Annotated in this window: 67 protein-coding genes (2 of these 67 cut by a window edge); 57 read left to right on the top strand and 10 right to left on the bottom strand. The window is 60.9% G+C overall.

The window, feature by feature from the left end:
* The 9 genes from BBA01S_RS02340 to BBA01S_RS39745 all read left to right on the top strand — a co-directional run.
* Positions 1-496: the 3' portion of a hypothetical protein gene (locus BBA01S_RS02340; protein ID WP_156965829.1), read on the top strand. The gene continues 473 nt to the left of window position 1, outside the view; the window shows 496 of its 969 coding nt (coding positions 474-969); its start codon lies off the left edge, out of view; its stop codon occupies positions 494-496.
* 373 nt (positions 497-869) lie between these two features.
* Positions 870-1,439 (top strand): hypothetical protein, encoded by a 570-nt coding sequence (locus BBA01S_RS45075; RefSeq protein ID WP_052391653.1) that lies wholly within the window; start codon positions 870-872, stop codon positions 1,437-1,439.
* A complete protein-coding gene (locus BBA01S_RS46615) occupies positions 1,432-1,743 on the top strand; it encodes a hypothetical protein (protein WP_027815021.1) in 312 nt (103 codons plus the stop codon). The genes BBA01S_RS45075 and BBA01S_RS46615 overlap by 8 nt, the downstream gene beginning before the upstream one ends.
* An 11-nt stretch (positions 1,744-1,754) precedes the next feature.
* On the top strand, positions 1,755-2,069 hold the full coding sequence (locus BBA01S_RS02325; RefSeq protein WP_027815020.1) for a hypothetical protein: 315 nt from the start codon (positions 1,755-1,757) through the stop codon (positions 2,067-2,069).
* A 1,289-nt stretch (positions 2,070-3,358) separates the two neighbouring features.
* Positions 3,359-4,120, top strand: a complete 762-nt coding sequence (locus BBA01S_RS39750; protein WP_042295638.1) for a BRO-N domain-containing protein — start codon at positions 3,359-3,361, stop codon at positions 4,118-4,120.
* A 165-nt stretch (positions 4,121-4,285) separates the two neighbouring features.
* Positions 4,286-4,615: a hypothetical protein gene (locus BBA01S_RS02310; protein WP_027815018.1), complete on the top strand. Its 330-nt coding sequence runs from the start codon at positions 4,286-4,288 to the stop codon at positions 4,613-4,615.
* A gap of 60 nt (positions 4,616-4,675) precedes the next feature.
* Positions 4,676-5,005, top strand: a complete 330-nt coding sequence (locus BBA01S_RS02305; protein ID WP_027815017.1) for a hypothetical protein — start codon at positions 4,676-4,678, stop codon at positions 5,003-5,005.
* 255 nt (positions 5,006-5,260) lie between these two features.
* Positions 5,261-5,389: a hypothetical protein gene (locus BBA01S_RS48405; protein ID WP_281176925.1), complete on the top strand. Its 129-nt coding sequence runs from the start codon at positions 5,261-5,263 to the stop codon at positions 5,387-5,389.
* Between the two features lie 571 nt (positions 5,390-5,960).
* Positions 5,961-6,398 carry a hypothetical protein gene (locus tag BBA01S_RS39745; RefSeq protein ID WP_052391652.1) on the top strand — a complete coding sequence of 146 codons (438 nt, stop codon included), beginning with the start codon at positions 5,961-5,963 and terminating at the stop codon, positions 6,396-6,398.
* A 117-nt stretch (positions 6,399-6,515) separates the two neighbouring features.
* On the opposite strand, the gene BBA01S_RS02290 is transcribed toward BBA01S_RS39745, so the two are convergent.
* Positions 6,516-6,980: a hypothetical protein gene (locus BBA01S_RS02290; RefSeq protein ID WP_027815016.1), complete on the bottom strand. Its 465-nt coding sequence runs from the start codon at positions 6,978-6,980 to the stop codon at positions 6,516-6,518.
* A 392-nt stretch (positions 6,981-7,372) separates the two neighbouring features.
* Between BBA01S_RS02290 and BBA01S_RS02285 the strand changes: the two genes are divergently transcribed.
* From BBA01S_RS02285 to BBA01S_RS02100, 37 genes are all read left to right on the top strand, one after another.
* Positions 7,373-7,648 (top strand): hypothetical protein, encoded by a 276-nt coding sequence (locus BBA01S_RS02285; RefSeq protein ID WP_027815015.1) that lies wholly within the window; start codon positions 7,373-7,375, stop codon positions 7,646-7,648.
* 140 nt (positions 7,649-7,788) lie between these two features.
* Positions 7,789-7,962: a hypothetical protein gene (locus BBA01S_RS46610; protein ID WP_156965828.1), complete on the top strand. Its 174-nt coding sequence runs from the start codon at positions 7,789-7,791 to the stop codon at positions 7,960-7,962.
* Positions 7,963-7,967: 5 nt separating this feature from the next.
* Positions 7,968-8,291: a DUF5681 domain-containing protein gene (locus BBA01S_RS39740; protein ID WP_042295635.1), complete on the top strand. Its 324-nt coding sequence runs from the start codon at positions 7,968-7,970 to the stop codon at positions 8,289-8,291.
* Positions 8,288-9,598, top strand: a complete 1,311-nt coding sequence (locus BBA01S_RS02265; RefSeq protein ID WP_027815014.1) for a PBSX family phage terminase large subunit — start codon at positions 8,288-8,290, stop codon at positions 9,596-9,598. Before BBA01S_RS39740 ends, BBA01S_RS02265 begins: the two co-directional genes overlap by 4 nt.
* 1 nt (position 9,599) lies before the next feature.
* A complete protein-coding gene (locus tag BBA01S_RS45660; protein WP_084161718.1) occupies positions 9,600-10,019 on the top strand; it encodes a GIY-YIG nuclease family protein in 420 nt (139 codons plus the stop codon).
* 28 nt (positions 10,020-10,047) lie between these two features.
* A complete protein-coding gene (locus tag BBA01S_RS02255; protein ID WP_027815012.1) occupies positions 10,048-10,272 on the top strand; it encodes an Acb2/Tad1 domain-containing protein in 225 nt (74 codons plus the stop codon).
* A 2-nt stretch (positions 10,273-10,274) separates the two neighbouring features.
* Positions 10,275-10,445, top strand: coding sequence for a hypothetical protein (locus BBA01S_RS46605; protein WP_156965827.1), 171 nt, complete (start codon positions 10,275-10,277; stop codon positions 10,443-10,445).
* On the top strand, positions 10,445-10,651 hold the full coding sequence (locus BBA01S_RS02245) for a hypothetical protein (protein ID WP_042295634.1): 207 nt from the start codon (positions 10,445-10,447) through the stop codon (positions 10,649-10,651). The genes BBA01S_RS46605 and BBA01S_RS02245 overlap by 1 nt, the downstream gene beginning before the upstream one ends.
* A complete protein-coding gene (locus BBA01S_RS02240) occupies positions 10,644-12,788 on the top strand; it encodes a portal protein (RefSeq protein ID WP_027815010.1) in 2,145 nt (714 codons plus the stop codon). The genes BBA01S_RS02245 and BBA01S_RS02240 overlap by 8 nt, the downstream gene beginning before the upstream one ends.
* Entirely contained in the window at positions 12,778-12,969 is a 192-nt protein-coding gene (locus BBA01S_RS46600; RefSeq protein WP_156965826.1) for a hypothetical protein, read from the top strand. The genes BBA01S_RS02240 and BBA01S_RS46600 overlap by 11 nt, the downstream gene beginning before the upstream one ends.
* Complete coding sequence (locus tag BBA01S_RS02230) at positions 12,962-13,243, top strand: hypothetical protein (RefSeq protein ID WP_027815009.1); 282 nt, start codon at positions 12,962-12,964, stop codon at positions 13,241-13,243. The genes BBA01S_RS46600 and BBA01S_RS02230 overlap by 8 nt, the downstream gene beginning before the upstream one ends.
* A 22-nt stretch (positions 13,244-13,265) precedes the next feature.
* Positions 13,266-13,646: a Gp49 family protein gene (locus tag BBA01S_RS02225; RefSeq protein ID WP_407668278.1), complete on the top strand. Its 381-nt coding sequence runs from the start codon at positions 13,266-13,268 to the stop codon at positions 13,644-13,646.
* 62 nt (positions 13,647-13,708) lie between these two features.
* Positions 13,709-14,767: a hypothetical protein gene (locus BBA01S_RS02220; RefSeq protein WP_027815007.1), complete on the top strand. Its 1,059-nt coding sequence runs from the start codon at positions 13,709-13,711 to the stop codon at positions 14,765-14,767.
* A gap of 12 nt (positions 14,768-14,779) precedes the next feature.
* A complete protein-coding gene (locus BBA01S_RS02215; RefSeq protein ID WP_027815006.1) occupies positions 14,780-15,760 on the top strand; it encodes an SU10 major capsid protein in 981 nt (326 codons plus the stop codon).
* A gap of 65 nt (positions 15,761-15,825) precedes the next feature.
* Positions 15,826-16,128 (top strand): hypothetical protein, encoded by a 303-nt coding sequence (locus BBA01S_RS46595; RefSeq protein ID WP_156965825.1) that lies wholly within the window; start codon positions 15,826-15,828, stop codon positions 16,126-16,128.
* A complete protein-coding gene (locus BBA01S_RS02205; RefSeq protein ID WP_027815005.1) occupies positions 16,128-16,409 on the top strand; it encodes a hypothetical protein in 282 nt (93 codons plus the stop codon). Before BBA01S_RS46595 ends, BBA01S_RS02205 begins: the two co-directional genes overlap by 1 nt.
* Position 16,410: 1 nt before the next feature.
* Positions 16,411-16,755 carry a carboxypeptidase-like regulatory domain-containing protein gene (locus BBA01S_RS39735; protein WP_052391651.1) on the top strand — a complete coding sequence of 115 codons (345 nt, stop codon included), beginning with the start codon at positions 16,411-16,413 and terminating at the stop codon, positions 16,753-16,755.
* Position 16,756: 1 nt separating this feature from the next.
* A complete protein-coding gene (locus tag BBA01S_RS02195; protein WP_027815004.1) occupies positions 16,757-18,460 on the top strand; it encodes a hypothetical protein in 1,704 nt (567 codons plus the stop codon).
* Between the two features lie 48 nt (positions 18,461-18,508).
* A complete protein-coding gene (locus tag BBA01S_RS02190; protein ID WP_027815003.1) occupies positions 18,509-19,207 on the top strand; it encodes a phage adaptor protein in 699 nt (232 codons plus the stop codon).
* A complete protein-coding gene (locus tag BBA01S_RS02185) occupies positions 19,207-20,721 on the top strand; it encodes a hypothetical protein (protein WP_027815002.1) in 1,515 nt (504 codons plus the stop codon). Before BBA01S_RS02190 ends, BBA01S_RS02185 begins: the two co-directional genes overlap by 1 nt.
* 29 nt (positions 20,722-20,750) lie before the next feature.
* Complete coding sequence (locus BBA01S_RS02180; RefSeq protein WP_042295629.1) at positions 20,751-21,050, top strand: hypothetical protein; 300 nt, start codon at positions 20,751-20,753, stop codon at positions 21,048-21,050.
* Positions 21,051-21,054: 4 nt separating this feature from the next.
* The gene (locus BBA01S_RS02175; RefSeq protein ID WP_027815000.1) at positions 21,055-21,465 is read left to right on the top strand and encodes a hypothetical protein; all 411 of its coding nucleotides are present in this window, start codon (positions 21,055-21,057) and stop codon (positions 21,463-21,465) included.
* Complete coding sequence (locus BBA01S_RS02170; protein ID WP_156965823.1) at positions 21,462-22,436, top strand: hypothetical protein; 975 nt, start codon at positions 21,462-21,464, stop codon at positions 22,434-22,436. Before BBA01S_RS02175 ends, BBA01S_RS02170 begins: the two co-directional genes overlap by 4 nt.
* Positions 22,437-22,456: 20 nt before the next feature.
* Positions 22,457-22,753: a hypothetical protein gene (locus BBA01S_RS39730; RefSeq protein WP_156965822.1), complete on the top strand. Its 297-nt coding sequence runs from the start codon at positions 22,457-22,459 to the stop codon at positions 22,751-22,753.
* Between the two features lie 149 nt (positions 22,754-22,902).
* Positions 22,903-23,082: a hypothetical protein gene (locus BBA01S_RS39725; RefSeq protein ID WP_042295624.1), complete on the top strand. Its 180-nt coding sequence runs from the start codon at positions 22,903-22,905 to the stop codon at positions 23,080-23,082.
* A gap of 1 nt (position 23,083) precedes the next feature.
* A complete protein-coding gene (locus BBA01S_RS39720) occupies positions 23,084-25,054 on the top strand; it encodes a mediator complex subunit 15 domain-containing protein (RefSeq protein ID WP_052391650.1) in 1,971 nt (656 codons plus the stop codon).
* Complete coding sequence (locus BBA01S_RS46590; RefSeq protein WP_156965821.1) at positions 25,051-27,222, top strand: hypothetical protein; 2,172 nt, start codon at positions 25,051-25,053, stop codon at positions 27,220-27,222. Before BBA01S_RS39720 ends, BBA01S_RS46590 begins: the two co-directional genes overlap by 4 nt.
* 243 nt (positions 27,223-27,465) lie before the next feature.
* Positions 27,466-28,290 (top strand): tail fiber domain-containing protein, encoded by an 825-nt coding sequence (locus BBA01S_RS02145; protein ID WP_027814996.1) that lies wholly within the window; start codon positions 27,466-27,468, stop codon positions 28,288-28,290.
* Positions 28,287-28,751: a hypothetical protein gene (locus BBA01S_RS02140; RefSeq protein WP_156965819.1), complete on the top strand. Its 465-nt coding sequence runs from the start codon at positions 28,287-28,289 to the stop codon at positions 28,749-28,751. The genes BBA01S_RS02145 and BBA01S_RS02140 overlap by 4 nt, the downstream gene beginning before the upstream one ends.
* Positions 28,752-28,761: 10 nt before the next feature.
* A complete protein-coding gene (locus BBA01S_RS02135) occupies positions 28,762-29,052 on the top strand; it encodes a hypothetical protein (RefSeq protein WP_027814994.1) in 291 nt (96 codons plus the stop codon).
* Positions 29,045-29,260, top strand: a complete 216-nt coding sequence (locus tag BBA01S_RS02130) for a hypothetical protein (RefSeq protein WP_027814993.1) — start codon at positions 29,045-29,047, stop codon at positions 29,258-29,260. The genes BBA01S_RS02135 and BBA01S_RS02130 overlap by 8 nt, the downstream gene beginning before the upstream one ends.
* Positions 29,253-29,609, top strand: a complete 357-nt coding sequence (locus BBA01S_RS02125; RefSeq protein WP_027814992.1) for a hypothetical protein — start codon at positions 29,253-29,255, stop codon at positions 29,607-29,609. The genes BBA01S_RS02130 and BBA01S_RS02125 overlap by 8 nt, the downstream gene beginning before the upstream one ends.
* The gene (locus tag BBA01S_RS39715; protein ID WP_052391649.1) at positions 29,596-30,096 is read left to right on the top strand and encodes a lysozyme; all 501 of its coding nucleotides are present in this window, start codon (positions 29,596-29,598) and stop codon (positions 30,094-30,096) included. Before BBA01S_RS02125 ends, BBA01S_RS39715 begins: the two co-directional genes overlap by 14 nt.
* Positions 30,093-30,299, top strand: coding sequence for a hypothetical protein (locus BBA01S_RS39710; RefSeq protein WP_042295619.1), 207 nt, complete (start codon positions 30,093-30,095; stop codon positions 30,297-30,299). Before BBA01S_RS39715 ends, BBA01S_RS39710 begins: the two co-directional genes overlap by 4 nt.
* 19 nt (positions 30,300-30,318) lie before the next feature.
* Positions 30,319-30,849: a hypothetical protein gene (locus tag BBA01S_RS39705; RefSeq protein WP_063750515.1), complete on the top strand. Its 531-nt coding sequence runs from the start codon at positions 30,319-30,321 to the stop codon at positions 30,847-30,849.
* Positions 30,849-31,568 carry a lipase family protein gene (locus BBA01S_RS02105; protein ID WP_042295617.1) on the top strand — a complete coding sequence of 240 codons (720 nt, stop codon included), beginning with the start codon at positions 30,849-30,851 and terminating at the stop codon, positions 31,566-31,568. The genes BBA01S_RS39705 and BBA01S_RS02105 overlap by 1 nt, the downstream gene beginning before the upstream one ends.
* Before the next feature lie 178 nt (positions 31,569-31,746).
* On the top strand, positions 31,747-31,980 hold the full coding sequence (locus BBA01S_RS02100; RefSeq protein WP_027814990.1) for a hypothetical protein: 234 nt from the start codon (positions 31,747-31,749) through the stop codon (positions 31,978-31,980).
* A 21-nt stretch (positions 31,981-32,001) separates the two neighbouring features.
* Here the strand turns inward: BBA01S_RS02100 and BBA01S_RS48600 are convergent, their stop codons facing one another.
* The 5 genes from BBA01S_RS48600 to BBA01S_RS02070 form a co-directional block, all read right to left on the bottom strand.
* Positions 32,002-32,220 carry a type II toxin-antitoxin system HicA family toxin gene (locus BBA01S_RS48600; RefSeq protein WP_156965818.1) on the bottom strand — a complete coding sequence of 73 codons (219 nt, stop codon included), beginning with the start codon at positions 32,218-32,220 and terminating at the stop codon, positions 32,002-32,004.
* A 35-nt stretch (positions 32,221-32,255) separates the two neighbouring features.
* Entirely contained in the window at positions 32,256-32,519 is a 264-nt protein-coding gene (locus BBA01S_RS39695; protein WP_052391648.1) for a type II toxin-antitoxin system HicB family antitoxin, read from the bottom strand.
* Between the two features lie 251 nt (positions 32,520-32,770).
* The gene (locus BBA01S_RS48595; RefSeq protein WP_042295613.1) at positions 32,771-33,247 is read right to left on the bottom strand and encodes a hypothetical protein; all 477 of its coding nucleotides are present in this window, start codon (positions 33,245-33,247) and stop codon (positions 32,771-32,773) included.
* Between the two features lie 678 nt (positions 33,248-33,925).
* Complete coding sequence (locus tag BBA01S_RS02080; RefSeq protein WP_027814989.1) at positions 33,926-34,198, bottom strand: hypothetical protein; 273 nt, start codon at positions 34,196-34,198, stop codon at positions 33,926-33,928.
* Positions 34,199-34,549: 351 nt separating this feature from the next.
* Positions 34,550-34,798 carry a hypothetical protein gene (locus BBA01S_RS02070; RefSeq protein WP_027814988.1) on the bottom strand — a complete coding sequence of 83 codons (249 nt, stop codon included), beginning with the start codon at positions 34,796-34,798 and terminating at the stop codon, positions 34,550-34,552.
* A gap of 496 nt (positions 34,799-35,294) precedes the next feature.
* On the opposite strand from BBA01S_RS02070, the gene BBA01S_RS02065 reads away from it, so the two are divergent.
* The 5 genes from BBA01S_RS02065 to BBA01S_RS02045 all read left to right on the top strand — a co-directional run bounded on the left by BBA01S_RS02065 (position 35,295) and on the right by BBA01S_RS02045 (position 38,865).
* Positions 35,295-35,909, top strand: coding sequence for a glutathione S-transferase family protein (locus BBA01S_RS02065; RefSeq protein WP_027814987.1), 615 nt, complete (start codon positions 35,295-35,297; stop codon positions 35,907-35,909).
* A gap of 188 nt (positions 35,910-36,097) precedes the next feature.
* A complete protein-coding gene (locus tag BBA01S_RS02060) occupies positions 36,098-36,307 on the top strand; it encodes a hypothetical protein (protein WP_027814986.1) in 210 nt (69 codons plus the stop codon).
* A gap of 309 nt (positions 36,308-36,616) precedes the next feature.
* Positions 36,617-38,026 carry an FAD-containing oxidoreductase gene (locus BBA01S_RS02055; protein WP_027814985.1) on the top strand — a complete coding sequence of 470 codons (1,410 nt, stop codon included), beginning with the start codon at positions 36,617-36,619 and terminating at the stop codon, positions 38,024-38,026.
* Entirely contained in the window at positions 38,023-38,346 is a 324-nt protein-coding gene (locus BBA01S_RS02050; protein ID WP_027814984.1) for a cupin domain-containing protein, read from the top strand. The genes BBA01S_RS02055 and BBA01S_RS02050 overlap by 4 nt, the downstream gene beginning before the upstream one ends.
* A gap of 42 nt (positions 38,347-38,388) precedes the next feature.
* Positions 38,389-38,865, top strand: coding sequence for a metallophosphoesterase family protein (locus tag BBA01S_RS02045; protein ID WP_027814983.1), 477 nt, complete (start codon positions 38,389-38,391; stop codon positions 38,863-38,865).
* 87 nt (positions 38,866-38,952) lie between these two features.
* Here BBA01S_RS02045 and proP read toward each other — a convergent pair whose 3' ends face one another.
* From proP to argA, 3 genes are all read right to left on the bottom strand, one after another.
* Positions 38,953-40,407, bottom strand: a complete 1,455-nt coding sequence (proP, locus tag BBA01S_RS02040; RefSeq protein ID WP_027814982.1) for a glycine betaine/L-proline transporter ProP — start codon at positions 40,405-40,407, stop codon at positions 38,953-38,955.
* Between the two features lie 660 nt (positions 40,408-41,067).
* The gene (locus BBA01S_RS02035) at positions 41,068-41,343 is read right to left on the bottom strand and encodes an oxidative damage protection protein (protein ID WP_027814981.1); all 276 of its coding nucleotides are present in this window, start codon (positions 41,341-41,343) and stop codon (positions 41,068-41,070) included.
* 42 nt (positions 41,344-41,385) lie between these two features.
* Positions 41,386-42,789: an amino-acid N-acetyltransferase gene (gene argA, locus BBA01S_RS02030; protein ID WP_027814980.1), complete on the bottom strand. Its 1,404-nt coding sequence runs from the start codon at positions 42,787-42,789 to the stop codon at positions 41,386-41,388.
* 23 nt (positions 42,790-42,812) lie between these two features.
* On the opposite strand from argA, the gene hrpA reads away from it, so the two are divergent.
* The 5 genes from hrpA (at position 42,813) to BBA01S_RS02005 (ending at position 51,628) form a co-directional block, all read left to right on the top strand.
* Positions 42,813-47,465: an ATP-dependent RNA helicase HrpA gene (gene hrpA / locus BBA01S_RS02025; protein ID WP_027814979.1), complete on the top strand. Its 4,653-nt coding sequence runs from the start codon at positions 42,813-42,815 to the stop codon at positions 47,463-47,465.
* A 214-nt stretch (positions 47,466-47,679) separates the two neighbouring features.
* Positions 47,680-48,666 (top strand): YVTN family beta-propeller repeat protein, encoded by a 987-nt coding sequence (locus BBA01S_RS02020; protein ID WP_027814978.1) that lies wholly within the window; start codon positions 47,680-47,682, stop codon positions 48,664-48,666.
* Between the two features lie 33 nt (positions 48,667-48,699).
* Positions 48,700-49,728 (top strand): sterol desaturase family protein, encoded by a 1,029-nt coding sequence (locus BBA01S_RS02015; protein WP_042295609.1) that lies wholly within the window; start codon positions 48,700-48,702, stop codon positions 49,726-49,728.
* A 185-nt stretch (positions 49,729-49,913) separates the two neighbouring features.
* Entirely contained in the window at positions 49,914-50,747 is an 834-nt protein-coding gene (locus BBA01S_RS02010) for an EI24 domain-containing protein (protein ID WP_027814976.1), read from the top strand.
* Positions 50,748-50,815: 68 nt separating this feature from the next.
* Positions 50,816-51,628, top strand: a complete 813-nt coding sequence (locus BBA01S_RS02005; protein ID WP_027814975.1) for a competence/damage-inducible protein A — start codon at positions 50,816-50,818, stop codon at positions 51,626-51,628.
* Between the two features lie 111 nt (positions 51,629-51,739).
* Here BBA01S_RS02005 and BBA01S_RS02000 read toward each other — a convergent pair whose 3' ends face one another.
* Positions 51,740-52,204 (bottom strand): rhodanese-like domain-containing protein, encoded by a 465-nt coding sequence (locus tag BBA01S_RS02000; protein WP_027814974.1) that lies wholly within the window; start codon positions 52,202-52,204, stop codon positions 51,740-51,742.
* 634 nt (positions 52,205-52,838) lie between these two features.
* Here BBA01S_RS02000 and glnA point away from each other — a divergent pair.
* A protein-coding gene (glnA, locus tag BBA01S_RS01995) for a type I glutamate--ammonia ligase (RefSeq protein ID WP_027814973.1) crosses the window boundary here: on the top strand, positions 52,839-53,007 show its beginning. It continues 1,247 nt past the right edge of the window; the window shows 169 of its 1,416 coding nt (coding positions 1-169); the start codon lies at positions 52,839-52,841; its stop codon lies off the right edge, out of view.

The raw sequence follows: 53,007 nt of genomic DNA, 5'->3' as shown, positions 1-53,007 counted from the left end.
TAAGATATTCGAGGGTGTCCCGATATATCGTAAGCACGGAAACGATTTCCAGATGCTCGAGTTTGATGACCGGTTGTACGTCTACATTTTCAAGAAAGGGGAATTCTGGGAGACAGGTAGGATAGATTCCGTTCCTGATTGGGTGGAAGGTTTGTACGTCAAGAAGGCGGATCTTGACGCTCACGATGCATACTTCTCCGGGTCTGGTGAACTGACGCCAGACGGACTCGTGCTACGACGTCAGGCACTGTGGAGCACATTAGGAATCAAAGACCAACGTCAGATACAAACGTCGGAATCCGCGCAGAAAGTCCATAACACAAGAATTCTTGACGCCGTGCAGGCTGTGATCGCTCGGTACTATGGATCGCAGTTCAACGAAGCCGATCGGAGCACTTACACAACTCAGGACGTCGTCATCGAATGGCTCAAATCGAACTTCGGCCTTTCTCAGCGCCAAGCCGAAGCGGTCGACATCGTTACGCGACCACGATAGGAAAGTGGGGTGTTTCTCGCCTTTAGGGTGATCTCAGACCTCCGCATATTGCCCTGAGAGTGCCCTGAGGGCTTTAAATCAAGCCATACCAACGTTCACCAAGGAACTGAGTATGGCACCGAAGACAACCGAAGTTACCCGCCCTCAGGCGCTCCCCCTCAACGGGTGTTCGCGCTGGGCGGATCTTGCTCCCTTCATCCCCGTAGGCCGTGAGACGTGGCGAAAGCTGTGCCTTAGCGGCCGCGCTCCCAAGCCAGTCAAGCTGAGCCTCCGTTGCACCGTTTGGAGCAACGAGGAGGTTCACCGCTGGCTAGCGGCCCCCGCTGCCTATTCGGCAGAATCCGTAGGCAAGCAAACGGTCTGAGGCGGCTCTATGAAAGACCGCAAGCACAAGAAATCCAGTGAGCGATTCATCCGTATCCCGTTCTGGGTGATGGATATGCCTGCCTGGTTGAAGTTGTCGTTCTCGTCTCGCGCGCTCATTCAAGACCTTCTCATGCAATACAACGGTAAGAACAACGGAAAGTTGGTTCTTTGCGAGAAGGCCCTGAAGCCGCGCGGTTGGACGAGCACCACCACCGTTACCAAGTGCAAGAAGGAATTGATCGAGCACGGATTCATGATCGAAACACGCAAAGGCGCGAAGCCCAATAAAGCTTCGTGGTACGCCTTGACATGGCTCGGCCTCGACATTCGAGAGGGGATCGACATAAACCCATCAAAGTACCGCACGTTGGCCCAGCGGCAATTTGAAATCCGATCCCCAGAAACTGCCATAGAGAGGTCAAGGATAGTGCCATTTTCTGACGTATTGCATCCCGTCTCTACACCAGAAACTGCCACTATGCGGGCAAAAAGTGTGGGTTCGGCTATGCCATTTTCTGGAGACTATATAGAGGTTGCCATACCTACTGTTTTCGAAGGGGAGTGTGTGCATGTCTGAGACGAGCGAACTGACTCGACGCATTCGGGAACTGGAGGGTCGCCGAGACGTCCTCTGGTCGGTGATGGGCGGCTCGAAATCCGGCGCGAACCTTTACGCATCGTTCCTGAACGGCAGGCGGAAGCCATCTCCGGCGACGATAGCTTTGGCTGAAGCAGAAGGACGCGACCTGATGGCCGAGTATCGCGAACTCCTGGCTCAGAAACTGGCGGCGCATGCGATTGCGAAAGCTCATGCAAAGGCGATCGGAGAAGAACTGCGAGCGCTTCGTGCGCTGGATCAAGCGGCCACGTGCCGCGGCTGAGGAGACCGACGATGTGGCTAAAGAAAGGCGAAGTCCCGATTCAGGTGGCGCAGAAGTTTGCCCTGAGCTGGGATAAGCGGCGCAAGCAGTGGTTTGCGGACGATTCGAACCTCGGTATTCGTGACTGGCTGGCTGGTCAGCAATACCGCGAGAAGGCTCCCAGAGCTGCGCTGCCGGGTTGGAACGGGTCGGGCGAGCTAATCCCTCTCAGCGTGCCTAGGAAAGACGAGGCGGCCGCCAGAACGCTCGGTGCGGAGAAGGTGGGCGGCCGGTGGGCAGTTCGCAAGGGGCTCGGTATCGGGCGTTTTCAGCGGTGGTTGCCATGACTCTCGCGCAACCGACCAAGCTACGCCCTACCGTGATGAAGGTTAGACCGCTACTCGCTGACGCGAATCGCTGGAAGCGCCTTACGCAGCGCGATTACCTGCTGTGGGCTCTCGGAGCGATTCACCGGGCTCAGTACCCAGCGACCCGCGTCGCGGACGCGCGTGAGGTGTTGGAGCGCCTGAACGGCATGGCTGGGGAGTGGTGAGGGGTTGCCGAAATAGCAACCGTTGCTGAAAGAGCAACCCCAGTTGTCAAAACGACAACCGTTGTCAGATCGACAACCCCGTTGTTGAATTAACAACCCCTTCGTAGGGCCTTGGAAGCCCCTTGGAAGGGTAAGAGGAAAAGGACTTTCGACCTTGGTAGAAAGTTTTTTGGGTGGAAGCAGATTCCACTAGGTCTGTAGGACTCCAAACCGTATCGGGGACGGTTCGGATCTGCTGTAGACGGTGCGGCGTCTACGTGGGCGTCGCTGTACCGAACCTGTACAGGGTGTACAGAACCTGTACGGGGGTAGAGAACTACTAATTGTGGCTCTGTGACAGAGCGTGAGACAGAGCGCGGGCGCAGATAAAACGTCGACTGTCACAGGGAGTTCCGCCCGTGTCCCCCGGGACAACGTGGGGACAGGCGCGGGACGCGGTTGACCTGTCACGCGGACAACTGCGTGACAGATGCATTAAGGATGCGTGTGGGAATGCTCCAAGCAGTCCTTGAGACTTCCCACAAAGATGCTTCGATCGTCACCTTCGACCGCACCAAAGGGTGGCTTTAGTGAAGGGTTAGGTTAAGCCTTTGGTGGGCCGAAAGGTTTCATCCAAGGTTATCTATCCGCAGGCTTGATATCGGGCTGGTATCACGATGGTAACGGCGAAGTAACGTTCCGGTAACGCTACGGTAACGGCAGCAGTAGTCCCGATTTGGGACGGTGTGTCCCGATTCGGGACGGGTAAGCGGTACCAAAAGCGGAACAGTTCCGAAAACGGGACTCTCCCAAAGTTGGGACTGTTCGACTGCGTAGCGGTTGCTAGCCGAGTGCTAACACTTGCTTAGCAGATGCCTGGCAACGCAATGCAACGATGTGCAACACGATGCAACGTAAGGCAACGCAGGAGCACGAGCGAGCCGTCGCGAATGTTCGCGAGGATTCGAGCGCACCGGATTTGGCGAGCACGTTTTAGGAAAACCCACGGGTAACCCACCGGATACCCACTGGGTTTTGATTTGCTAACCCAACGATAACCGATGGGTTTTGCGAACTGTTCAACGTATATTGACAGGAGTCTTTATGAGTCGCATCATCCCGTTTAGCTTTGAAAATCACGAAGTCCGCATCGTTGCGGACGATACTGGCGCTCCCTGGTTCTGCGCCAATGATGTTTGCGCGGTGCTGGAGTATTCAAACGCCCGCGACGCTATCGCCAAGCATGTGGATCCGGATGACGTCGCGAAACGCGACACCATCGACTCGCTAGGGCGCCCTCAGCAGACCAACCATATCAACGAATCAGGCCTGTACGCTCTGATTCTCGGCAGCACGAAAGAAGAGGCCAAGCGGTTCAAGCGTTGGGTTACTGCAGAGGTTCTGCCTACCATTCGCAAAACCGGCTCTTTTGGCAAACCGTCAGCGATTAGCCAGACGATCGACGCCACGAAACTCTTCCAGCCGTGTTTCCGAATTGCTCGCCTGATTGGGTGCGACAAGCAAGCCGCGGCGATCAGCGCCAACCAGGCGGTGCAATCCCTTACCGGCACGAATGTTCTGGGACTGCTCGGGCAAACCCATCTCGTAGCCGAGAATCAGGAGTCGCTCTACTACACGCCCACGGAGCTTGGAAAGCGAGTTAGCACATCGGCTCGCAGCATGAATCTGCGTTTGGCGGCGGCTGGCTTCCAAGTGAAAAAGAGCGAGCACTGGGAAATGACTGATGCTGGCCGGCGCTACGGGCGCATTTACGACGCCGGTAAGAAGCAGGGCAGCGGCGTTCCGATCCAGCAGATCAAATGGTCGGTGGAAGTGATTCCGGCACTCGGGATAGATGCCGCGTGAACGCAGCGGTTTCTTATTTTAGATTATCGATTAGTACTACAGATGACAAACGTTAGCCAAGTTTACCAAGCTAGAAAGGGAGAATGAATGGAAAACCAGCATCAGAACGAAAAGCGTCCGAGCCTCGCGCGATAACACGCAGAATCAACCTTAGGAGAAATCGACATGTTCCCGTCAGAAACTGCCCCTGCAGCTGCCTTCCAACAATCTTTCCCCGTCAGTCAAAAGAACATCTCAAATCCAGGGCTTCAATCGCCGACGCTCGAAACGGAGATCTCCGAGCTGCATAACGCGCTGAACATCCTCGACTCGGTTTCCGAATCGCTCGTCGGCGCGCTCTACTCGGTGAGTCACTCCGTCCCGCAGGCGACCGCCGATGCTCAGAAGGCTGCCCATTCGCTGCCGACGGCCCTCATGGAAGTGCGCGCAGCCACCGAGCGCGTTATCCGCATCGGCCAAGTGCTCACGGAAGCCCGCAACCGACTGGCGCTGTAAGTCAAGGCGGAAATAGGCCACTTTTGGCACAAATTTCCGCCGCTTTCACTGGAGACTCTCATGTGCTCAGAAATCGACCCGCGCACGCGCGAAAACCCGGAGGCGGCGATGCTCCATAACGGCTACAGCCAGCGCTGCTCTGATTCGGCGGTTGGGACGCCGGTGGGTGGCGAACAGCCGTGGCCGTGGCCGACCTGCGATGACATCAATAACGTCCGGCCTGTGTCGACGGTCGTTACCGAGGCCATCGCGAACGATCAATTCGAGAAGGGACGCCAAGCCTGGGATCGACTGCAATCCAAATGGGACGCGGAACGTGCTCGGGCATCTGGAGAAGTGCTCGGCTTCGACAGCGAAGCACATCGGCGCTTTATGCGGAGCTTGGGATGACATCTAAATTCTTCGAATTCGTCGCATGGGTGGATTTCATCATTGCGACCATATCCACCGCAAATGGCCATCCGGGCGAGTATACGGTGCTATGCGGAATCTTCCTTTTAATCGCTGCACGGTTGAGGAAGTCTCAATGAACCTATGTTGGCACAAATGGCGCTGGGAAGGCGTCATCCGGGACGAGAAATCTGGCGCATTTTTCCAGCGCGGCTACTGCCCGAAGTGCGGCCGCGCAAAGATTAGGAGGCTGTAATGAAGAAAATCATCATCGCCGCGCTCATCGCTCTTGTGGTGATTTCGGTCGCTCCAGCCGTCATCGTCGCCGCTTTCCTTGGTATCGGAGCGTGGGAAGTTCACCACTTTGTGAAGGACGGCTCATGAAGATCTGTAGAGACTGCAAGCATTGTGTGCCGCCTTTCCATCAGCTCGGTAATTACGGAGGCGAGGATTTATACGCCGTCCACATGTGCAGCCATCCCAAGGCCAACCGTAGTCCTGTAACGGGAGAGCTCACTATTTCGTGTGCGGTCGCGCGCGGCTCAGTTTCTGTGCTTCGCACTGAGGACATTATCTGTGGCGCAGAGGGGCGCCTATTTGAAAAAGCGCCTCCGGCTCCCCCTCAGCCTGCTTTGCTCCATGTCGATCCAGTCGAGCGTCGCATTTCGCTCTGGCAACGCATATTCGGAGGGTAAATGGATCCGCTTACGAAAAAACTACCACGTCCATTCCTTCGAACGGATGGATCAACGGCATACGTATTGTTGCCCGAGTGCAAGTGCAGCTATCGGCGCGGGCCCGCAGGCGGCGTCTGCGGAAATTGCGGGGACGCCATTCCGGAAAGAAATCAGGACGCGTCCGGTCTCGAGAGCGAAGTCTGTCCGAGCCAATTCAACGTCAGCAGTTCCACGCCCAGATTCTCAGCATTGCAGATAAGGGGGAAAGAGTGAGCGAAATGTACATCGACGAAAGTAATGAATGGGATGCCCAGGCCGGTCGGTGGGTTTGGTGGTGCCGTACACGCCGGCTGTTCGCGCCTCCGGTGAAGTCGAACATCCTCGCACGCCTTCAACCACGCCGCGGGCGTTCTGTCGAGCCGGATGCATTTCTCGACGCGGAGATGCCGTTCTTCAACATGGCAGTGCATGCGCTCTGCGAGCACCCCGAGCACGCGCAGGAGGCCGCTGCGTTCGTCGGCGTGAACTGGTACGAGGTGAACATCAAACTATTGGCCCACGAGCAGCAGTGTGCGCGAGGCACGATATACAACCGCGCGCGTCGGTTCGCGCAGCGAGCGCATTCATTGGCTGGGACGATCCGCAAAGTGCAAGAGTCGATGTCGATGCTGGAGTGTTCAACTGAAGCTGAACAAAATACTGTTTCAGTAGATTGAACACTCACGCGTAAAATATGAAGCTATTAGGAAGGCTGGATTGGTGTCACCAGCCTTCTAGCCTACCAAGTTGCGCAAGGGATTTGTTTTTAAGTCACAAGGTGTCCGATGCCGTACTTAAGGCGTTTTTCGGACTACGTCTAGAAACTGTTGGGCAATGGCGGAGCCTTTATAAATAGTCAGATAGTTGATGCCCTTTTCGGTAGTCAACTTGTCGGAGATCCACATTTCGGAGAAACCGGGGTTTGTCTCGCTGAATGTCAGGTCAAGTCTGGTATCAATGTTATTGATGGTTAGCTCTATCCACGAGTGATAGGTAGGTATCGATCTGGTTCCAGCCATAAATCCATCAAAGTCTTTTTGAGCCCTCGGAAGCCAGTTCTGTAGCTCGGCCAGAGCTACCCTTGCGGCAACGCCAATATGGATCTCCGCTGAAGGATGATCCTGCTGAACGATCGGGAGTGCGGCCAGGCTCACGGGCAAACAATTACTTGCCATCCCGTACACGTTAGCGATCTCCTGATTGAACACTTTACTGCGCATCTGTTCGAAGTATGGAAACAGTGCCGTTTCGAATGACATTTCGGTAATTTCCTTCGTGTGGTTTTGGTCGGACTACAGGAAGGACTGTACACGTGCACGGGAATGAATGCCGTAGCCGTGTTGTTATGCATTCTGCCTAAAACAGGCCTCTCAACGGAGCGCGCATTACGGGATTGTTGGCTGGCGCGCAGCCTCAGGACAGTCCCCTCCGTTGAGAGCGAATGCGCGGTTGCTGACCGCGCCGGGGTTGCAGCCCGATAGCCAAGACCGAACGCCCTGCAAAGCGTCACCCGCGTCTTAGGTGCCATGTGCGCCGATTGCCGGATATCAGCACCGGCCGCTCTCGCCAAGTCTCCAGTCACGATGAGAGTCGCGACTTTCGCCCCGTCTGCCTTCCCGGCGCGCGGGGCTTTCTTATTTGAGGTGTCGAAATGGCCGTTCTGACTACCAAGCAGCGCAAGGCAATGCCAGCCAAGGAGTTCGCAGGCGGCAAGTCGAAGGGGAAGTCGGAAGGACGTTTCCCGCTCAATGACAAGGCGCATATCAAGGCGGCTGAGTCGTACGAGCGTTTCGCGACGCCGGCCGAGAAGCAAAAGATCGACGCTGCGGCGAACAAGGCGTTCCCCGATCGCGGCCAGCGCACGGCGAAGCACAACGAGTCGAAGCATCCCGGCTCGCACGACGAGTGGGAAAAGCTTGGCTCGTGATGTTCTGGAAGCTGCTTGTTCGCGTGATCGGCATGGGCATTCTGCTCGCGCTGATCTACGGCCTTGGATGGCTTCACGCGAAAGCAGGCGGTTTGTGTAACTGATTCTGGAGCGCTACCCGGAAACGGGCGCGGCGAAAGATGAAAATGTACTTTGTTCCCGAAGAGCATAAGGAAGCAATGCTCAACGTCCTCAAGAAAATCGAGGGCCGAAACCAAGATGGCGCCGTCTTCTTTGTGACGCAGGAAGAAATGAGCGCGCTCAAGTCCTCGCATTTGATTGACGTGCCAGATCGTCCGGGCGCTTCGGAGTAAGCGCCATGAGCACTGAGAACAGCAACGGAACAGCAAAACGAAAGCCGCGAGGAAAGCCGTTTGCTGCTGGTCAGTCGGGCAATCCCGGTGGGCGGCCGAAGCGCACCGCTGAAGAGCTGGATCTGATCGCGGCCTGCAAAGATCGCACGCCCGCAGCGCTCGCGGTCATCGAGTCGATCATGATGGAAGGCGAGAACGAGCGTAACCGGCTCGCTGCGGCCCAGTCGATCATCGAGCGAGGATACGGAAAGCCGACGGAGAAGATTGAGCATACCGGCAAGGATGGCGGCGATATCGTGACGCAGATCGTCCTTACGTCGCTGGCATGACGACTGCGCAGATCGCCCTACCTCAGAAGCTGATTCCGGTCTTCGAGGGAGAGGCAGACGTTCGCGGCGCCAAGGGCGGTCGCGGGTCAGCCAAGACGCGCAGTTTCGCCAAGATGTGTGCCGTGAAGGGCTACATCTACGGCATGGCCGGCATCAAGGGCATTCTGCTCTGCGCGCGCCAGTTCATGAATTCCCTGTCTGACTCGTCGCTCGAAGAGTGCAAGCGTGCGATTGAGGAAGAAGCGTGGCTCGCTGCGTACTACGAGATCGGCGATAACTACATCAAGTCGCGCGATGGACGTATCTCGTTCGTGTTCGCCGGGCTCGATCGCAACATCGCGAGTATCAAGTCTAAGGGCCGCATTCTGGTGTGCTGGGTCGATGAAGCTGAGCCGGTCACTGAAGAAGCTTGGACAACGCTGATCCCGACGCTTCGCGAGGAAGGCGAGGGCTGGAACGCTGAACTGTGGGTGACGTGGAACCCGAAGCGCAAGGGCGCGCCGGTCGAGAAGCGATTCCCGGTTAATAGCAGCGATCCGCGCGTGAAGATTGTCGTGCTCAATTGGCGCGACAACCCGAAGTTCCCGGCCAAGCTTGAGCGTGACCGGCAGCGCGACCTCGAAGAGCGGCCCGAGCAGTACGACCACATCTGGGAAGGCGGCTACGTCACGGCGCTTGAGGGCGCGTACTACGCCAAGCATCTCCAGAAGGCCAAAGAGGAAGGCCGCATCGGATTCTTCCCTGCTGACCCGCTCATGACGATCCGCCTGATTGCGGACATCGGCGGCACAGGGGCGAAGGCGGACAACTTCGTGTTCTGGGCGATGCAGTTCATCGGTCGCGAGATCCGCGTCGTGAATCACCATGAGGCGCAGGGCCAGCCGATCGACTATCACCTCGCCTGGTGTCGCACGCAGGGCTACGAGCCGTCGAGAGCGCAGATATGGCTGCCGCACGACGGCGAGACGCAGGACACGGTCTATGACGTTTCATATGAGTCCGCGCTGCGCAAGGCTGGCTACAAAGTGACGATCATTCCGAACCAGGGTAAAGGCGCAGCGATGGCGCGCGTCGAGCGCACACGTATCGTGTTCCCGCAGATCAGATTCCACGAGCAGACAACAGAAGCAGGCCGGCTTGCACTCGGCTGGTATCACGAGAAACGCGACCTCGACCGCGGCATCGGACTCGGGCCCGACCACGATTGGGCGTCGCACAGCGCAGATGCGTTCGGTCTGGGCTGCCTGATCTGGGAAGAACCGAAGACCATGAAACCGCTTCAGTACGGCAAGCTGCCTATTGTGTGAAATGAGCACACTACCTAGCATCGCCCGAGCAAAACCGCAGCCATTCGGGATCGTCTACTTAGTGACGTGCTCGAAAGATGACCGCGTATACATTGGGCAAACGCATAGAACCGCGAAAAGCCGCTGGACGCAACATCTCTCGCATGCGCGGTCTCGTGCCACCTCAATGAGACTGCATGCCGCGATAAGGGAACACGGCGCGGAAACTTTCTCGGTGTCCCATATTGCATCCGCGTGGCGCGCCGGTGATTTGGATGAGTTGGAACAGATTCTTATCGCTCAATATGACTCGGAAACGCACGGTTACAACACCGTTGGGCCGAAGTTGATAGCGACGCAGAAACAGTTGATGACTGCGCTGAACCAAGCTGTAAAGAGGCTTGGGGCGGAAGCGGTGATCGCCCTTCTTGACCGCGCATAGCGCATCTTTCGATGAGCAGATCTGCACAATGGACAATCAGCACAAGCAAATCAAAGGCTACCGCGATCTTTCCCAAGAGGAGATCGACACGATGAATGCGGTAAAGGAGCGCGCTGCGATGGTTGGCACGCTCGTTGAGCATCTCGAAGGCATTTCGACGTGCGATCAGCGGTGGGTAGCGATTGCCAAGACGGATTTGCAGAAGGGATTTATGGCTCTCGTGCGTTCGATCGCGCAGCCGACGACGTTCTGACCGTGAGCATCGCTCTCTGGGCTGACATCGACGCGGCGAAGAAGCGCATCGAGGAACTGGAAGCCGAGCTCGCGCGTCAGGCGGCGGCCAATCTCGTGCTCACGCATCGAATCGAGCAGATCGAACAATGGATCGCGGCGCGCAAGCCCGGCCCGAAGGCAAAGGAAGCGTGATGGCGAAGACGATCAGAGAGAGCATTGCAGATCTGGAAGAGTCTTTGTACAAGTCGCAAGTAGCCTTGGCTGCAGCTCGCGAACGAATCTCCATTTTGGAGGGGTCTTTGGCAGCCATCGATCTGCTTGCGCAGCGCGTGAACAGGTTCGAATCACAAGTCGAACTCCTGGTGAAGATGATCGCGGAGATGTCCAAGCATGGCTGAGAAGATGACGGACGCCGAACTGCTGGCGCAAATCGGTCAGTACGAAAAGTCAGCGCTCGGCTCAAGCGTCTCTGTCGGCCCATCTGTTGGCGGCAGCGTCAAGCCAGCCGGACAGACGATGACGACGCTCGAAATCGACCGTTACAACGCGCTGAACGCGTATTTCGCTCGGCCGCTGGGCAACGAGATCGACGACCGCTCGCAGATCGTCATGCCAGAGCTGCGCGACACGGTCGAGTGGATCATGCCGCAGTTGATGCGCATGTTCGTTGGAAGCGGCAAGCCGGTGCAGTTCGATCCGGAAGCGCAGGGCGACGAAGATCAGGCCGAGATCGAGACGGAGGTCGTGAATTGGGTGTTCATGCGCCAGAACAACGGCTTCATGATCCTGCACGACTTCTTCAAGGACGCGCTCCTGCTGCGCAACGGTTACATCAACTCGTACTGGCTGAAGAAGCGCAAGACGAGCGTCGAGAGCTATACCGGCCTCGACCAAATCGAACTCGCGATGCTGTTGCAAACCGAGGACGACATCGAGATCCTTGAGCAGGATGAGAAGCAGGTTCTGATCATTGGCCCGCAAGGCCCACAGGAATCGACCACGTTCGATATCAAGCTGCGACGCACGACGATGATCGGTCAGGTGAAGGTCGATTGCGTCCCGCCCGAAGAAATGCGCGTGTCGCCTCAGGCGCGCCACAACTTCGACGAATCGCCGTTTGTCGAGCACGAGTGCAAGAAGCCGCGCTCCGAGCTGATCGAGATGGGCTTTGACCGTGCGACGGTCGAGGGCATCACGATCGCTACGCCCGACTGGCTGGATCTGATCGCGCTGGCCCGGGATGAAGTCACCGACCAGCTGAGCGAGGAAGAGCCGAGCGACCCGGCAAGCCAGCTTGTGAGCGTGCGCACGGTATTCATCCGTGTTGACTACGACGGCGACGGCATCAGCGAACTGCGCCGTGTGATCGTGGGCGGCGACAAGATCCTCGACAACGACGAGGTGGAAGAGGTCAGCTTCTCGTACTGCTCACCCATTCGTATGCCGCATCGGCACGTGGGCATCAGCTATTACGATCTGCTGTACGACCTCCAGGTCATCAAGACCACGCTGTTCCGGCAGGCGCTCGACAACCTCTATATCTCGAACAACCAGGGCTACGCGGTTGACTGGCAGAAGGTCAACATGGGCGACCTGATGACGTCGCGCCCAGGTCGCATCGTTCGTACAGAGGGCGCCCCGGAAGGCATCATCATGCCGCTCTCGACACCCTCGAACATGATGAGCCAGGTCGTGCCAGCGCTCGAATACTGCGATCTCCAGCGCGAGATGCGCACTGGCATCGGCAAGGACACCATGGGCGTTGACGCGGACGCTCTGCAGGACGTGACGAAGGGCGGCCAGCTTGCGGCCATGAGCGCTGCGTCGATGAAGGTCGAGCTCGTTGCGCGTCTGCTCGGAGAGGGCGTGAAAGACGTCTTCCAGAAGATCCACGGACTGTTGCGTCGCCATCAGGACAAGCCGCTCACGCTCAAGCTGACAAATCGATGGGTCGAAGCGAACCCGGCTGACTGGCGCGAGCGCACCGAATTGATCCCGAACGTGGGTCTCGGTTCCGGCAATCGCGAGGAAGCGCGCCAGAACGTTGTTCTGCTCGGTCAGGCGCAAAGCCAGCTCGCGCCGTTCGGTCTGGTCGGCCCGAAGCAGGCTTACGAGACGTTCAAGCAGGTCACGCATCTCCTTGGCTTCGAGAATCCGACGCAGTTCGCCATGGATCCCGATTCGCCCGAGTATCAGCAGGCGATGCAGCAGAAGGCTCACCAGCCGCAAGACCCACGCATCGCTGCGGCTCAAATGAAGGCGCAGACCGATCAGCAGATCGCGCAAATGCGCTTGCAGGGCGAACAGGTCAAAGCGCAGGCGCAACAGCAACAGGCGCAGGCCGAACTGCTGCACGGCGCACAGCAGGGCGCGCAGGATCGCAACGCGCAGATGGCGCAGATCAGTTCGCAGGAATGGCAGACCGTGGTCAAGGTCATCGGCCAGATCGTGGCGAGCCAACTCAAGCAGGATGCGACGGCAGATGCTGGCGCGATGGTCAACCAGGACGTGAGCGAGGTGCAGCGTGGAAGTTAAGACACTCCAAACAAAGCCTGTTTTTTTAACGCGGGAACATGTTGCTGAGATGCATGATCGCATTGCAGATAAAGGCGTCGAATACTGCCGAAAATTTCGGCAGAAATTGGCCCAAGCGGTGCCGGATTTGACATCTTTCGATAAAGCGATGGCGGAGCGCGGGATTTATTTCCATGGCTGAACAAGACGAGGTGGTTCTCGGCGGCCGCGCCGCGCAAGTGCTCGACTCGACCGTATTCCTCGAAGCCAAGAAGCGTATCCGCGACGGCATCGAAAGCCAGATGCTGGCCGTGCCGCTCTCCGACCAGACCATGCACACGCGCCTGATTGTCGCGCTTCAGGTCTGGGGGCAAATCGAGAAGTACCTCGAACACATCAAGCAGACCGGCGAGATTCGCCAGTTCCAGATCACGCAGGAAGAGGAGCGCAAGAAGCGCTTCAATTTGTTTGGCTAATCCACGGAGCCACATTATGAACATGGCCGTTCAAACCGCACGCAGCGACGACGAGCAACTCGAAGACATGATCCAGCTTAAGGGAAAGACCGCTGCGCGCGTGACGCCGGCGGACATCGAGGCGGCTATCGTGAGCGAGGAGTACTTCACGGCGGCGCACGGCGCGGAGCAGGTGCGCGGTCTGGAGGGACGGCAGGATGCGGTGCCAGATCCACTGCGACTTCTGACGTTCTGTGTGCTCGTGCTGCGCAACGGCTTCACGGTGACCGGCGAGAGCGCATGCGCATCTCCCGAAAATTTCGATGCTGAAATCGGCCGCAAGATCGCGCGCGACAACGCGAAGAACAAAATCTGGCTGCTCGAAGGCTACTTGCTCAAGCAGCGGCTGCACGAATCCGCGTAACCCGATCCATTCCCGCAGACAGGGCCTCCATCGCGAGGCCCTTTTCTTTTTGAGGTCAGCAAATGAGCGACGTAGCCGCAACGACTACCCCGAACGTGGGCGCCGTAACCACCGAAGACGCGTTCCAATCGTTCTACGACAACGGCGGCATGGATGACCGCCCCGAAGATCAGAGCGCGCAGGGTGGTGCGGCTGCGCCTCAAGCCCAAGATGGCGCTCAGGCTGCGCAGGAAGGCGCACAAACGTCCCAGCAGGCCGATCCCGCAGCGCAGGCGCAAGACGACAACACGCCGACGTACGGGAGCCTCAACGAGCTACTGACGGCCCACAAGATCGACCCGCAATCGGTCATGGGGCTGCACGTTACCGCGAAGATCGACGGGCAGGAAAAGGCTGTTCCGCTATCCGAAGTGCTCGCGTCGTTCCAGCTCCAGGGCCACGTCAATAACAAGTCGATCGAACTGAGCAACCAGCGCACCGCGTTCGAGCAGGAGCGCCAAGCTGTGCGCACGCTCGCGCAGCAGCAACTCCAGCAGAACCAGGCGCTCGGCAATCTCGCCCAGCAAATGCTGAACCATGATTTCCAGCGCATCGACTGGAATGGCCTGCGCGCGAACAACCCGGCCGAATTCGCCGCCCTGCAAGCCGAATTCCAGCAGCGACAGCAGGGCATCCAGCAGTACATGGGCCAGCTTCAACAGCAAGCCCAGCACGAAGAACAGCAGCGGCAACAGACGCTTCAGCAGTCTGTCGCCGCGGAGAACGAACGCTTGATGAATCTGCGCCCGGAATGGCGCGACCCGGCGGCGTTCACAAAAGACCGGCAGCAAATGACGCAGTACGCCCGCAGCCTTGGGTTTCAGGACGCCGAGCTAGGCCAGATCTTCGACCACCGCTACATGCTGATCCTGCATGATGCGGCGCGATATCAGGCTCTCCAAGCGGCCACTCCCGCAGCGCTGAAGCAGGTTCGGCAAGCACCTCAAATGGTCGCCCCGGGATCTCGGACGGACGTCAGCCCACGCGAGGCGCAGCGCAAGAGCGTTGTCGAACGCCTCAACCGAAATCCGCGTGACCAGGACGCCCAGGCAGCGGCGTTCGAGTTCTTCGCGAACCAGTAAAGGAGAGCGGCCATGACCGTCCCGAGCAATACCTATCAGACGTACACGCAGACGAACATTCGGGAAGACCTCTCGAACCTGATCTTCAACGTTGACCCGTTCAAGACGCCGATCCTGAACATGACGAAGAAGAACCGGGCGACGCAGGGCAACCACGAATGGGATACCGACTCGCTCGCCGCCCAGAACCTGTCGAATGCGCAGGTCGAAGGCGACGATCCGACGTCGCAGGTTCTCACGCCGACCGCGCGTATGGGCAACTACGTGCAGACCTCGAACAAGGTCGTCCAGCTTTCGGGCAAGGGCCAGGCAGTTGTGGCCGCAGGTGGCTCGAACAAGATGGGCTATCAGCTCATGAAGAAGTCGAAGGAGCTGAAGCGCGACATCGAGGGCATTCTGACCTACAACCACGCCAAGGCGGCCGGCAACAGCTCGACGGCTTCCACGACGGCGGGGCTGCCCTGCTGGCTGGCGACGAACACCGTGTTTCAGACGGGTGGCTCGCCTTCGGGCGCCAATCCGTCGCTCGCCGCCAACGGCTGGACGGACGGCACGAGCACGCGCACGTACAACAGCGTGAAGGCGGCGATCACCGAAGCGATGGTCAAGCAGGTACTTCAGAAGATCTACACCTCCTCGGGCGAATCGCCTGAGTACGGGGTCGTCTCCCCGGTCAACAAGCAGAACATCTCGGCGTTCGCTGGCCCCGGCACGCGTTTTATCGAGGTCGAAGACAAGACCCTCAAGACCGCAGTCGACGTGTACCAGTCGGACTTCGGAGACGTGAAGATCATCCCCGACATCTTCCTCGCTCAATCGGGTGACTGCTTTTTCATCAACCCGGACTATCTGCGCGTTGCGTACCTGCGTCCCTTCCAGACAATGCCGCTCGCGAAGACCGGCGACAGCGACAAGAAGATGCTGCTCGTGGACTACGCGCTCGAAGTGGGCAACGAGCACGCCCACGGCGCGATTTTCGACACGACCGGCTAAAGCGGTATCGATCTCCATCATGGCTTGGGCGGCTTCGGTCGCCCTTTTTTATTTGAGGAATCGAAATGTCCTGGACACCTCTTAGCCCGTGGCGGCCCATCCCCGGCACCGGTCAGAACCTCGCGATTGGAGCAACGTCAGTCCTCTCAGCAGCATTCAACCTCTATACGCAAGCCGTGCAAATTTCAGCGATCGGCGGCAATTGTCACGTGCAGGTTGGGCAATCGCCAACAGCAGTTGCGACCGACATGCTGGTGAAGGCAAGCGATCCGCCATACATCGTGCGCGTGGAAAACGGCGCAAAGATCGCCGTGATTCAGGACGGTTCTTCTACTGGCACGCTGAACGTCATCGAGGTAACGCACTGATGAAAACGACCATCCACGAAGAAGACGACAAGGTTCACGTCCAGTACTCGGAGGACGTTCAAGACGTCCTCGACTACGCCCACGACAAGCGCGTTCAGGAAGGCGAGTTCGAGAAGATGGGCGAGTTCAAGCAGGTCATGCGCGTGCCGCAGTCCGTGATGCTCGACATCAAGATCAAGTACGGGTGGGACTTCATGCAGAAGGATCACTGGCCGATGGTCATGAAGATCCTCAAGGGCCCCGAGTACGCGAAGTTCCGCACCACTAACCGGGTGATCTGACATGCAACAGTACCGCGACAGCCTGGCGAATACGGCGAGCGGCCTGCCGCTGGTTGGCGCGACCGTGCAGGTCAATCTTTATCCGGCTGGCACGCCCGCGACGATCTATTCGGACAACGGCGTGACGCCGATTCCCGGCGGGACGCTCACCACCGACGCCAACGGACGATTCTCGTTCTATGCGCCCAACGGGCATTACCAGTTGGTGATAAGCGGATCTGGCATCACGACGCAGACGATCAACGACATCATCATCCTCGACATGCTTCCTGCGGATCTTTCCACGAGTCTGCCTGGCACTCCTGGTCAGCCGTGGAATAACGGCGGCGTTATCTCGGTGTCCTGACATGATCAGAAAACTGAAGCTATTCCTGCTGGCGCTCCTCGTGCCGGCGATCGCGCTCGCCCAGAGCTATCCGAGCCCGACGTTCAATAACGTGACGGTGCAAGGTACGCTCTCGGTGTCAGGGAGCGTCACGCTCTACGGGATTACGGTTCCCTCGACGGGAAATTTCTACGCTGGGCAGGGCGCGAGCATTTCGCGCATCAGCGATCGACTCTTCATCGCAGGCGCCACAGCAAACAATGGCACCCAGGTTGCAAGTCAGCCGGACTGGCTGACGCAGTTCCAGATCTCGACCGGTCGTACCGGTGGGTTCATCCAGCTTGCCAGTTTGGCCGTGCTGAATGGCGTGAACCCTCAGAACAATAATGCGTTCGTCACCGCTACGCAGTCGCAGTATATGAACTACGCAGGTGGTGTTATTGGCGCGCTGGCGATAGGCGTCAACAACAACACGAGTTATTCCACGAGCGCTTGGGGCGGGTATAACGAAGCCTATCGAATGTCGGGTACGACAGGCGGCGCATACGGGCTCGAACTGGATACCGTCAATTATGCTGCGGATACCGTAACCGACCCGTATCAGCAAGCACCCGGGCAGGTTATCGCGCTGCAACTTGCCGCTGGTGCGGAACTGCCTGCGACGGGCCAATATCCCAGCCAGGCTGCGATCAATATCCAGAATAATCACAGCACATTTGACACTGGCATTGTTTTCGGCAGCAATTCGCTAACCAGCGGTCTCGCTATCGCCTTTTCATCGGGACAGCGGATGCAATGGTTTGGCAGCGCGGGGACGCCGACCTCATCCATTGTCGGCACAGGCACAACGCAAGCGGCGGGAATTCAGCAGAATTTCAGCGATAACTCGGTCAAATTCAATAACGCTACGAGCAACGGCATATTCAGCATCGCTGGCGTGAACAGCGGCGTGAATGGCCTCACGGCAACGGGCTCCGCTACTGGCGTGGCTCCCCAGCTGTCCGCAACTGGTTCCGATACGAACATCGGGATTCAGCTATCGCCAAAAGGTACAGGAGGCGTTTTCGCTAACGGCCCTACGACGGTTACCTCGTCAGCAACCAGCGGCAATACGCTAGCACTTAGCGCGACCAGTAACACGGGAAATGGCGCGCAGATCTTCTTTGGCGGTAATGGTGCGACAACGCCGAACAAATACCTCAGAGTTCTGAGCGGCCATCTCCAGTGTGTCAACAGCGCGCAGAGCGCGGTCATCTGCGATATGGATGACTCGGGGAATATAACCTTCGGAGGTCGTCTCACTTCCAGCGGAATTGTAGGCACGACCAGCGGCGGCACTCCAAGCGCTGGAAGTGTTGGCGAAGTCATCAGCGCGACGTTCAGCGCCGTCTCGATGACGAACAACACGGCGCAGAATCTGGCGTCGATCACGCTGACGCCAGGTGATTGGGACGTGCAGGGCGCGGTGATCTTCCAGGCGGCGGCAACAACGACGCTCTCAGCGGTGGTGGCTGGAATCAGCACTACGTCGGCGACGCTTCCGGCGCTGGGCAATTATTACCAACTGACAGCGAATTTCCCGACGAATGCGTCCGCATCGGCCATTCCTCCGGTTCAGCGTATCAACGTCACTACCAATACGACTGTGTATCTGGTTGGCCTCACGTTATTCGGCACGAGCACACTCACCAGTACCGGCTTTATCCGCGCGCGTCGGGTGGATTGAGCGTTCCATGATGATGCATAGCCGCGCTTTAATTTACGGGGTGATTTAATGACGATCTTCGTCCCCGCCGCCTATCCGTCTCAGTACCCGCTAGATGCGGTACGCGATTACCAGACGCTGCAACAAGCGGTTCTCAACTGGTTCGCGCGCGCTGGTGACACGAATCTTGGTGGGTTCATCGACTACTTCATTCAGGTAGCAGAAGAGCGCATCTATCGGGACATCTTCACGCAGAACAAGGGATCTGGCGTAGCCCCTCTGGAAACGGCTATCAGCACCACGATCAACGCGAACGGTGTCGTGCCGCTGTCGGTGATGCCGGGCTATCTCGGGATGCACCATCTTCTGGTGAGCATCGACAACTGCACGTTCGAGCTGATCCGCAAGAATCCCGAGTACATCTACACGAACCACTCGTTTCGCGCGCCATCCGCGCCGCCGCAATACTTCGCGCGAGAAGGTCAGCAAATCATCTTCGGGCCGTTCCCAGATAGCGCTTATGCAATCACAGGCATCTATTGGCAGCGCTTTCCGCCGCTCTCCGCGACGAATCCGGTTTCGTGGATGACGCAGACGGTGCCGCTGCTGCTTTTGCAGGCGTGCAATGCCGCAGTTGCTGCGTTCCTGAAGGATCAGGAGGCGCTCCAATTTTGGGAGCCGTCGTATCAGCAGACGCTCGCTTCGTTCCTGCTGGCCGACCGCGCTGAGTCGTGGTCTGGCTCAGCCCCTTCCATGGTGGCTGGATAATGCAACTGCCCATCGCCGATTACGCGCCGGATCTCCCGCCGAACAACGCGAGCGGCGCGTCGGGAAACATCGTCAATCTCTTCCCGCGCACGAAAGAAAGCTGGGGCCCGGTTGGCACGCTCTCGACGTTCAATCAGAGCGCGCTAACGTCGCAATGCCTCGGTGCCTTGACGGCGATCGACAGCGGCGCGAACAACTATCTGTTTTGCGGCGACGCAGGCAAGCTCTACGAGTTCGCGCCGGGAGGCACGGCCTTCGTGAACGTGAGCAAGTCGGGCGGTTATACGGTGCCGCTGGGTGAGAAGTGGAATTTCACGCAATACGGCCAGCGCGTGATCGCGGCTGCTTTCGGGCAGAACCTTCAGTCGTTCGTGCTCAATTCGAGCACAGCATTTGCCGATCTCGCCGGCTCGCCGCCCCAGGCGCGCTACATCACGACGATCAAGGATTTCGTGATGGTCGGCAACACGTTCGACGGTACGAACGGTGAGCAGCCGCAGCGCGTTCAGTGGTGTGCGATCGACGATCCGACGACATGGCCCGCTTCGGGAAGCGTGACGGAAGCGCAGTTGCTCGCTGGCTCGCAGATTATCCCTGGCGATCAGGGATGGATCATGGGGCTCGTCGGAAACCTGGGTAATGCAGACGGTGCCGTGTTCTTCGAGCGCGCGATCTGGCGTGTCGTGTTTCAAGGTTCGCCGACCATATTCGGCTTCTATCCGGCGGAAGGTGTGCGCGGCACACCAGCGCCCAAGTCGATCGTGCAACTCGGCGCGCTTGCCTATTACCTGGGCGAAGACGGCTTCTATGCCTTCGACGGATCGCAGTCGATCCCGCTTGGCGTCGATCGAGTCGACAAGACCTTCTGGGCCAACGTGAACATGGCCTATCTGTACAACGTCGTTGGGGCTGTCGATCCGATCAACCGCCTTGTGATGTGGTTGTATCCGTCGAATTCCTCGTCGAACGGGGTGTGCGATTCGCTGCTCGTGTTTAATTGGGCTCTCAACAAATGGGGCTTTGCACAGGTCAACGCCGAATACATTTTCCGCGCGATCACGCAGGGTTACTCGCTCGATTCGCTAGACAGCACCGGCTATACGCTCGACACGCTGCCGTTTTCGCTCGACTCGCGCGTGTGGGCTGGCGGCCAGATCCTGATGGGGGCGTTCAATCCGTCGCATCAGCTCTCATACTTTACCGGTACGCCGGCGAACGCCACTGCTGACACTGTGGAACTTGAGCCCTTCGGTTCGCAAGGCAAGCGTGCGTATCTCTCATCGGTGCGCCCGATGATTGATGGTGCAGCGCCGACGGTTCAGATCGGCACGCGCAACCGACTGATCGACGCGCCGTCGTTTTCGAGTTCGAGCGCTGTTAACGCCAACGGGGAGTGCCCGGTGCGTGCCGATGCCCGCTACATGCGCGCGCGGATCCAGACGAGCGGCTCCTTCACGCACCTGCAAGGCGTGGAGATTCCGGAAGACTCGATCCACATGTCTGGGCGCCGATGATGCAAAGGGGCTATCAGGCAGTTCCGTTGATGCTCCCGAACGAGAAGGAGCATCGTCGGCAGATCGCGCAGGCAGTGAATAACCAGCTTGGCGGGAAGCTCAATGCAACTGCGAGCGTCACGCTGACGCCAAGCGCCACGAGCACGACGCTGACCGATTCAAGGATCGGTGCGAACACCTTCATCGGATTCACGCCGCGCACGCTCAATGCCTCGACTGCCTGGATCTCCGGGCTGTACGTGTCGGCCAAGAAAAACGGGCAGGCGACGATCACGCACGCCAGCAGCCCGAATACAGACCAGACGTTCGACGTCCTTCTCATCGGCTGATTACATGCTCTACGGCATTCAAAAACACCTCATCGATGAGGTGTGGGACGAGGTTCGTCCGTGGATTGCTGCTGCGTGCAAAACCTCGCGCGGCAAATTCGACGAAAACGATATCCGCATCGAACTTCTGGAAGGAACCAATCAGCTCTGGATCTGGCGCACCGAAACGGCCTACGCAGTGGGAGTGACGTGCATCGCGAATTACCCGAAACAGGCCGTTTGCCAGATTCGCATCGTCACCGGCCGCAATCGCGCCGAGTGGCAAATCCCAGCCATGCAAACGATGGAAGCGTGGGCGAAGGCCAACGGTTGCGCAGCCATGGAATTGCAGGCGCGGCCGGGTTGGTGGCGCGGGTTTCTACATCGCCTTGGCGGCTACGAAATGACTCACCTCTATGTGGAGAAGCGACTGTGATCCGCAACCCTCGACAACTCCACCTGATGCGCCTCGGGCTCGTCATTGCCAATGGCGGCGGCGGTGGGAACACCACGAGCAACACCGTTGCGACTCCATGGACGGGGCAGCAGCCCTATCTCTCCAGCGTGTTCGGAGGGGCCTCGAACACGTACAACCAGTTCGCGAGCAATCCTTCGTCTTCCGTCGCAGGCTTTACGCCGATGCAGCAACAGGCGATGCAGGACACCCAGAATGTCGCGAATGGAACGCAGTTCGGACAGGCGGCTAACGTCAACAACTCAGCCGGCGCGTACGCCAACAATCTGCTCAATGGGCAGTACCTGAATTCGAATCCGGGGAATTCGACTTTCAGCGCGATCGCGAACGGCTCCAACAATCCCTACACATCGAGCGCGATGGATGCGGCGAATAGCGCTATCACGCGTGCATACCAGACCGCCACGGCCCCGCAGACGTCGAGCGCGATGGAAGCCTCTGGCCGATACGGTTCGGGTGCCTATCAGAACGCCGTGAGCCAGAATCAGCAGGATCTCGCGACGCAACTCGGCAATACCGATGCAAACCTTGCGAACACGATGTATCAGCAGGGGATCCAGAATCAGCTTGGGGCCGCGCAAGGCCTGTCGAGCAACTACAACACGGCGGCGCAGCAGCAGCTCGGCGGGTTATCGATGGCTCCGAACATGGTCAATTCGATCAACTCGGCGGCCACGAACCTCTACAACATGGGCGGCAATCAGCAGGCGCTTCAGCAGTCGCAGATCAACGCGCCGTGGCAACTGCTGAACAACTACTCGAACCTGATTCAAGGCCAGTACGGCGGCAACACGAGCACGTCGACGCCTTACTACACGAACAACCTTGCCGGCGCCATGGGTGGCGCGCTCGGCGGTGCTGCGCTTGCGGGTTCGTTGGGCGCGAGTCCCGCTTATGGCGCGGCCGCAGGCGGTCTGATGGGCTTGCTCTAAGGGGAAATAGATGAGCGCATTTGGTTGGCTTCTCCCGGTTGCGGCCGGCATTGGCGGGGCGGCGCTCGGCACGCTCATGGCTCCTGGTGCAGGAACTGCTGCCGGCGCGTCTGCCGGCGCTGGCGCGGCCGGCGCAACGGGTGCCGTTACCGCGGCTGGATCGGGTCTTGGCGCGGCGCTCGGCGGCGGCGCGGCTGGTGCTGGCATGGGGACTGCAACAGGCGCTGGAATGGGTGCCGCTGGCGCTGGAATGGGAAGCGCGCTTGGCGCAGCACCTGCTGGCCTGTTCAGCGGTTTGCTCCCGGGTGGCGGCATGATGGGCACCGCGAGCGGCGCGCTCGGGGGTGGTCTCTCTGGCGCAACGGCCGGCGCGGCTCCTATTGGCGGCGCATCCATGGCGGGAATACTGGGCGGCGGGATGAGCGCCCAACAGGCGGCAATGCTCGGTCGAGCTGGAATGGGGCTCATGCAGCAGAGCCAGCAACAGCCGCAGGCTCAAGCGGCAGCCGCGCGCCCGATGGCTTTCGGCAACGCGCCTCAGCGCAATCCGCAGATCGCGCAGCCGATGCCGTACGCGCAGGCGCTTCAGCAGCAGCCTCAGCAGTTCGGCTTTGGCTCGCTGCCGTACGGATACATGGGGGCATGATATGGCCGGTCTTTTCGATCCCACCGACCCGACGGCAGGCGGTCTGATGAGCGGCTTTGCGCCGTCGCAGGGGATGCCAGGTGTCATGGGCATGCTCGCGAATCCGCAGACCGCTGGCCTGCTCGGTATGGCAGGCGGTCTGTTGCAGGCATCCGGCCCGTCGCGCCTGCCCGTGACGAATGGCATGGCGCTCGGTAGCGGCCTCCAGGGCATGCAGCAGGGTATCGGCAACGCGATGCAGAACCAGCGTTCCATGCTCACCATGCAGGCCATGCAGGGTCTTCTTGGGGGCAACGGCGGGGCTACCGCACCTCAATCGCCCGGAGCGTCCATGTCGAGTTTGGGTGGCCCGAATTCGATGATGCCGGCCACGATGGGCGGTTCTGGCGGCGTGCCGGATGGTTCGAGCGGGGGGGGCGCGCCGACACCGGGCGGCGCATCGATCTTCGGCCGCACGCCTCAGCAGCTCTGGAATCAGGGGATGCTGATGAACATGGCCGGGATCCCAGGCGGTGCGGACATGATGAAGATGGCCGCGCAGTACGATCCGACGCTTCAGGCTCAGATGCCTACCGACATCACAAAGATGGGCGTGCAGGGGGGTATGACGCCGCAGCAGATTCAGGCGGCCAACGTTGCTGGCGTCAACAAGGCGAATTACATCGCGCCAGTGAACGCACGTCCCGGCTCGATCCTGCGTGATCCGCTCACCATGCAGCCGATGGCGTTCAACCCGAACATTCCGGCCGGCGGCACGCCGGTTTTCGATGCGTCGGGAAATGTGGTCGGCATCAGCTCGATTCCTGGCGCGGCCGGCGTGACTTCAGCAATGGCCGCAGCCAAGACGGCTGGCGAAGGTACCATGCTGCCGTATTCCGGATTTGACGCGCAGGGCAATCCGCTCCCCGTCACGAACCGTACAGCGGCTGCTACGCAGGGTGGCATTGGATCCGCACCAACGTTGTCGGGAATTTTCGCGCAGCAAGAGTCGAGCGGTGGCAAGACGGCTCCTGATAACCCATTTCAGATTCAGCAGGGCACATTCAACCAGTACGCACAACCAAGCGAGTCGTGGAGCAATCCTGCAGATCGAAGTGCGGTCGCACAGCGCGTGCTCGCTGGATATAGTCAAAAGTACGGCGGCGATCTTGGGCGTGTGGCTACGGCTTACTTCTCTGGTGAAGGCAATGTTGCGCCAGCAGGCAGCCCGACGCCGTTCATCAAGAATACCGCGGACAGTAATGGGAAAACTGTGGCCTCGTATGTCGGTGACATTCTCGGGCGAGCGGGTGGGTCTGGATTTGGCGGTTCACCTTCGGCTGGAGGCGGCCAGATTTACGCTTCGCAGCCAATGGGAGCAAGCACTTTCGCGCAAGGTCAGGTGCAGCAGATGCAGAGCCGCTGGAATGCGCTCCGAGATCAAAACGCATCGGCTCAGACCGTGATCTCGCAGCTTCAGAATATCTCGTCACTTGCTCCGAGCGCGATTACTGGCGCCGAAGCCGACAAGCGCGCATATGTGAATGGGTTGCTGTCGTTAGTTGGCGTCCCTGGCGCGCAAGATGCGAAGACGGCGACGGATCTGCTCGACAAGTACAGCAACCAGATCATCGCGAAGCTCGGTCAAGGTGGGCTAGGCACCGACGCCGCGCGCTCAATTGTCTCGGCTGGCAATCCGAACGCTCACATGACGGTTCCAGCAATTCAGGAGGCCGTGCGCAATCTGAGCGGCCAGTATCAGATGACGCAGGCAAAGGCATCTTTGTTGCAACAATACGCCAACGGTAACGACCCATCTGGATATAACAAGGCCGAGACGACGTTTGACCGAAATGCCGACCCGCGCATCTGGGAATATCAGTCGATTCAGGATCCAACCGCGCGCCAGCAATTCGCGGCAGGCGTGCTGAAGCAGGATCCGAAGTTCGGTCAGAAAATTCAGGCGCTTGAGCAAATTGGAGCCTTGCAATGAGCATTGCAGATCAGTTTGCGGCTGATGCAGCGGCTAACGGTGGAGTCACACAACCTCCGGTATCGCTTGCGCAGCAGTTTGCCGCCGACGCTGCTGCTGGCGCGCAGCCAAACGTACGCTCAGCGGCATCGCAAAGAGCAACGGCGCAAGGCTTGAAACCGAATCCGCTTGCGACGTCTGGACTGGCAAATGATCTCGCTGCTGGCGGTGCATCGCCAGACACACTCGCGCAACTTGGGCAGATCGGCGGCGCAGCAGCACACAGCATTGGCAGCATGCTCAACAACGCTGCCAATGCTGTGGAGAAGGGAGTAGCGGCCGGCGCAAACATGATTCCCGGTGTTCGCGGATCGTCTTTAGGCAACTGGTTGACCAACACTGCGAATAGTGACGTCGCAGCGCAGTCTGCTGCCGATAAGCAATTTGCGGCTACAGCGTCGCCCGGGCAAAAAGCAACCGCGTTTCTTGCGCCAGCACTCCTTCCGATTGGGGGTGCAATGGCTGGGGCCGGCACGATCGGCAACGGCGTGGCGAGTGGACTTCGGATGCTTCCCGGCATGGGTAGTGGTGTCGGCTCGTCGATTGCAGGAGCGTTGGGCACGGGCGCGGGCAATGCCGCACTCGGAGCTGCATTTGGTGCTGCTGCGCCGGTTGACTCGTCGCAGCCCTATGGGGCCCAGTTGGCCCGCAATATGGGAATGGGTGCTGCACTGTCTGCTGGCTTTCCAGCAGCAGCGTCGCTTGTTCGCTCCGCAGGAGCACAGGTCGGAAACGCGCTGCGGCCAGTGTTGCAACCGGCGCGGTATGTTGGCGAGGGACTTGCGTCTGGATTCACACCGCAGGATGCCGCGACCGTTGCGGCTAACATTCGAAATGCACCGACTTATGTACCCGGTGCGGCACCTACCACGGCACAGGTCTCGGGGAGCCCGTATCTAGTACAAACAGAGAAGGCGTTGTCGAACTCGTCTCCGGATTTCCGCAATGGGTTGCTCAACCAGCAGATTGCAAATAACAATGCCCGCTGGGATGTAGTGAATGGAATTGCTGGGACGCCCCAGACGCTGCAAGGTGCAGTGGATGCTCGTGAAGCTGCTGCGGGGCCAGCCTATCAGGCGGCTCGGGCGAACACTTATCCCGTCGACCAGGATCTTGAGACGCTTATGCAGCGTCCAGCAATGCAACAAGCATTGGCACGCGGGATTTCAATAGCACAAAATGAGGGTAACCAAGGGTTCGCGCCAGCCGTTGCGGGTCAGGCCGCGCAGTACGCCAATCTGCCTACCGGTGGTGTCGGATTTAATGGGCAACCGCTCTTTCAGCAGGTATTGACACGCCCATCAACTCCTGGGCAGCCAGCGCAGATCTCGGGAGACGTCCTGCACTACATGAAGTTGGGGATGGATGATCTGCAAGCGAGTGCCGCGGAAAATACGCGTCTGGGCCCGCAGGAACGTCGCGCGATCAACACAGCGCAAGGCGATTTCCTGAACTGGCTGGACAATGCATCGCCGGATTATGCGCAGGGGCGCGCTGCATATGCTGCCAATTCGCCCCCGGTCAACACGATGACGGCTGCTCAGCGATTGCAGGCTGATTTGGCGCAATTGTCGCCGAATGCAGCGCAGGTTCCGAACATCACCTATCCTGCCTTCCGCGGGCGATTTGCGCAGGCGCTCCGAGGTGATCCAAACGTCGCGCAGTTCGGTATCGATCCCGCTGCACAGGCCGCTTTGCAGGGAGTCCAATCGGATCTTCAGAGGGAGATGGTATCGAATTCAATTCGTTCACCCGGATCTGATACAGCCTACAACTTGGCTGCAAACGGATGGCTCGCGCGCAACCTGTATGGGCCAGGTTTTCAAGGCGCTACCGGGTTAGGGAAGGGCGCTGCCGCGGCGGCGACCGCGATTGCGGGTCATCCAGTAGCGGCCCTTGGGGTCTACGGCGCCGGGAGTCGGTTGGGGCAGATGGTGGGGGATCGACTTCAGGCGCAACTCGGCGACTATTTGCTTAATCCATCAACGGTTCTTCCGTTCCTCGACAGTCGGGCCAACGTTAATGGGCTCCCCATTAACGGCTTCCATAATGCGGTGGGTCAAGGACTTCTGCGTTACGGGCGCCCAGTCGCTCTCGGAGGTCTTTTGGGTTCCTTCGTAAATCCCTAGCAGGAATGCTGGGATGCCTACGATCAATAGGGCCATTACCCAATGATCAATCAAGAACTGGAAGAGCATGACAGACCCCGGAAGTTTCGAGCGATTGTAGCTCAACTAATAAAAGCCACCTTCGGGTGGCTTTTCTTTTTTGCAAGGTGATCCGAAATGCCTCTCTGGCAATGGTCTACCACTCCAGCAAACAACGCGAGCGCTGGATCGATTAATTGGGCTGAAGGGCAGCCGCCGAGCACCGTGAACGATTCGGCGCGCCAGATGATGGCCGATGTCGCGGCATGGTTTGCGGGGCCTGAATGGCTGAATTACGGCCAGACGCCGACATACGTCAGCGCGACGCAGTTCACGCTCGCCGGCAATCAGGCATCGATCTACACCGTCGGGCGCCGCGTGCGCGCCACGGTATCGGCTGGCACGATCTACGGCACGATCACGGCATCTGCTTACACGTCGCTCACGACCGTAACGGTGGCATGGGACTCGGGATCGCTCGACAGCGGCGTCTCCGAGGTCGATGTCGGGATTATGGATCCCACCCATACCACGCTGCCGAGCGGGATTCCGGCGACGCTTTCAAAGCTCACGGTGAATGCGTCGAGCATGTATCTGGGTGGCGGGTCGCTTGCAGCAGAAGTCGACCTGATCATGAACAACGCGAATACCGCCGGTCAGTATTTCCTGAACAATTCCGGCCTGATCGGGTTCTACGACCTGACGCGCACGATCCTGCGGTTTTCGTCGGACACGTCAGGGAATTTCACGGCCGCCGGAAACATCACGGCGAATTCCGACGAGCGCCTCAAGGACAACTGGCAAGACGTTCAGCCGGGATTTCTCGAAGCGATCGCCGAAGTGCAAAGCGGCACGTTCGAGCGCATAGCCACCGGCGAGCGCAACGCGGGCGTCACGGCGCAGTCGCTGCAAAAAGCACTTCCCGAGGCGGTTCTCAAAGGCCCGGATGGATTCCTGTCGGTGGCCTACGGACAGGCCGCTCTTGTGGTGTGCGTCGAGCTCGCGCGGGAGGTGTTGCGCCTGCGTTCACTGCTGGAGCCCGTCAAATGACGCTCCCGAGTAGCTTTCCCCTTTCCATGTCTCAGGTCGCAGCAGAACTGGGTCTGTCGCTGCCTCTGTCCTTAAGCCATCCGTGGGTGCTGGCGCTCGTCAACAAGGCCGGGCTTCCAGTGAGCTTCACCGATCTGCTTGGGCGCTCTGGATCATTCAATGGGTCGCTGACTGGCAACGCTGCGGGCGGCGCAAATGTGCAGATCTCTTTCGGCGGCGCGCCGATGTTCGGCAGCACGCTGAACGTGTGCACGCTAGAGCCGTCGATTACAACGACCGTCCTGTCTTTCAATTCCGTGCCGCAGTACACGGGAAATCTGAAGCTGACCAATAACACGACCGGTGTGAGCCTCGTTCTTCCGCATGCCAGCGGTGGCGTGTGGCAGAACTCCAGCTCCGCGCCGGCCAATCTACTACGTGCAGGCTTCACGGATAGCTTCACGCTAGTTCCTTCCACTTAACGGGGTCTTCATGGATCAAGCCATGCTCATTGCCGAACTCCGCGCGCGAGTCGATGCGACCGACGACGCGATTGAAAAGCTCGACGCGCGCGTGACGCGACACGACGAGATTATCGCCACCTTGCGCGAGGCCGTCGCCAAGGTAGCGACGAAAGAAGACGTGGCCGCGCTCCGGGACGACATCAACAAGACGCACTCCCAGCAGATGTCCGACGCCATCAACTCGATCCCCGGCCGGTGGGCGGCGATCTTCGCCGGGATTCTTGCCCTGGCCGAAATCATCAAGCTATTCCATGGATGAAATCACTGAAGGGCGCTTCGCGCTGCTCGATGACCGCCTCGACCATTACGGGGAGCGGATCGCAGCGCTGGAAACCGCGCACGCGGATCGTGAGGCCGACGACAAGCACGCCGAGGGCATGCGCCTGAACTGGATCGTCGTGGCTCTTTTCGCATTCGAGCTGCTCATCGGCGGCTGGCAACTCTGGTGGACTGTCCATCATGCGTGAATTCATCATGCGGCTCTATCTGACGATCCGCAAACCGCGCAATTTCCTGAAGATCGTTTTCGTCTTCATCGGCACTTCACTGGCGCTCCACTGGCTGCGTGGCTATGACGCCGACTTTGGCGCAACGAACCTCATTCTGTCGATCGACGCCACGATCGCCGGCACGATCATGCTGATGTTCCAGGAAGAGGGCGCTGAACGCATGGAGCGCATGGTTGAAGCGCTCATCGGCATGGCCGAGGCCGCACATTCGCGCGACGCCGAACAACTCGCACTTCTACGCTCGATGAAAGACGCGGACGAGCGTCTCCTGAAAATCCTCACCGGAGAGAAAAATGACCTGGCTTGATATTGCACTTCCGCTCATCAAGGGATGGGAGAAATGCCGCCTGGTAGCTTACCCAGACGCACGCTACGGATGGCGCAAAGCCACCGTGGGATGGGGCGCTACTGGGCCGGCCATCACGCAGGGAACCGTATGGACGCAAGATCAAGCGGACGCTGATTTGATTTACCGTGTAACGGGCATCGGCGCGCATATCGATTCGCTCGTCACCGTGCCACTTACCGACGAGCAGAAGGCCGCGCTGTGCGACCTGATATACAACATCGGGCTCGGTGCATTCGAGAATTCGACTCTCCTGCGCATGCTTAACGGTCACAACGAGCAGGGCGCGGCCGATCAATTCCGCGTCTGGAATCAGAGTGATGGAGAGGTGCTTCAAAACCTCGTGGATCGCCGCGATGCCGAGCGAGCGCTATTCATTCTCGGGGCTGATTTCTCGAAGGATCCTGTACCGGGGGAAGCGCAGCCGCAACAGGAGGTGTCCGCATGAACCAGACATCTCCATGGCTTACTGGCGGCGCGACGATCACCGTTGCCACGCTTGAGCCGCTTGTGAGCTGGGCGCTCACCGGCTTCCACCAACCCATGCCCGCTGCTGTCCCCGGTGTCGTCGCCGCGCTGCTTCTGACCGGCGCGCACGCCGTCGTCAATCTCATCGCTTCCCACACCGGCAAGTCCGCCGAACCGAAGTAACCACCCCACGGAGTCACCCATGAAATCGAAGATGCTGCTTCTCGCGGCAGGCTTAGTCCTGTCCGCTCTCTTTGGCTGCTCGACCGCCCAACAGCAGACCGCCGCAGGCGATCTCGCGAAGCTCCAGACGACGGTCGTCAACGGCTGCTCGGTCGTGCAACCAACGCTGCAAAGCATCGCCGCGCTCGATCCGACCGTGGCCGCGGCTGCGACCGCAAATGGGCTGTTCTGCTCGACGGCCGGCGCCATCACCGTGACCTCTGTGCAGACGCTGCTCGCGACGGGCGTACCAGCGATCGAAAAAGCCATCAACGAGTCGACGCAGATCCCCGCGAATCAGAAGCCCATCTTCATTGCGGCGATCGGCATTTTCGAGTTGACGCTACAGAATGCGATCACGGTCTATGGGCAACCCCCAGCGGTAACTGTGCCGAATCCAATCCCAGTGCCAGCTTCGCCCGCGAATTCGTCAATTCCTACAGTCTGGCAAAACCCCGTCAATATGCCGTTGATCGTTCCTGGAACGATCCAGCAATTTGAGGCGTTGTAATGGACTGGACAGCACTGCTGCTCGCTGCACGGCGAGCAAACGCCGCGTATATCGAAGATCAAGCCGCCTCCAGGGCGGCTTTTTCGTCTCTGGGCGATGACTGGATATCGATGTATGCAGACGCAAGCCATCAGGCCGTGCTCTCCGCCACGCCCGCGGGCGAAACGCATCTGAGCATCAGCGGCACGCGCGCGAGCGAAGGAAAGCTGGCAGACGTGTGGGCGGATGCGCGGCTTGATCCAGTTCTGTGCGGCGGGGGGACAGCGACCGCAGGCGTGTGCGAGGGGATGCAGGAGCTTTGGGATTGGGTTCTCCAGACCGTCCCGGCAGACATTACGATCTCCGTATGCGGTCATTCGCTCGGCGGCGCGCGCACGCATCTGACGCCTGCATTCGTCCCTCGCGAGCGCATCGGCGCGCTCCATTCGTTCGCCGCTCCCAAGTTCATCGCTGCGGACTTCTACGCCGCGCATCATGACGCACTTGCGAGCATGGTCTGCGTGCTCAACGGGCGCGACGGATGGGCTAGCTGGCCGTGGTTCGACAAGCGCTGGACTGCGCGCCCACCGCTCGAACATATCTGGTTGCACGACGCCGGCTTCGATCTCGTTCTGGGCGATCTATGGCCCGGTGGCTGGGCATTCGCCGATCACGACATGGATGCGTACCAGACTCGGATCACTGCGCTGGAGGCACTCGACGAGTATTCTAGGTACTGATGCTGTAGCCGCGTACTTATCTAGCGGCCTTCGAGCGCAAATACCGGAAAATCCCGCATTTAAAAACACAGCGAGGATCAGGCGGCGGGGCGTGGCTGCACCCCAAACTCGCCGTTCGTTTCGCGCAGACACTGCTCCATGCAGCCTCGCCTAGACTTGTGGTGAAGGAGGTGTGCCCATGGACAAAGAGCTAGTACTGGCCGTGCTGCGGAACTTCGCCCGCGACGACTCACTACAGGCTGCTGAGGCATTGTTCGATCTGATCGAGCTGCTGGCGAGGACTCACCAGACGATGGACAACGATGACTGGGAGGTCATTGCGATCGTCGGTGGCCTGCTGTGGCGCGCCGAGATGGGAGGGACGGATGCAGAGGGAGAGTTCGAGATGCTTATGAGGCGTCTGCGGAAATGAAAAACCCCGCACGGGGCGGGGCTACTTGACGAGCTTGAGTCTTCTTAAATCTTCAACAGACCAACCGATGTCGTCGAGCATGCCCTTTAGAAGCTTTGGCCCGAATGTCTTGTTGGGATGATAGTGAACTGAGACGCGGCTCTTTGTGTTGGGATGGCGATAAATGCGAATAGACCCAGGGCCCGGCTCAAGCTCGAACCCATCGCGCTCCAAAGCGCCGATCAACTCATCTGCAGACATGCTGCGGAGTTGATCCCAGATGTGCCCCGGGAAGCTCACGCTTCTACGAGCACTTCTTCTACGGATTCCGCAGCACCAAGACCGACGTGCGCACCTGCGGAGGGCATTATCCCCACAGGAATCGGTTCATCATGCCGAACCAACGACTGTACGTAGGCGCTGACCGCAAGCATGGCGTTGCTGCGCGCCTGGTCGGCCGTGTCTCCATCTACATGCACGCCTTTCAAATCGGGGCAATATGCGTAATACGAATCGCCGTCCTGTTCGACTTCGATCCGAACTTTGACCTTGAATTTCATGTGGCGACTCCTGTATTGACCAACGTGGGCGCCTACAGTCTATCGGAATGCGTGCGCGTACCGTAATTAACGGTTTCCTGCTTTGCTAGGTTTACCACAGATTGGCAGGAATCGAGTGTTTTCAGCAAATTTGATGCCGGGCGAATCGTCCGTCGACCAGACATTCCAATTATGGTCGCTACGTCAGTCCGGCCGCCACTTCGACAGCTCCGTGGTGCTGCTTAGCCCCCCCAAGTCGGGGCTGAGGAGCATCAGAAGGAAACGCGTCCAAACACCGCGATGCAGTTGTATCCGTTGCGCGCCGGGGGGATGTATGTAGCCTCCAGGGACGCCCGCCTGTATGTCAGACCAATGCTAGGAAGGATCCCGGGCCCGTGCCAACCGGAGCCATTCAGATACCCGGTTCGGACTGCTGCAAAGGCTGATACGCTGGTAGACAGTTTGAGAGTGGCTTGGTATCCACCGTAGACTGCATAGGCCTGCTGACGGAATGTGTCTCGGTAGGTTAGCGCGCCAGCGAACCACCCAGTCCCATCGAAGCGATATTCAAGGCCAACTCCCCAGTTGTACTGGTTGACTCCGTAACCAGCTTGCCCTGGGGGCACATCGTGGCCGAAGTGCCAGGACTTACCCATCAATAGAAGGTCGGTTTCAGCGTGGGCAGCCGATGGAACGTACAGGGCGGCAACGGAGATGACGAAAATTCTTGCTGTCTGACGAAGTGACATGTCGCTCTCTCATTTCCCCAACGCACCGGAATAAATTCGGGGCATTTTTGGGGGCATCAAAATTGATGGAATTGAGAGAGCCTTTTTAGATATTGGCTTGACGCGGAACAATCAAGTCCGGTCGCCGGCACCACAGGGCCCACCCTGAACATGCTTCGCAAGAAGCCCTGAAACCCGCGATGGCGTCATGCCTCGCGGGTTTTTTGTTGCGTGATCCGGTATCGAAGCAGGAAAGCGGCGTCGCAAACGTTAGCCGTTTGGCGCGGGCAGATGGGATACAGATGGGAAGACGAAGGCGCGGGAGAGGGCGAGCGGGCGGCCCGAAACGCGGTGAAATCGTTCGATCCGGCGTGAAGCCGTGACCTCGAAATCCGGAAACAGGCGGCGCTATGCCCGATCAGCGGCCGATCTGGCCGGTGCGCGGGTTCACCAGCCGGGCGAATCCGAACAATGCGGCAATGGCCAGCGGCGAAGCGATGTAGAAAGCGGTCAGCATGATACGAGATGGGACAAACCGTAACAAAATGTGTCTTTAGTCTAGCGCGCTGATGCGGTTTGAGTATCAGGGAGAACGACAACAAACTGTTGCGTAATCGCAAGTTTGAGATCGGGAGACCGGCGGGAGTGAGGCTGGAAAGCTTGCTGGGCGGGGGATTTGCGTGATTCGCGAGCAACGTCCTAGATGCAGTCGAATACCACCTCTACTGACTGCTGAGTGACGCCGCGCAGCCCTTCGCTGTGGACTTCGACGGTATGCAGCTCTTTCTTGCGCTTGTGGCAGTAGGCCTGCGCTTCCTTGATGCCAGCGGTGCGAACGCGATTCCACGAAACGATGTCCCACCGCGCACGGCTCGTCACGGAAAGGTGTCCATCCTGTCTCGAATTGATACCGGTGACCGTCGTGCACGCCGTCAGCATGCCGAGCCCGAGCAACAGGATGCTACCTTTCATAGATTCCCCTTGATTGCGCACCATTGTCGCCGCCAAACATCGGCATTGGCAACCCGAAAGAAAGGTTAGCAGACGTTAGGGGCAGCAGGAGATAAGCGCGCCGGACGGGCGTCGCGGATGGGGAAGAGGGGCGGTGGCCTTGCCACGAAGAAAGCGGCAGGCGCGTGCGTTCACATCGACGCAAGCATCGTTTTGCCCGCGGCGCGCCAGATTGCCGACTATATCGGAGAAGCCGAACCGACTCTGTTGTAGATCGTGCCGAGCCCGATGCGCTGCACCAGGCTCGCGCGAATCATCAGGCGCCCAGATCCCCGGCTACGAGGCGATGGGCGCTAGATTCGCTGCTGAAACTCAGTCGTGGCCCACGACCGAGCCGACTTGCGCCTGGCCGGAAACGAGGCACGACGACATGAAGTTTTCGCCCTGGCTGCGCGCGCCGATCGTGCTGAAGCCGCGCGCGAGCGCTTCGAGGCGCACCAGTTCGGAACCCTTCGCGCAGGAGACCGCGCCGTGCTCGTGCGCCTGCACACGAGTCAGCACTCGATTGCCGACGAGAAGTGCAAGGATGATGACGATGCCAATGTTGAATGCCTGTCTCATGATTTCGTCTCCTAGTGCGTTCAGACTATCCCAGGCTTTTAAACGATGAATCCAGGAGTTTCCCGGCGATGCGGTGCAACACATGCGGCGCATAAATCGACCTTGATTTTCAGCGTAAAGATGCTTCGGCATCCTGCTGTTATGAGGGTCGATCCGCTCTGCCTTATGCAATAAGGCTCTCGCTCTACAGGCGGCCCGACGGGCCTGGCATTGCGACGCAACAATGGCGCGTCGCGTCACCCGGCTTGTCTGCTAACTAAGGTAATCAAGGACAAAAATAATCGTACGTGGCAGATCGACTCGGCCATTGTTCTAACCGTCTGAGCGATTGATGCTGGTCAAATTCGCATAATTTGATCCGCCGATTTAGCACCGCTGATTAAGCTTATTAACCCGGCTGGTCAGGGGCGAGTGGCGCATCTTATGAGTCTTGAAATACGCAGGGCGATGCTGCACCATCGATGATCCGGTTCTCTTTTCTCAGGCGAGGTGAGCAATGCAGCTGATTGGCATGATGGATTCTCCCTACGTACGTCGCGTCGCGATCGCACTTCATGTGCTTGGCATGCCGTTCGAGCATCGCAGCGTGTCGGTATTCAGCCAGTACGACGAGTTCGCGCAGATCAACCCGGTCGTGAAGGCGCCCACGCTGGTCGACGACGACGGCACGGTGCTGATCGATTCCACGCTCATCCTCGATTACCTCGATCACAAGGTGCCTGCCGCGCAGCGACTTTTGCCCGAGGAGCGGCAGGAGCGCACCTTTGCGCTGCGCGTGAATGGTTTCGCGCTGGCGGCGATGGAAAAGACGATCCAGCAGGTCTACGAGCGCAAGTTGCGGCCCGAAGAGCGTCAACACGAGCCGTGGTTCGCGCGCGTGAACACGCAGATGCACGCGGCGTGGGACGTACTCGACAAGCTGATCGCGGGGCGCGGTGGCTGGCTTTGCGCAGGGCGTATCACCCAGGCTGACATCACGGCGGCAGTGGCGTGGCGCTTCACGCAATTCATCCTGCCTGGTGCAGTCGATCCGGCACGATATCCAGCAATCGCCGCGCTATCGCTGCGCGCTGAGGCGCTGCCGGAGTTTGTCGCCACGCCGCTGGAGTGACGGCAGCGCCCGTAGCCATGCGCAAACCCCGCAAACCCTTGTCCTGACGCTCGAACAGCGATTGTTCGAGTTTCGCGACAAGTGACTTCACGCGTAGGCCATTTATCGGCGGACGCTACATTCCTAGAATGGCTTCCATGTTAATGCCGCTGCGTCAGGACGACGCGGCGGTCGCAGCGGGAGCCGTCATGAAAGACTTTATCGAACGACAACTGTATCAGCCAGCGCTGGTTCTGCCGATGGTAGACCTGATGCAGCTGATGGTGTCGCTCGACTTCAACATGGGCCAGATCGGCTTGCTGGTGGCGACGCGCGGCGCGCGCGCTGCATTCCAGCGCTCGCGCGATCTCTGGTGCGCGAGCCACGGCTGCGCGGCGCCGGGCGAAAGCGTGCACTGACGTGCGCTGAGCGACGCAGGTTCGATCGTCGACTGGACACCCCAACGATTTCATAGATTTCACGTTTCCCCCCCGACGCGCAGCGGCATCGCCCGTTTGCTGTTGTGCTGTCACCCTGTAGGCCACCCCATGTTCCGGGGTGGCCTTTTTTTCTCGATTTCCGATCCGAAACTCGGCTGGGCGCGCTCGCGCGGCATGCGATGCCAGCGGCGTAACATGACGCGAACGCAGGCATTTCAGGCACTCCAGGCAAAACACGCGCGGCATGCGCCGTGCGCAAACTGCGTCCTTCCCGACAAGGAGAGCGGCATGGCACAGCGATTCGATGCAATCGTGATCGGTACGGGGCAGAGCGGGCCGCCGCTGGCGGTGCGCCTGGGCGCGAGTGGACGCAAGACGGCGATCGTCGAGCGCGCCGCGTTCGGTGGCACCTGCGTGAATGTCGGCTGCACGCCGACCAAGGCCTACGTGGCCTGCGCGCGCGCCGCACACGTGGTGCGGCACGCGGCGGATTACGGCGTGCGGATCGGAAACGACACGGGCCCCGGCGATGTGAGCGTCGATCTGGCCGCCGTGAAAGCGCGCAAGGACGCCATCATCGGCGCATCACGGGACGGTGTCGAGCGCTGGCTGCGTCATGCGAAAAACGTCACGGTGATGCAAGGACATGGCCGTTTCACGGGGCCGAAAACGATCAGTGTGATGTCCGAAGGCGGACACACGGAAGAGCTGGAAGCCGACGAAATTTTCATCAACACCGGCACGCGCGCCGCCGTGCCGCCAGTGCCAGGGCTCGAACGCATCTGGTACGAAACGAATTCCACGATCCTGGCGCTGACCGAATTGCCGTCGCATCTTGCGATCTGTGGCGGCAGTTATGTGGCGCTCGAATTCGCGCAGATGTTCCGCCGTTTCGGCAGCCGCGTGACCGTGCTGGTGCGCGGCTCGCGCATCCTCACGCGTGAAGACGACGACGTCGCGAAGGGCGTACAGGACGTGCTCGCGCGCGAAGGCGTGGAGTTTCGCTTCGGAAGCTCGCCGCAGCGCGTGGAGCCGCTGGGCGCGACGCCCGGACACGGCATTCGCATCAGCCTGGGCGATGAAGTGCTCGACGTCTCGCATCTGCTGTTCGCGACCGGGCGCATTCCCAATACCGACGATCTTGGCCTCGACGCCGCCGGTATCGAGTGCGACCCGCATGGCCTGATTCCCGTCGACGGCCAGTTGCGCACGCGCGCCGCAGGCGTGTGGGCCATCGGTGACGTGAACGGGCGCGGAGCGTTCACGCACACCTCCTACGACGATTACCAGATCGTTGCGGCCAACCTGCTCGACGGCGCGCAGCGCAGTGCCGATACGCGCATTCCCGCCTATGCCGTGTTCGTCGATCCGCCGCTCGCGCGCGTGGGGGCGAGCGAGCACGAAGTGCGTGCAAGCGGCAAGCCCGCACTGATCGCGACCATGCCGATGTCGCGCGTCGGGCGTGCGCGCGAGCGCGGCGAGACCGACGGTTTCATGAAGGCGCTCGTCGATGCACAGACGAAGCGCATTCTCGGCGCGACGATCTTCGGCATCGAAGGCGACGAGGCGATTCACACCTTCATCGACACGATGACGGCCGATGCGCCGTACACCACGCTGCAATTCGCGATGCACGTGCACCCGACCGTGAGCGAGCTCGTGCCGACCTTGCTCGACGGCTTGAGGCCGCTGCAATGAAAGACGGCGGCAATCTGTTCGAGGGCATCGACGCCGCAGCGCAGGAAGAAGTGTTCGAGCGGATCGTCGCGCAGCCGGGCGTGTTGATCGAGCGCATCGTTTCGACGGGGCAGGCGAGTCCGGAAGGCTTCTGGTACGACGATCCGCGCGACGAATGGGTGGTGTTGCTAACGGGCGCCGCAGAGCTGGAATTCGAGGCGCATCGCATGCGGATGAAACCGGGCGACCACGTGCACATTCGCGCGCATTGCCGGCATCGCGTCGCGTGGACAGATCCGCACCTGCCGACCGTATGGCTCGCCGTATACTTCGGCGGGTAAGTCGCGCGTCGTGCGCTTTTCTCCGCCCATCGAAATCGTCTTATGCCCCCCACGCCGCTTCGTGTCGCACTCGTTTCCGATACGCACAATCTCGTGCGCCCCGAGCTCTTGAGCTTCGTGCAAGGCTGCGACGCGATCATCCACGCGGGCGACATTTGCGACCCTCATGTGCTCGACCAGCTTGACCGCGTGGCGCCGCTCACTGCCGTGCGCGGCAACAACGATCGCGGCGCATGGGCCGAAGCGCTTCCGGTGCAGACTGTAGTCGAGATCGGCGGCATCGCGATCGTAGTGGTGCACGAGCTTCCCGATCTGCGCGGTGATCCTGCTTCGCAGGGCGTGGCTCTCGTCGTCAGCGGCCATTCGCACAAGCCCGTGCAGGAAATGCGCGACGGTGTGCTCTACGTGAATCCCGGCAGCGCTGGCCCGCGCCGCTTCAAGTTGCCGATCACCGCCGCGATGCTGACGATCGGAAACGGCGCTGCCTTGTTCGTCGAGCACACGACTCTCATCGACTGAACGGGTCGCACAAACGCAAAAAAGGCCAGCACGAAGCTGGCCTTTTTCAATTCTTTCCTTTCGGAAACGATTGGCTCTGCGATGGTGTTAGACGCGTGCGGGCATCGCCGCGTAGTCGTCGTCCATCTCGCGGGCAAGACGCACGCCGCGCAGGACTGCATGCGCTTCGGCCTTGGTGCTCACGCTGGGCGCCGAACCCGGCAGCGGACGGCGCGCCGTTTCGTGCAGCGCCAGCACCGAGACGATACCGACCACTGCGGCGCCCATCAGGTAGTACGCGGGCATCATGAGGTTCTGCGTGTGCTCGACGAGCCAGGCGGCGACCAGCGGCGTCGTGCCGCCGAACAGCGAAACCGACACGTTGAAGCCGATGGCGAGCGCGCCGTAGCGGATCGCGGTCGGGAACAGCGCGGGCAGCGCCGAGGGCATCACGCCCGTGAAGCACGACAGCAGCGCGCCCAGGATCAGCAGGCCGAGGAACACCGGCACGAGCGCACCCGTCTGGATCAGCGTGAGCGACGGAATCGCCAGCACGATCAGGCCCACGCAGCCCGCGAGCATCACCGGCTTGCGGCCGATCGCATCCGACAGGTGGCCGAACGCCAGCGTCATCGGCACCATCAGCACCATCACGGCGAGCACGATGAAGAGACCATGCGTTTCGTTGAAGTGCAGCGTCGCCGACAGGTAGCTCGGCAGGTACGACAGCGCCATGTAGTCGGTCACGTTGAAAATCAGCACGAGACCCACGCACAGCAGGAAGGGGCGCAGATGCTGCGTGAGCAGCGTGCCGAGCGTGAGCTTCGGACGCGCGACTTCTTCGGCTTCGCGCAGTTCGGCTTCCTTCTTGAACGCCGGCGTTTCTTCGAGCTTCATGCGGATGTACAGGCCCACGATGCCCAGCGGCCCCGCGATCATGAACGGCACGCGCCAGCCCCAGTCGAGCAGTTGCTGATGCGAGAGCAGCGAGGTCAGCACCGCGACCGTGCCTGCGCCGAACACATAACCGACCAGCGTGCCGATCTCCAGGAAGCTGCCCATGAAGCCGCGGCGCTTGTCGGTCGCGAATTCAGCGATGAACGTGGCTGCGCCGCCGTACTCGCCGCCGGTCGAAAAGCCCTGCACCAGACGCGCGAGCAGCAGCAGGATGGGCGCGGCAATGCCGATCGAGTGATACGACGGAATCAGGCCGATGGCGAAGGTGCCGCAGGCCATCATGATCATCGTCATCGCGAGCACGCGCTGGCGGCCGATCTTGTCGCCGAGCGGGCCGAACACCATGCCGCCGATCGGACGCACGAGGAAGGCGGCCGCGAAGGTGCCGAAGGTGGCGATGAGCTGGGCCGACGGGCTGCTCGACGGGAAGAACACCTGGCCGAGCGTGACGGCGATGTAGCTGTACACGCCGAAGTCGAACCATTCCATGGCGTTACCGAGCGCCATGGCGCCGACGGCGCGTTTGAGGAGGCTTTTGTCGACGATCGTGATGTCGTCGAGTGTCAGGTCGGATTGGGCCGACGAGCCGGAAGTGGAAGCGGTCAAGGTCTGCATCTCCAATGACTGCGACGAACTCTCGATGAGCTCGCCACGGTTGCCGGAGAGTGCCGTTTCGCGATAGCGGCCAGGGATGGCTGCGGGACGCGCGTGAACGCCGCAAAAAGAGACGTCCTGACCGGCTGCAACGTTGTTGGGTGCAGGCGGTGCGCGAGAGGCATGCTGAATGTCGCGAAACGACACTCGATCAAATTGTGCGTATGCGTTGCGCCTGCGTGGCCTTGTTGGGGGGCAGGGCACATGTGACGCTGGACCAGCACGAGGGTGCCCGGTGAAGCGTCGCTGAAACGAAAAAGAATGTCCGTGTGGCGGATCGTTCTTTTTGTATGAAAACACTCAGGTTGAAGGCGGTTTTGGGTGCCGGCCTGAATGCAATTGATGGCTAATGCCTGTTGAAAGAAGCGACATGATAGCACGATAACTGAAGATCGTGCAAACCGGGGCATCCTCGGGGTTCCGGTGGGCCCCCGCCAGGCCTTACGGGGCAAGGGATAGCGGCGATTCGGGCGAACCCTGGGACGGGGCGTGAAAACGCATGGAGCGCATAAAAAAACCGCGCTCGGGGGCGCGGTTTTTGCAGTGCTTTAGCAGTATCGCGGGCCGCGATTCTGTCAGGGGACAGATCGTGTCGCGCGCGCTGCGCGGGGCTTAGCCCTGGGTCGGCGGCACGTAGCCCGAGGCCTGATCGGCGCCGTCGCCGAAGAAGTACTTTTCGGTCTGCTTCATCAGGTATTGGCGCGCACGCGGGTCGGCCATGTTCAGGCGGTTCTCGTTGATGAGCATGGTCTGCTGCTTGAGCCAGCCTTGCCACGCTTCCTTCGAGACGCTTTCATAGATGCGCTTGCCGAGTTCGCCCGGCAGCGGCGGGAAATCGAGACCTTCGGCTTCCTTGCCGAGCTTCGCGCATTGGATCATACGGGACATGCTGTGCTTCTCCTAAGTCGTATGTGTGGGTTGCGGCGCTGCTCAGAGCTGTTTCATCAGCACGAGCGATTTGCGCTGCCAGTTATAGAGGCGGCGGCGGTCTTCGGGCAGGTCGTCGACCGTGGCCTTGACGAAGCCGCGCTTGAGGAACCAGTGTTCAGTGCGCGTGGTGAGCACGAAAATGCGCGTGAGGCCACGCGCGCGGGCGCGCTGCTCGATACGGCGCAACAGGCGCTCGCCGTCGCCGGAGCCTTGCGCTTCGGGCGAAACGGTCAGGCAGGCCATTTCGCCGATGCGTTCCTGCGAGTACGCGTAGAGCGCCGCGCAGCCGAACAGCACGCCATCGTGCTCGATCACCGAGAAATGGTCGATGTCGCGCTCGATCTGGTGACGACCACGGCGCACCAGCGTACCGTCGGTTTCGAGCGGCTCGATCAACGTCAGGATGCCGCCGACGTCGTCGGGCGTTGCTTCACGCAGGCTTTCCAGGTTCTCGTACGAGATCATGGTGCCCACGCCGTCGTGCAGGAACAGTTCGAGCAGCAGGCCGCCGTCGAGCACGTAAGGAATGATGTGCGCACGGCCTACGCCGCCACGGCACGCGCGAATCGAATGCTTCAGGTAGAAACCGGCGTCGCCCAGCACCGTGCCGCTTTCCTGCAGCTTGTAGGCGTCGTCGAGCGACATTTCGCGGATCAGCTCGCCTTCCTCGCCGATCAGACCCTGCGTTTCCGTGAGGAACACGATCTTGTCGGCGCGCAGTGCAATAGCCGCCGCCGACGCCACGTCTTCCATCGACAGATTGAAGGCTTCGCCCGTGGGCGAGAAACCCAGCGGCGAGAGCAGCACGAGCTTGCGGCTCGCGAGCGAATGGCGGATCGAATCGGCGTCGATCTTGCGCACGACGCCCGTGTGCTGGAAATCCACGCCGTCGAGAATGCCGACCGGGCGCGCCGTCACGAAGTTGCCGGACACGACGCTGATGTGCGCGTGCGCCATCGGCGTGTTCGGCAGGCCCTGGCTGATCGCGGCTTCGATGTCGAGACGCACTTCGCCGGCGGCTTCTTTCGCCGATTCGAGCGCACGGGCATTGGTGATGCGCATGCCGTGCGAGAACTCGGATTCGACGCCATGCAGGCTCATCTGTTCTTCGACCTGCGGGCGCGAACCATGCACCAGCACGATCTGGATGCCCATGGCCTGCAACAGCGCGATGTCGGCGACGAGCGCGTTGAGCAGGTTCTGGTGCACCACCTCGCCGCCGAAACCGACGACGAAGGTCTTGCCCTGAAATGCGTGGATGTAGGGCGCGACCGATCGCATCCAGTCGACGAATTGCGCGTGCTGCGCGGCCTGCTGGGCAGCTAGCTCAGAAGCGGATTCCGCGGCGGCGGCGGAAGCCGGCGCATTCGCGGTGGCGGGGACGAGGTCGGTTTGGGAATTCATGCCCGGGATTATAATGCGCCCCCATGTCGAATGTACCCAAAAGACCTGCCTCGGCGCAGGGCAGCAACACCTCCGCCGGGAAAGACGCGGCGCACGGCGGCGCGCAGGAAAAGCGCGCGTCGCAAAAGTATGGCGACGGGCAGAATCTCGCGTCGACGGATCGCCTGGCCGCGCTGATGAAAGGCGGTGCGCTCGGCGGCGCGCGCGTGCAGGACAAGCGCGCCGCCACGCCGGCGCAGGCCACGCAGACGCCGGCGCATCAGCAGCCGCACCAGCAGCCGGAAAAGGCTGCTCAGCCGCAGCAGGCGCAGCGGCCGCAAACGCCGAAAACCGAAGCGCGCGTCGACGCGCGCGCTGAAGCGAAGCCCGCGCCGCAAGCGCAGGTTCGTCACGAATCGCGCGACGAGCCGCGTGTAAGCGAAGTGCAAAAAGCGCCGCAACAGCGCCAGAAGACGCAGGACGCAGTCGTCCAGCAAGGCGCGCAGCAGCAACCGGCGCGCAGTGCGCAACCGCGTGTGCAGCCGCCGCGGCAGGCACAGCAACAGCCGCAACAGCAGCAACCCAGACAAGCGCGATCGAATCCGCCGCGCCCTGCGAAGCCGCAACCGGATCGACCGCCGCGCGTGGAAAAGTCCGCGGCTCAGGCGAGCGGCGACCAGCCGCAACGCGCACCGCGCCAGGAGCGCGAACCCCGCGAATCTCGCGAACCTCGCGAACCTCGCGCCCCGCGTGCGCCCCGCGCACCGGTCACGCCCAACCCGATTCCGCCGATCACCTTTCCCGAGGCGCTGCCGGTTTCCGGCCGCCGCGAGGAAATCGCGCGTGCGATTGCGAACAACCAGGTCGTGATCGTCAGCGGCGAAACCGGCTCGGGCAAGACCACGCAGTTGCCGAAGATCGCGCTCTCGCTCGGGCGCGGCCTCGGTGCGGGCGGCAGCGGGCTGATCGGCCATACGCAGCCGCGCCGGATCGCGGCCTCGGCGACCGGGCGACGCATTGCCGAAGAACTCGGCACGCCGTTTGGCGAAGTGGTCGGCTACAAGGTGCGCTTTACCGACAATCTGTCGCCTGGCGCGTCGGTCAAGCTGATGACGGACGGCATTCTGCTTGCGGAGACGCAGACCGATCCGCTGCTCAAGGCCTACGACACGATCATCATCGACGAGGCGCACGAGCGCAGTCTCAACATCGACTTCCTGCTCGGCTACCTGAAAGAGATCCTGCCGCGCCGGCCCGATCTGAAGCTGATCGTCACGTCCGCGACCATCGACGCCGACCGTTTCGCGCGCCACTTCGGCAGCGACGAAAAGCCGGCTCCCGTGATCGAGGTGAGCGGGCGTCTCTATCCGGTCGAGGTGCGCTATCGCCCCGTGCAGGAAGACAGCCCGGCGGTGAAAAACGCGCAGGGCAATGCCCCGACGAAAAAATCGCAACGGGACACAGACCGCGACCTGATGGACGCGATCGTCGATGCGGTCGACGAACTCTGCCGCGAAGGCTCGGGCGACGTGCTGGTGTTCCTGCCTGGCGAGCGCGAGATCCGCGACGCCGCCGAGGCGCTGCGCAAGCACCATCCGCCGCACACGGAAATCCTGCCGCTGTTCGCGCGCCTGTCCGCGCAGGAGCAGGAGCGCGTGTTCAAGTCGTCGAACGCGCGCCGCATCGTGCTCGCGACCAACGTGGCCGAAACCTCGCTTACGGTGCCGGGCATCCGCTACGTGGTGGACACGGGCCTTGCGCGCGTGAAGCGCTATTCGTATCGCAACAAGGTCGAGCAGCTCCAGATCGAGTCGATCTCGCAGGCCGCCGCGAACCAGCGCGCGGGCCGTTGCGGCCGGGTCGCCGATGGCGTGTGCATTCGCCTCTACGAAGAGTCCGATTTCATCGCGCGAGCGCGTTTTTCCGATCCGGAAATTCTGCGCTCGTCGCTGGCGGCCGTGATTTTGCGGATGAAGTCGCTGCATCTCACGGCGATCGAAACGTTCCCGTTCATCGAGCCGCCGCCGGGCCGCGCCATCGCGGACGGCTATCAGCTGCTCAACGAACTGGGCGCCGTCGATGACGACAACGCGCTCACGACGCTTGGCCGCGAACTCTCGCGCCTGCCGCTCGATCCGCGCGTGGGCCGCATGATTCTCGCCGCGCGCGACGAGCAGTCGCTGCGGGAAGTGCTCGTCATCGCGAGCGCGTTGTCGGTGCAGGATCCGCGCGACCGGCCGATCGAGGCGCAGGAGCAGGCCGATCAGGCGCATCGCCGTTTCGCCGACGAACGCTCCGAGTTCCTCCAGTGGCTCAAGATCTGGACGTGGTTCGAGGACGCGGTCGCGCACAAGAAGTCGAACAAGCAACTGGTCGATTCGTGCCGTGCGAATTTCCTCTCGCATCTGCGCCTGCGCGAATGGCGCGACGTGCATTCGCAATTGCTGACGGTGGTGCGCGAGCACGGCTGGCGCATCAACGAATCCGATGCGACGTACGAGCAGATTCATCACGCGCTGCTGACCGGTCTGCTCGGCAATATCGGCCTGAAAGCCGATGACGAGCCGCATTTCCTCGGCGCGCGCAGCATCAAGTTCCATTTGTGGCCGGGTTCGGCGCTCGTGAAGAAAGCGGGGCGCTGGGTCGTGGCCGCCGAACTCGTCGAGACGAGCCGCCTCTACGCGCGCTGCATCGCGAAGATCGAGCCGGAGTGGCTCGAAAAAGTGGGCGCGCATCTGCTGAAGAAGTCGCTTTCCGAGCCGCATTGGGAAAAGCGCGCGGCGCAGGTGAGCGCGTTCGAGCGCGGCGTGCTGTATGGCTTGCCGGTCTATCAGCGCCGTCGCGTGGCGTTCGGCAAGCAGGATCCGGCGCGTGCGCGCGAGCTGTTCATTCGCGGCGCGCTGGTTGAAGGCGAATTCGACACGAAGCTGCCGTTCTTCGCGCACAACCGCAAGCTGCTTGCCGATATCGAGCAACTGGAGCACAAGTCGCGCCGCCAGGACGTGCTGGTCGACGACGAGCTGATCTTCGGCTTCTACGATCAGGCGATTCCCGACGGCATCTATTCGGGCGCGTCGTTCGAGCGCTGGTATCGCGACGAGGTGAAAAAGAGCGGCGAGTCCGAGGACAAGCTGCGCCTGCTGTATCTCTCGCGCGACGACCTGATGCGTCACGAAGCGGCGGGCGTGACGACCGAGCTGTTCCCCAAGCGCATGACGATGTCGGGCGTGGCGATGGCGCTGACCTACCACTTCGAGCCGGGTTCGCCGCGTGACGGCGTGACGCTCGCGGTGCCGCTCTACGCGCTCAACCAGGTCGATGCGCGGCGCTGCGAATGGCTCGTGCCGGGCATGCTCAAAGAGAAGGCGCAACTGCTGCTGAAGTCGCTGCCGCAGAAGCTGCGCCGTCATTGCGTGCCGCTGCCCGAATACGCGGCGGGTTTCGCCGATCGCGTGGGCGGCGAGCGCTTCGGCGCAGGCGGCCTGGTCGAAGGCCTGATCGCCGATGTGCGCGAGCAGAAGCAGCTGCAGTTGAAGACTTCCGACTTCAAGCTGGAAACGCTGGCCGCGCACCTGTTCATGAATTTCAAGGTGATCGACGAGCACGGGCGCCAGCTCGCGATGGGTCGCAATCTCGCGCAGTTGCGCGCAGAACTGGGCCCGCAGGCGCAGCAGGAGTTCCAGAAGCTCGCGAGCGCGACCGCGCTGGCGGCGCTCGAAACGCGGCAGGGCGAGAGCGCCGATGCGGCATCGGCTTCAGCGGACAATGCGAAGCCCGCGCAGAACGCGCCGAAAAAGGCCAACGCGCCGCACACGCCCGCGACCGGCGACGCACCCGCGACCGCGCTTTACGAGAACCTCACGACCTGGAATTTCGGCAAGCTGCCCGAGCTGCTGGAAATCCGCCGCGGCGGACAGACGCTGTTTGGCTATCCGGCGCTGGTCGATCGCGGCTCGCATTGCGATGTCGAGGTGTTCGATTCGCCGGAAGAAGCCGCGCGCATTCATCGCGCGGGCTTGCGGCGTCTGTTCGCGCTGCAGTTGCGCGAGCCGATCCGCTATCTGGAGAAAAACCTGCCGGGTCTGCGCGAAATGGCGATGCAGTTCATGGCGCGCGCCACGCAGGAAGAATTGCGCGACCAGCTGGTCGAACTGACGCTCGACCGCGCCTGCCTGCAGGATCCGCTGCCCGACGACGATGCGAGCTTCCACGCGCGCAAGGACGAAGGGCGCGGACGGCTTTCGTTGCTCGCGCAGGAGATCGCGCGCCTCGTCGGCCAGATTCTGGCGGAATATGCGTCGCTGGCGAAAAAGCTGGTGCAGGCGAAGGCCTTCGGCGCGCCCGCTGCGGATATGCAGGCGCAGGTCGACGCGCTCATCAGCAAGCGTTTCGTCCTGGACACGCCGTATGCACAGCTGGTGCATTTCCCGCGTTACCTCAAGGGCGTAGCGCTGCGCATCGACAAACTGCGCGCCGATCCGTCCCGCGACGCGCGCCAGGCCGCCGAATTCCAGCCGCTCGCGCAGCAGTATCAGCGTGCGCTTTCGCAACGCGGCGGCGTGTTCGACGCGCGCCTGAGTGAATTCCGCTGGCTGCTCGAAGAGTTGCGCATTTCGCTGTTTGCGCAGGAACTGCGCACGCCGATGCCGGTGTCGGTCAAACGCCTCCATAAGGTCTGGGAGTCGATGCAGCGTTGATGCTGGCCTCGTGACGCATGAGGCGCCCGCATTGCGGGCCATAACATTTGTTCGAAAAAGGGGCGCGCGTTGCGCCCCTTCCACATTTCAGTGGCCCTACGTCAACCTTGCGAAGCGGCAAGCGTTCTACAATCACAGATCTGCCAGGGAACGACTTTTCATGCGTACAAACGAATTCCGCCGTACCGCCGCAAGCTTTGCGAAGAAGGCCGCGATGTTTGCGTGTTCCGCGCTGATCGGCGCCGCGCTCACCACGGTGATGCCAGGCATCGCGCACGCGAACAACATCATCGTGCTCAACTCGGGCGAGGCCACGCTGAGCCTCATCGACGACAAGACGCATGAACTCGTCGGCACCGTGCCCACGGGCAAGGAGCCGCATCACCTCTTTCCGACGCCGGACAACAGCTCGCTGATCGTCGCGAACTCCGTGTCGAACAACCTGCTGTTCGTCGACCCTAAAACCGGCAAGCCGCAGCGCTGGATCGAAAACATCGAAGACCCGTATCAGCTCGGCTTTTCGCCGGACAACAAGTGGTTCGTGACCACGGGCCTGCGTCTCGACCGGCTGGATATCTACCACTACGGCGGCGCGGGCAATTTCACGGTCGCCAAACGCCTGCCGCTGTCGGCCATGCCCAGCCACCTCGCGTTCACGAAGGACAACAACATCGTGTTCGTCTCGCTGCAGGTATCGGGCGAGATCGCGGCGGTCGACCTGCCCACGCAGAAAGTGCTCTGGAAGATGAAGGTTGGCCCGGCGCCGGCGGGGCTGTGGATGACGCCTGGCGAAAAGTACCTGCTCGTCGGCATGACGGGCGCGGATTACGTCGCCGTGGTGGACTGGCGCAACCAGAAGATCGTCAAGACGATCCAGGTGGGCAAGGCCGCGCATAACTTCCGCTCGATGGTGGACGGCCGCCACGTGCTGGTGTCGAGCCGCGTGTCGAACGTCATCAGCATCATCGACGAGGAGTCGCTGGAGAAAGTCGGCGAGATCAATGGCCTGATGCCCGGGCCCGACGACATGGAACTCTCCGCCGACAAGCGCTGGCTGTGGGTGACGTTCCGCTTCGCCAAGCATATCGGCCTCATCGACATGCAGACGAAGAAGCTCGTCAAGACGATTCCGGTGGGCCGCTCGCCGCACGGCATCTACTTCTACGACCGCGCGCCGGTCATGTCGCCCAACGGCGCATAACCGTCGCCTAAGCACCACGGAGCGTCGCCGTCCATGTTCGCCTTGCTCGGTTCCTGCGCACATTGGCTGGTGGCCGGCGTCGACGATTTCGTTTCGTGGCTCCAGACGCTCCTCTACGTCAACGTCCTGCAACCGGCTCTTTTCGACGCGGGTTTCATGGACGTCGACGAAGACACTTTCGACGCGCTCTACTGGGTGATCGTCGGCGTGCTGGAAATGGTGGCGATGTACGCGCTGCTGCGCCCGCTTGAAGCCCTCATGCCCGCCGAGCGCTGGGGCGACCGCAAGGGGGTGGGCGTGGACGCCGTCTACACGTGGATCACGCGCCTCGGCATCCTCAATCTGTTCTTTTTCTTCGCCATGCAGCCCGCGTTTGACCGCGCGCAAAGCTGGCTGCGCCTGCACGGCGTCATGAGCGTCGATTTCGACAATCTCTGGCCCGGCGTCACCACCATTCCGATCGTGGCGTTCGCGATCTATCTGGTCGTGCTGGACTTCTTCGGCTACTGGTATCACCGGCTTTCGCACCGCTATAGCCTCTGGTGGGAACTGCATGCGGTTCACCATAGCCAGCGCAAGATGTCGTTCTGGTGCGATAACCGCAACCACCTGCTCGATGTGCTGATGCAGTCGTGCATGTTCGCGGGCATTGCGCTCGTGATCGGCGTGCCGCCCGCGCAGTATGTCGTGCTGGTCGCGCTGACGAATTTCGTGCAGAACGTGCAGCACGCCAATATCCGCGTGCACTTCGGCTGGCTGGGCGAGCGGCTGCTGGTGAGCCCGCGCTTTCATCGGCGTCATCACGCGATCGGCTATGGCCACGAGGGCACGGCTTACGGCTGCAACTTCGGCGTGCTGTTTCCGTGGTGGGACATGCTGTTTGGCAGCGCGTCGTTCAACGAGCACATCGAGCCTACCGGCATTCGCGACCAGCTCGAAGGCGCGCGCTATGGCGAGGGCTTCTGGGCCCAGCAAGGGCTGGCGTTCTCGCGTATCGCGCAGCGGCTGGCGGCGCGCCGCCGGGGCAGGGCGGCTGCTCGCGATGGCGGCCGCGCCGCTTGAGTCCGCCTGGCTTCGGCCCTGTTCGCCTGAGCGCGTTCCTGGGTCTTTCCTGACTTTCTCCGACTTTTCCCGTTCATGCCGGCGAGGCGCGCCGTGGTTTATGCTGTCGCTTTGTCGCACTGAACCCGCACTGGACACTCCGGTTTCGTGATCCGTTTCCGTCTTTCCGCCTTTTTTCCGCTCGCATGAACGATCTGTTGCGCTCGTTTGGACGCGCGCTCGCCAGCGCGTTTCATCCCTCGATGCTGTTCCTCACCTTCGTGCCGTTTTTTGTTTCGGCGGCCGTGTGGGGCGGTCTCCTCTATGCCTTCTGGCAACCGCTGATCGACGGCGTGCGCGGCACGCTCGATGCATGGCCCGCCACCGGCTATCTCTATCACGCGTTCGACTGGGTCGGCTTCGGCTCGCTGCGCAGCATGATCGGGCCGTTCGTCGTCATCATCCTGACGATTCCGCTCATCGTCATCACGGTCTTGCTGCTGATCGTCGCGATCTCGATGCCGCGCGTGATCCGTCATCTGACGACGCGCCAGTTCGCCACGCTCGAAGAACGCCGCGGCGGAAGCTGGTACGGCAGCGTCCTGCATTCGCTGTGGACGACGCTGCTGTGCCTCGTGCTGCTGATCGTCACCTTGCCGCTCTGGTTCATTCCACCGTTCTGCGTGCTCGTGCCGCCGCTGCTGTGGGGCTGGCTGACCTATCGTGTCATGACCTACGACGCGCTCGCGCTGCATGCGAGCAGCGAAGAGCGCCGCGAACTCGTGCGCCGCAACCGCCTGCCGCTGCTCGCCATCGGGGTGGCAAGCGGCCTGCTCGGCTCGCTGCCGACGGCGATCTGGGTGGCGTCCGCATGGATGCTGCTGTTTTTCCCGGTGATCGCCGCGCTGACGATCTGGATTTACGCATTCATCCTCGTATTCACGGCGCTCTGGTTCGGCCATTACTGCCTGCGGGCGCTTCAGCGCCTGCGCACGGAGGAGGCGCACCGTCTGGGGCATGAAGTGACCATCGTGCACTGACGTCCGTCGCGCCGCGCGCCCGGAATCCACGCAACATTTCCAAGAACATTCATACGACGAGGCAACACATGGCATTTGGCGTCATCATCATCGGCGACGAAATCCTCTCGGGCCGTCGCACCGACAAGCATCTGCCGAAGGTCATCGAGCTGCTCGGCGCGCGCGGTCTCGCGCTCGACTGGGCCGAATACGTCGGCGACGATCCCGCGCGCATCACGGCGACGCTCAAGCGCTCGTTTGCCTCGGGCGACATCGTGTTTTCGACGGGCGGCATCGGCGCGACGCCGGACGACCATACGCGCCAGTGCGCGGCGGCCGCGCTGGGCGTGCCGCTCGCGCTGCATCCGGACGCAGAAACCGCGATCCACGAGCGTATTCGCGACATGCACACGGGCAGCGATCCGATCGATTACGCCTCGCCCGAGAACCTGCATCGGCTGCAAATGGGCACCTTCCCGCAGGGCTGCGAGATCATCCCGAACGGCTACAACAAGATTCCGGGTTTCTCGATCCAGAATCACTATTTCGTGCCGGGCTTCCCGGTGATGGCGTGGCCGATGATCGAATGGGTGCTCGATACGAAGTACGCGCATCTGCATCACCAGACGCCGCATGCGGAAAAGTCGCTGCTGGTGTTCGAGCTGCCCGAATCGACGCTCACGCCGCTGATGGAAAAGATCGAGCACGACTTCCCCGGTGTGCGCGTGTTCAGCCTGCCGAGCGTGGGCGACAGCGAGCGTGGCGGCATCTATGCGCGCCGTCATATCGATCTGGGCGTGAAGGGTGAGCCGGAAGCGGTGGCGGCGGCCTTCGTGAAGCTGCGCGAAGGCGTGCACCTGTTGGGCGGCGATGTGGTGGAGCCGCCGGAAGCGGCAGCCTGAGCGACCACGCCATCATCGGCGTGTCATATGGGGCGCTCAAAGTGGCCCGTCAGATTTGTGCTGACGGGCTTTTTTTATGGCGATGCGAACGCAGCGCGAATGGAGTGTGGCTTACGCGCCCAGCCACGGCAGGCCGCGGAAGCACCAGCCGCTGACGGTCTTGCGATGGCCTTCGCTGTTCTTGTCGCCTTCGAAGCCTTCGAGCAGGTCGTAGGCCTGCGTGAAACCGGCCTTGGCCGCTTCGATGGCCGCGAGCTTCGAGCGCGCGGCGCTGCGGCACAGGAACAGGATGGGTGCGTCGGCGTCGGCCACGCTCTTGAGCTGCGAGATGAACTCGGCGTTGGGCACGCCGCCCGGGTAGCGCGTCCACTCGACGTGGGCGTACTGGCCGTCGCCGACCACGGGACGGCCGACCCAGTCCAGCTCGGCGCGCGTGCGCACATCGACGAGCTTCACGCGCGTATCGAGTTGCAGGAGCTCGAACGCCTCGGCGGGCGAGACCGCGCCCGCGTAGGGGAGCTGGTTCTCGGCGCGACGCGTGTCGGCCTGGGCGTACAACTGTTCGAGCGTACTCATGACGGCGGATCTCCTTGGGTTGTCCTGGGTTGGCCTGGTTTGGCGTCGAGCGTGCGTAGCGCGCCTTCGTGCACCGCACAGGCCGAAAGGATTATTCTAGCGCGCTGGATCAGTGCGGGCGGCTTGGGGCCGTGGCGGGGCGATGAGCGCGGACAGGCGTCGCACAAGGCGTCAAAAGCACGAATCAGCGCCCCTCAATGCCTCTGCGCGTCGTGCTGCGGCAAATTTGCGCCGCATTGGTGCGTCTAGTGTTTTATGCACCATAATGGAGTGCGTTTCGCGCGCCAAATTCGTGATTGCACGGAAATGGTGCCTGGCGGCGGCCCGAGATGCGGGCAAACGCGCGAGTGAGGGGCGGACAATACCCGCGTGTTCCCGGAAGTTGGCCCCTCGTTGGCTCGTGGTTGCCCCATGGTGGCTCTTGGGGACGCACCCGTAAATAATTTGCGCCAGGCTGGCGCAAACATGGCACGGAAGCTGCTTTATAAGTCGCGATCGTTTCGCAACCGGCCTGTCCGAAGTTGACCGAGGCTGACCAAAGGTCATTGAAGGCAAGCCACAGCGGCAACCGGTGAGATCAGAAGATTGGGAAGGCGGCAGCGTTCGCCGAAATCGTTAATCAGGAGAATAGGTTATGAGTAAATCCGTGGCCGACGTCATGCAACTCGTCAAGGACGAAGACGTCAAGTTTGTCGACTTCCGTTTCACCGATACGCGCGGCAAGGAGCAGCACGTTTCGGTTCCGCTGTCGGCATTCGACGAAGACAAGTTCGAGTCGGGTCATGCATTTGACGGTTCGTCGA

The sequence above is a fragment of the Paraburkholderia bannensis NBRC 103871 genome (assembly GCF_000685015.1).
Lineage (GTDB): Bacteria > Pseudomonadota > Gammaproteobacteria > Burkholderiales > Burkholderiaceae > Paraburkholderia > Paraburkholderia bannensis.
This window is presented reverse-complemented; position numbering and strand designations above follow the sequence as displayed.

Excerpts from the sequence above, each read along its gene's own strand:
- BBA01S_RS02070 (WP_027814988.1), bottom strand. The coding sequence starts at position 34,798 with ATGAGACAGGCATTCAACATTGGCATCGTCATCATCCTTGCACTTCTC.
- BBA01S_RS46590 (WP_156965821.1), top strand. The coding sequence starts at position 25,051 with ATGAGCATTGCAGATCAGTTTGCGGCTGATGCAGCGGCTAACGGTGGA.
- BBA01S_RS02035 (WP_027814981.1), bottom strand. The coding sequence starts at position 41,343 with ATGTCCCGTATGATCCAATGCGCGAAGCTCGGCAAGGAAGCCGAAGGT.
- BBA01S_RS02015 (WP_042295609.1), top strand. The coding sequence starts at position 48,700 with ATGTTCGCCTTGCTCGGTTCCTGCGCACATTGGCTGGTGGCCGGCGTC.
- BBA01S_RS39720 (WP_052391650.1), top strand. The coding sequence starts at position 23,084 with ATGGCCGGTCTTTTCGATCCCACCGACCCGACGGCAGGCGGTCTGATG.
- BBA01S_RS02285 (WP_027815015.1), top strand. The coding sequence starts at position 7,373 with ATGGCCGTTCTGACTACCAAGCAGCGCAAGGCAATGCCAGCCAAGGAG.
- BBA01S_RS02125 (WP_027814992.1), top strand. The coding sequence starts at position 29,253 with ATGCGTGAATTCATCATGCGGCTCTATCTGACGATCCGCAAACCGCGC.
- BBA01S_RS02310 (WP_027815018.1), top strand. The coding sequence starts at position 4,286 with ATGTTCCCGTCAGAAACTGCCCCTGCAGCTGCCTTCCAACAATCTTTC.
- BBA01S_RS02005 (WP_027814975.1), top strand. The coding sequence starts at position 50,816 with ATGGCATTTGGCGTCATCATCATCGGCGACGAAATCCTCTCGGGCCGT.
- argA (WP_027814980.1), bottom strand. The coding sequence starts at position 42,789 with ATGAATTCCCAAACCGACCTCGTCCCCGCCACCGCGAATGCGCCGGCT.
- BBA01S_RS48595 (WP_042295613.1), bottom strand. The coding sequence starts at position 33,247 with ATGTCACTTCGTCAGACAGCAAGAATTTTCGTCATCTCCGTTGCCGCC.
- BBA01S_RS45075 (WP_052391653.1), top strand. The coding sequence starts at position 870 with ATGAAAGACCGCAAGCACAAGAAATCCAGTGAGCGATTCATCCGTATC.
- BBA01S_RS02185 (WP_027815002.1), top strand. The coding sequence starts at position 19,207 with ATGCAACTGCCCATCGCCGATTACGCGCCGGATCTCCCGCCGAACAAC.
- BBA01S_RS39735 (WP_052391651.1), top strand. The coding sequence starts at position 16,411 with ATGCAACAGTACCGCGACAGCCTGGCGAATACGGCGAGCGGCCTGCCG.
- BBA01S_RS02290 (WP_027815016.1), bottom strand. The coding sequence starts at position 6,980 with ATGTCATTCGAAACGGCACTGTTTCCATACTTCGAACAGATGCGCAGT.
- BBA01S_RS02305 (WP_027815017.1), top strand. The coding sequence starts at position 4,676 with ATGTGCTCAGAAATCGACCCGCGCACGCGCGAAAACCCGGAGGCGGCG.
- BBA01S_RS39725 (WP_042295624.1), top strand. The coding sequence starts at position 22,903 with ATGCAGCAGAGCCAGCAACAGCCGCAGGCTCAAGCGGCAGCCGCGCGC.
- BBA01S_RS39740 (WP_042295635.1), top strand. The coding sequence starts at position 7,968 with ATGAGCACTGAGAACAGCAACGGAACAGCAAAACGAAAGCCGCGAGGA.
- BBA01S_RS02225 (WP_407668278.1), top strand. The coding sequence starts at position 13,266 with ATGGCCGTTCAAACCGCACGCAGCGACGACGAGCAACTCGAAGACATG.
- BBA01S_RS39710 (WP_042295619.1), top strand. The coding sequence starts at position 30,093 with ATGAACCAGACATCTCCATGGCTTACTGGCGGCGCGACGATCACCGTT.
- BBA01S_RS02050 (WP_027814984.1), top strand. The coding sequence starts at position 38,023 with ATGAAAGACGGCGGCAATCTGTTCGAGGGCATCGACGCCGCAGCGCAG.
- BBA01S_RS02190 (WP_027815003.1), top strand. The coding sequence starts at position 18,509 with ATGACGATCTTCGTCCCCGCCGCCTATCCGTCTCAGTACCCGCTAGAT.
- BBA01S_RS02100 (WP_027814990.1), top strand. The coding sequence starts at position 31,747 with ATGGACAAAGAGCTAGTACTGGCCGTGCTGCGGAACTTCGCCCGCGAC.
- BBA01S_RS02230 (WP_027815009.1), top strand. The coding sequence starts at position 12,962 with ATGGCTGAACAAGACGAGGTGGTTCTCGGCGGCCGCGCCGCGCAAGTG.
- BBA01S_RS02205 (WP_027815005.1), top strand. The coding sequence starts at position 16,128 with ATGAAAACGACCATCCACGAAGAAGACGACAAGGTTCACGTCCAGTAC.
- BBA01S_RS02055 (WP_027814985.1), top strand. The coding sequence starts at position 36,617 with ATGGCACAGCGATTCGATGCAATCGTGATCGGTACGGGGCAGAGCGGG.
- BBA01S_RS46615 (WP_027815021.1), top strand. The coding sequence starts at position 1,432 with ATGTCTGAGACGAGCGAACTGACTCGACGCATTCGGGAACTGGAGGGT.
- BBA01S_RS02180 (WP_042295629.1), top strand. The coding sequence starts at position 20,751 with ATGCTCCCGAACGAGAAGGAGCATCGTCGGCAGATCGCGCAGGCAGTG.
- BBA01S_RS02140 (WP_156965819.1), top strand. The coding sequence starts at position 28,287 with ATGACGCTCCCGAGTAGCTTTCCCCTTTCCATGTCTCAGGTCGCAGCA.
- BBA01S_RS02215 (WP_027815006.1), top strand. The coding sequence starts at position 14,780 with ATGACCGTCCCGAGCAATACCTATCAGACGTACACGCAGACGAACATT.
- BBA01S_RS02045 (WP_027814983.1), top strand. The coding sequence starts at position 38,389 with ATGCCCCCCACGCCGCTTCGTGTCGCACTCGTTTCCGATACGCACAAT.
- BBA01S_RS46595 (WP_156965825.1), top strand. The coding sequence starts at position 15,826 with ATGTCCTGGACACCTCTTAGCCCGTGGCGGCCCATCCCCGGCACCGGT.
- BBA01S_RS45660 (WP_084161718.1), top strand. The coding sequence starts at position 9,600 with ATGAGCACACTACCTAGCATCGCCCGAGCAAAACCGCAGCCATTCGGG.
- BBA01S_RS02220 (WP_027815007.1), top strand. The coding sequence starts at position 13,709 with ATGAGCGACGTAGCCGCAACGACTACCCCGAACGTGGGCGCCGTAACC.
- BBA01S_RS02080 (WP_027814989.1), bottom strand. The coding sequence starts at position 34,198 with ATGAAAGGTAGCATCCTGTTGCTCGGGCTCGGCATGCTGACGGCGTGC.
- BBA01S_RS39695 (WP_052391648.1), bottom strand. The coding sequence starts at position 32,519 with ATGAAATTCAAGGTCAAAGTTCGGATCGAAGTCGAACAGGACGGCGAT.
- BBA01S_RS48600 (WP_156965818.1), bottom strand. The coding sequence starts at position 32,220 with ATGTCTGCAGATGAGTTGATCGGCGCTTTGGAGCGCGATGGGTTCGAG.
- hrpA (WP_027814979.1), top strand. The coding sequence starts at position 42,813 with ATGTCGAATGTACCCAAAAGACCTGCCTCGGCGCAGGGCAGCAACACC.
- BBA01S_RS02325 (WP_027815020.1), top strand. The coding sequence starts at position 1,755 with ATGTGGCTAAAGAAAGGCGAAGTCCCGATTCAGGTGGCGCAGAAGTTT.
- BBA01S_RS02000 (WP_027814974.1), bottom strand. The coding sequence starts at position 52,204 with ATGAGTACGCTCGAACAGTTGTACGCCCAGGCCGACACGCGTCGCGCC.
- BBA01S_RS02020 (WP_027814978.1), top strand. The coding sequence starts at position 47,680 with ATGTTTGCGTGTTCCGCGCTGATCGGCGCCGCGCTCACCACGGTGATG.
- BBA01S_RS02135 (WP_027814994.1), top strand. The coding sequence starts at position 28,762 with ATGGATCAAGCCATGCTCATTGCCGAACTCCGCGCGCGAGTCGATGCG.
- BBA01S_RS39750 (WP_042295638.1), top strand. The coding sequence starts at position 3,359 with ATGAGTCGCATCATCCCGTTTAGCTTTGAAAATCACGAAGTCCGCATC.
- BBA01S_RS02255 (WP_027815012.1), top strand. The coding sequence starts at position 10,048 with ATGGACAATCAGCACAAGCAAATCAAAGGCTACCGCGATCTTTCCCAA.
- BBA01S_RS02065 (WP_027814987.1), top strand. The coding sequence starts at position 35,295 with ATGCAGCTGATTGGCATGATGGATTCTCCCTACGTACGTCGCGTCGCG.
- BBA01S_RS02240 (WP_027815010.1), top strand. The coding sequence starts at position 10,644 with ATGGCTGAGAAGATGACGGACGCCGAACTGCTGGCGCAAATCGGTCAG.
- BBA01S_RS02105 (WP_042295617.1), top strand. The coding sequence starts at position 30,849 with ATGGACTGGACAGCACTGCTGCTCGCTGCACGGCGAGCAAACGCCGCG.
- BBA01S_RS02130 (WP_027814993.1), top strand. The coding sequence starts at position 29,045 with ATGGATGAAATCACTGAAGGGCGCTTCGCGCTGCTCGATGACCGCCTC.
- BBA01S_RS02195 (WP_027815004.1), top strand. The coding sequence starts at position 16,757 with ATGATCAGAAAACTGAAGCTATTCCTGCTGGCGCTCCTCGTGCCGGCG.
- BBA01S_RS46610 (WP_156965828.1), top strand. The coding sequence starts at position 7,789 with ATGAAAATGTACTTTGTTCCCGAAGAGCATAAGGAAGCAATGCTCAAC.
- BBA01S_RS48405 (WP_281176925.1), top strand. The coding sequence starts at position 5,261 with ATGAAGAAAATCATCATCGCCGCGCTCATCGCTCTTGTGGTGATTTCG.
- BBA01S_RS02245 (WP_042295634.1), top strand. The coding sequence starts at position 10,445 with ATGGCGAAGACGATCAGAGAGAGCATTGCAGATCTGGAAGAGTCTTTG.
- BBA01S_RS02175 (WP_027815000.1), top strand. The coding sequence starts at position 21,055 with ATGCTCTACGGCATTCAAAAACACCTCATCGATGAGGTGTGGGACGAG.
- BBA01S_RS39745 (WP_052391652.1), top strand. The coding sequence starts at position 5,961 with ATGTACATCGACGAAAGTAATGAATGGGATGCCCAGGCCGGTCGGTGG.
- BBA01S_RS39715 (WP_052391649.1), top strand. The coding sequence starts at position 29,596 with ATGACCTGGCTTGATATTGCACTTCCGCTCATCAAGGGATGGGAGAAA.
- BBA01S_RS39705 (WP_063750515.1), top strand. The coding sequence starts at position 30,319 with ATGAAATCGAAGATGCTGCTTCTCGCGGCAGGCTTAGTCCTGTCCGCT.
- BBA01S_RS02010 (WP_027814976.1), top strand. The coding sequence starts at position 49,914 with ATGAACGATCTGTTGCGCTCGTTTGGACGCGCGCTCGCCAGCGCGTTT.
- BBA01S_RS02265 (WP_027815014.1), top strand. The coding sequence starts at position 8,288 with ATGACGACTGCGCAGATCGCCCTACCTCAGAAGCTGATTCCGGTCTTC.
- BBA01S_RS02060 (WP_027814986.1), top strand. The coding sequence starts at position 36,098 with ATGAAAGACTTTATCGAACGACAACTGTATCAGCCAGCGCTGGTTCTG.